Below are 57,671 nucleotides of genomic sequence, written 5' to 3'. Positions count from 1 at the left end.
CCGATCAACCCTTGGACCCAGACGACCGTCACCAACGAATTCGGCCAGCCGATGGGCAACGGTGACGGTGTGCTGGTGTACCCGCCGGTGCGACAGCCGCCGACCAACCCGGTGGTCGCGGGGCCGATTGATTCGATTCGGTGGGAACTGATCCGTGAGGGGTTGGAAGATCGGGAGTACTTCTGGCTGCTCGGCGCGCTGGCGGAGCGCGGTGCATTGCGTTGGGGTCCGGATCATCCTGCCGTTGCGGGCGCCGGGATCGTTCGTACACAGGCACTGGCCCTTGCGGCGCCGGCCCTGACCAATGCAGGGGGAGATCCCCAGGCATTGTACGCGGCCCGTCGGGCATTGGCGGCCGCGATCGAGAGCCTCGTTACGGGTGAACCGTGGTGGGTGGAGGAACCGGTCTCGCGCGTGGTGGAACCCGGGGAAGATCTGGTGCTGCGGTGCGAGGCGTTGGGCTGGCCCCAGCCGGTTTATCTTTGGATCAAGGACGGGTTGCCGGTCGGCGCGACTTCGGAGGGGCGTCTCCGTCTTGCCGCCGCCGATGCGACAACGTTGGGAGATTATGTCGTGGTGGCGAGCAACCTGTGGGGTTCCATCACCAGTCGGGTCGCGCGCGTCCGAGGCGCCTGGGAGGAGAGGCCTCAGATCGTCACGGACCCGAGGTCGGCGGCGGTGCAACTCGGAAATCCGCTGGTTTTGACGGTGGTGGCGGTGGGACGCGAGCCGTTGACCTACACGTGGTTCAAGGACGGGACGCCGGTGGTGAGCGACGGACCTGCCGGTCCGGCGTTTCTCCGGAGCAACGTGGTTGCGACCGCCTCAGGTGATTATTGGGTGGTGGTGACCAACGGCCAGGGCGCCGCAACCAGTGGCGTGGCCAGGGTGGTGGTGACGTGGGACGGGCAAGGCTTGCCCGTCCTGCCGACGAACGCAGTGTGGCGGTACGACAGTCGCGGGATACCGCTCGGTCCCGGATGGTGGGACGACGCAGCGACCAACACGAGCTGGAGCGCCGGTGTGGCACCGTTTGGTGAGAACCTGCCCGGTGTGGTCACCAGCCTGGCGGGCGAGGACGGGACCTTGGCGCCCACGGTGTATTTCCTGACGGACCTTGTCCTGCCGGAAGTGGAGCTCTCCCGGTATCGCGCCCGTTTGTACTGTGACGACGGCGCGGTGGTTTACGTGAACGGACGCGAGGTTTTCCGGCTGAATCTGCCGGAGGGATGGTTGGAGCATGGTCAGTCCGCGCTCGGGCCGGTGGACGCTGCCCCGTCGGAGGCGGAGTTCGATTTGCCTGCGGAGGCCCTTCGTCCCGGTACGAATCATCTGGCCGTTCAATTGCATCAATACACGGCATCACTGCAGCCGGTGGGTATCTGGCCGTTCGACGAGCCCGAGCCGCCCTGGCAGCGGTTGGAGGGGGGCCTGGCCTGGGTGCGAGTGGGCACAGGGGTCGTCGCGGGGGTGGGCCGGTGGGTGGGCTGCGTTTCCAACGCGGCTGCCGCCGACAGTTGGTTGGAGTTGCCGGAGGTGCCCGGTGTGAGGACCGACCGGCCATTCACGGTGGGCGGATGGTTTCGGTGGTACCACGGGACCATACCGGGTGCGACCCGCACGGCCCTTGGAAAACCGGGCGAGTTCCGGCTCTACTACGCGGGCACGACTCTCAATCGTTACCGTTTCCGACTCGGTTCAGTCGAGGTGCAGGACCAAACGTCTGGGACACTCCCGGGGCAGTGGCGTCTGGTCATGGCCTGGTATGACGGTACCCGTGCGTGCATCCAGATGGACAATGGCCCGGTGTACAGCGTTCCGGCGGAGGCATCTCAGGCCACGACGAACCCGTGGGTGGCGCTGCAGCTGGAGCCGGGTGCGGGCCCGTTCTCGGCCGATGACGTCTTCATCTTTCCCCGGGTGCTTTCGCCGGCCGAGCGGACGGCCATCTATCAGCTCGGCGTACGGCGGTTCGTCACCAACCTCATGGAGAGCACCGTGGCGGATGCGTGGTTCGATCTGGAGGTCGTCCGACTGCTCGCCAGTCCGCCGCGGTTTTTCCAAGGGCCGCAGCATCTGATTCGCTTCGAGGGCGAATCCGCCGGGTTCAGGATGATCGCCAGGGGAACCTCGCCCATTACGTATCAGTGGCTGTTCAATGGCACACCCTTGGCAGGGGCCACGCAGGATCTGTTGTTCCTCAGCGGGCTGAGGGCGAGCGACTCCGGTGAGTACACCCTGGTGGCCACCAATTGGGCCGGTGCAGCCACCAGCGCACCGGTGCGCCTGACCGTGTATGCGAAACCCCGCTTGGAAGTCGCCCCCGAGCCGGACGGTTCGGGTTGGCGGTTTCGTGTGCCTGCGTTGCCCGTCGCCGGGACGCTGGAAGTTTCGACAAACCTGCAGGATTGGGTGCCGCTGGGGCCGTTACCGCCGGGCTTGTCGGGCACGAATTGGTTTCTCCCCGTTTCCCCCGATCGCCCGGCGGAGTTCTATCGGATCCGGTTGAACCGGTGATGGGGCAGTCCGTGGGCGTCGTTTCTCACAGCCCCCCGCGCATCGGCCGGCGGAACCACAGCCACGTGGCGGTCTTGCCGTGCCGTTGGCGGTGGGCGGGGTCTGACGCCCTGGCGGCGCACCGCACCGTCAGAAGTTGATCGCGATCAATTTGAGACCGGCGGGCGCACCCGTGACGACGTCGCGAACCAGGTTTTGTTCTCCGGACCCGGCCGATTCCGGGGCCCAAGGGTTGAGGAGCTGAAGGGGATGTGCCGAGCGAGCTGCCTGGACCAGGATACCACTGCAATGTCGGCGGCCCACCGTGACCTCATTGGGCCGCGCCGGCCGTTCAATAGCGGAGGCGCTGAGCTCCCGGGTCAGGCGGTTGACGAGCACGTCCGACAGCGATGCCGATCCCACACCGCCGCCGACCCGGAATTGTTCGGGCGTTTGAGCGGATGAGGAGCTGGTCTGGGGAGCAGCCGCTTCGGTGGCAGGGGGGGCGGCGATCGCGTGGGTGGACCCGGGTTCGGTCGCGGCGGTGCGGGCAGCGGCGACTCCGAGACTCAGGCCCAGCACAAGGATGAGTGATTTGACTTTCATGGCCTCAGCTCTCCGCCGGCAATTTCCGCCCGGGACGGTGATCCGTCAAACCCGGGTGGAGAGGCGAAAAGGCGGAAAAGCAGGCGTTCTGCCGGACGGGCCTGTGCGACGAGCTGAGAGGAAACCGAACGGGACGGTTGGGGCGGGGTGAACGCGGTTGTCTGCCGTGGTCGGGGTGCGCCGGGGTGAGGGACGGGAAAGTGGGGCGGTCGGGGTGGGGACAGAATGTCCCAGGGGCCGAGGGCCGGCCTTGACGGGTGGTGGGGTGAAGTCATAGATTAGGGGTGCGGTCAACAGCGTGCTGGGATACCAGCGGGTGGAAGTCGGAAGATTCGCATCTGCCGACTTTTTTGTTCTCCGGATGCGGCTGACCGCCGGAGAGATGCGATATGAACGTGGATTTGCTGCCATTGCTGGACTACTACGAGCGTGAGAAGGGCATCAGCCGCGAGCGAATGCTGGCGGTGGTGCACGACACGCTGTTGTCTGCCGCGAAGAAGGCGGTGGGGCCGGCCCGGGAACTTCGGGTGGAGATCGATCCCAAGACGGGGGAGATCCGCGCGTTTGCGCGGTTGATCGTGGCGCAGCGGGTGGTTTCCAAACACGACCAGATCTCGCTGGCGGAGGCTCAGAAAATCAAGCCGGACGCGCAGGTGGGCGACGAGGTGGAAGTGGAGGTGACGCCCACCGATTTCGGCCGGATTGCCGCGCAGTACGCCAAGCAGTGGATCCTTCAGAACATCCGGAAGATTGAGAAGGAACTGATCTACACCGAGTTCAAGGACCGCGTGGGTGACATCGTCGCCGGCACGGTCCGCCGTTTCGAGCGATCCGATGTGATCCTGGACCTGGGCCGGTATCAGGCGATTCTGCCCAATCGGGAACGGGTCCCCACTGAGGAGTACCAGGTGGGCGACCACATCAGGGCCTTTGTGAAGGCGGTGGAACAGGGACCGCAGGGGCCGGAGATCATCCTGTCGCGGGCGGACCCACGTTTTGTGGTGAAATTGTTCGAGATGGAGGTGTCCGAGATCCGGGATCACACCGTGGAGATCAAGGGCATCGCGCGGGAACCGGGCTTTCGCACCAAGCTGGCGGTACACAGCCGGGATGAAAAGGTGGACCCGGTGGGGGCATGCGTCGGCCTGCGGGGCCAGCGCGTGAAGAACATCGTCCGCGAACTGAACAACGAACGGGTGGACGTGATCCGTTGGTCGCCGGACATCCGGGTTTTTGTGGCCAACGCGCTGGCACCGGCCAAGATCAAGGCGTTTGAGGTGGACGAGGCCCGGCGTCGGATCAAGGTCATCACGACGGAAGACCAGCTCTCCCTGGCAATCGGCAAACGGGGCCAAAACGCCCGTTTGACGGCCAAGTTGACCGGTTGGCAGGTGGACATCGAAGCCGAGGCCATCGTGGTCAAGGGATTCGAGGAAAAGGTGGCCGAGGCTGTGGAAGCCCTGGCCGCCATCCCGGGCATCAGCCGGGAACAGGCCGACATCCTCGTGCACCACGGACTGACCCGGTTGGAAGACCTCCTCCAAGTGGAACCGAGCGACTTGGAAGAGATCCCCGGGATCGCCGATCAGGCGACCGCCATCTTGGAGGCCGCGCGTGCGGAGGCTCAACGCCGGACCATCCCACTGGGCCAGGACACCCAAACCGGAGCAACCGGCGGGACCGGCGGCTCGTGAAGTCAACCGGCTTTGGGATTGGCCGCCTTGCCGCGCTTTGTTAGCCTGCTCCACTCGAGGCCGCGCAGGCCGGGAGTTTGGACGATTTGAGATTTTATGCCGGTTCGCATTTACGAGATTTCGCGGCGGCTCGGTCTGGACAACAAGGAAGTCCTGGCCAAGGCCAAGGAATTGGGCCTGACCGGGGTGCGCGCCGCCAGCAGCACGCTTGACAAGATTACCGCGGAGTACTTCGAGTCGGAGCTCCGGAAGATCTTTGCCGATCGCATCGCCGCCCGGCAATTGGCCGAGGCGGAGGCTGCGGCCCGTGCCGCTGCCGCCGCCGCCGCGGCGGCGGCCGTGGAAGAGCCGCCGGCCCAGGAAGCCAAAACGGAGGAGTCCGCCCTCCCCGCAACCGTCGAGATTGCCGCGGAACCGGGCCCTGGCGGAACCGCCGCTCCCGCCGCGGCCGGGGCCTCCTCTGCACCCGCCGTGTCCGAGCCGGCTCCCGCCGAGGCTCAACCTGTGTCTCTCCCGCCTCAGCCTGCTGCTGAGCCTCCCCCGCCGGCTGCGCCGGCGGCGGCCGAACCGGCTCCCGCACCCGTGACGACTGCCGAGCCCGTCCCTGCGGCTGGTCCTCCTGCAGTTGCGCAAGCGCCCGAGAAGAAGGAGGAAATCCCGTCCATTGGTGAGGTTGCTCCGGCGGCGGCCGAGAGCGCCGGTGTACCGCCTGTCCCCACAGCCGAAACTCCGGCGCCGGCCGGGGCCGTTCCGCAACCGGCTGCCCAACCGGAAGGGTCTGCGGCCTCCACGGTGCCGACCGCGGCCAAGGAAGTGGGCCCGGCGCGCACGGGTGAGCCGGGCCGGGAGTTGCCCACTGCGGCCAGCGCTGGCACTGGCGAAAGGGCCGCTCAGGAAAGCGCGGGTACCGATGCCGCGAGTGCGGCGCCGGCTGCGCCTGTGCCTCCTCCACCTCCTGCACCGCCTCCTCCGCCGCCGAAACCCAAGGTGGGGGACAAGATCGGTTTCATCCCGTTGCCACCGCGGCCCCAGGCCAAGAGCGGGCCCAAGGCGCCGCCGCCCAAGCCGGCTCCAGCTGCGCCTCCCAAGCCGCAGCCGGCGAAGGCCCCGGCCGGGAGGTCGGCTCCTGCGCCGTCGGCGTCGGTCGCGGCCGCGGCCGCCATTCGAGTGGTCGCCCCGGCTGCCCGGGACGACAAGGAAAAGGCCGTTCCCAAGCCTGCCCAGCCTGCGGTCGGGCGGCTGGCCAAGGTGGAGGTGCCTCCGAACGCTCCGTTGATCAGCTTGAAGCCGCCGATCACCGTTCGGGCCTTGGCTGAAAAGCTGAATCAGAAGGCCTTCAAGATCATAGCGGACCTGATGGACCTGGGCGTGTTTGCCAACGTCAATCAGACGATGGACGCCGACTGTGCCCGGGCCATCTGCGCCAAATACGGGTACCGCTTCGAGGTGGAGAAGCGGGAGCGTCATGCCCCGGCGGCCGCTCCCCAGCCCCGTAAGAAGGTGGAGCTGGATCCGACCGATCGGCCGGAGGACCTTCGGCCACGGCCGCCGGTGGTCACGGTGATGGGGCACGTGGACCATGGCAAGACCACGTTGCTGGATGCCATTCGGAAGTCCAACGTGGCGGCCAAGGAGGTCGGTGGGATCACGCAGCACATTGGTGCCTACACCATTTCGTTTCCACATCCGGAGCGGAAGGGCGAGCTGGCGCAGATCACCTTTTTGGACACGCCGGGCCACGCCGCCTTCAGTGCCATGCGTGCCCGCGGGGCGAACGTGACGGACATCGTGGTGTTGGTGGTGGCGGCCGACGACGGTGTGATGCCCCAGACCATCGAGGCGTTGAACCATGCGCGTGCGGCCGGGGTGCCGATCATCGTGGCCATCAACAAGATGGATCATCCCCAGGCCAACCCGATGAAGGTCCGGCAGCAATTGCAGGAGCACGGGTTGGTCCCCGACGACTGGGGCGGGGACACCATCTTCGTGGAGGTGTCGGCCCTGACAAAGAAGGGCGTGGACAAGCTGCTGGAGATGATCCTGTTGCAGGCGGATCTGCTGGAACTGAAGGCCAATCCGAACCGGCCGGCGGTGGGGAACATCATCGAGTCCGGGATCACCCCGGGCGGTCCCACGGCCACGGCCCTGGTGCGGAAGGGGACGCTGCGTGTGGGAGATGCCCTGTTGTGCGGGCCCTACCACGGCAAGGTGCGTGCCCTGATCAACGAGGAGGGCAAACGTCTGAAGGAGGCCGGTCCCTCGATGGCTGTCAAGGTCCTCGGCTTGAACGGGGTGCCGGAACCGGGGCTGGAGTTCACCGTGGTGGAGGACGAGCGGAAGGCACGCGAGCTGGCCGAACAACGCCAGGAGGCCCTGCGTGCGCAGGCCGCTGAAAGCCGGGCCAAGGTGACCTTGGAGAACCTGTTCCAGGTGCTGGACGCCCAGCAGGCCAAGGTGCTCAAGCTGGTGGTCAAGGCCGATACCCAGGGATCGGTGGAGGCCATTGTGGACGCCCTCAAGAAGATCGACTCGGAGAAGGTCAAGCTGGAGATCATTCACAGTGCGGTGGGGACGATCACCGAGTCGGACATTTTGCTGGCCTCGGCTTCGAACGCGGTGGTGATCGGATTTCACACCCGGGTGGACACCGGGGCGCAGGAGGTGGCCAAGCGCGAGGGCGTTCAGATCAAGCTGTATTCGATCATTTACGAGCTGATCGATCAGGTGCGCGAGGCCATGGCCGGTTTGTTGGAGCCGGTGACGCGCGAGGTGGTGTTGGGAACGGCCGAGGTCAAACAGGTGTTCCCGCTTTCCAAGGGACCGCCGGTGGCCGGCTGCATGGTGTTGCAGGGGCGTGTGACCAGGGGGCGCGTCCGCGTCCGCAGGCGCAAGGACATCGTGTACGAGGGCAACGTCCAGTCCATCCGCCGGTTCCAGGACGAGGTGTCCGAGGTCCGGGCCGGGCTGGAATGCGGCATTCGGTTGGACGGGTTCGGCGACTTTCAGCCGGGGGACGTCATCGAGTGCTATACTGTGGAGAAGGTGGCCCAGACGCTGTGAGGTCGGGCACCGCGATCGTCGGGTGCCCGCCCTGACGGGTCGGGCGGCGGCCACCGAGACAAGGCGTTCGACATGTCCTCGTATCGCATCGAACGGATTCGCGAGCTGCTCAAGCGTGAGATCGGCTCGGTGATTCGCCGGGAGTTTCCGGTGGAGGAACTGGGCCTGGTCTCGGTCAATGACGTGGAGGTGTCGGGCGATCTGCGCCATGCCACCGTCTACGTGAGCATCCTGGGCACGGCCGAGCAGCAGAAAAAGAGCGTGCGCCGGCTGCAGGAGCAGCGGTGGCGCATCCAGGATTTGGTGGCTCGCTCGGTCGTGTTGAAGTACATCCCGGTGCTGCGGTTCGTGGTGGACGATTCCATCGCCCGCGGCAACCGCGTCATCCAGATTTTGGAGGAACTGGAGCGGGGCCAGGAAGCCCCGCCGTCCGAATCCAACCCGTGAAGGCAATACCTCGTGTGGTGGCGCGCATCCTGGAGGTCCTCCGGGACGCGCGGCGCGTTTGTGTGGTCGGTCATTTGCGGCCCGACGGAGACTGCATCGGTTCCCAACTGGCGCTGGCCCTTGCGCTGGAGGCCCAGGGCAAGCACGTCACCTGTTGGAACGAGGATGCCGTTCCGGAAAAGTACCGGTTCCTGGACCCTGACGGTCGCATCCAGAAACCGCGCCCGGGCGAGGTGTTCGACTGTGTGGTGGCCACGGACGCGGCCAGTCTGGAACGGTTGGGCGCCGGTGTCCTGGCCGGGATTGCCGAACGACGCTGCCTGATCAACATCGATCACCACATCAGCAACACGCGTTACGGCGACATCAACTGGGTGGTGCCCCGCCAGCCATCCACCGGCGAGCTGATCCATCGCCTCCTCCGGGCGGCGCGCTGGCCGATCACCCCCGCCATTGCAGACTGCCTGTTCACGGCCATCTCCACCGACACGGGGTCGTTCCAGTACCCCACCACCCTGCCATCCACGTATCACGTGGCGGGCGAACTGGTGGCCAGCGGGGCCAACCTGGCCCGCATCTGCCACGAGGTGTATCAGAGCTTCCCACTGACCCGTGTCCGACTGCTCAAGCGCGTCTACAGTCGGTTCCGACTGACCGCCGACGATCAGATCGCCTACTGTTGGATTTCCCGGGCCGACATTGCCCGGTCGGGAGCCGACCCGGCCGACACGGAGGGGATCATTGATCATCTTCGGGCGATTGAACCGGTGGTGGTGGCCTGCCTCTTCGAGGAATATGAACCCGGCGTGGTGCGGGTCAGTTTGCGGTCGAAGTCGGATCGGGTGGACGTGGGGGCCGTGGCCGCCCAGTTCGGCGGCGGGGGGCATCCGGCTGCCGCCGGGGCGCGGATTCCCGGCACCCCTTTGTCGGTGCGGAGGCGCGTGCTGGCGGCCTTGAAAAAGGCGCTGCTGAACCATCAGCCGGGGCAGCCCGCCGGGAAAAAGAGGTCGGCCCGGCTGGCTCGCGCCGCGTGAGGGGGCAACGGGCTTGCACCCAGCCGGCGGGTGCGGATCCGCACTGCCCTTCAACGCCCGCGGGGGCGGGAGTCCGGCACCGGGGCGGACCGTCAAGCCGGACAGAACCGGCCGACCGCGGGGCCGCGCAGGGGCGTGGTCGGCTTGGGCCCGAAGGGCGCAGGTGGAGCTTCTTCTGCGGCCGATGCTCCGGCTTTGTGCGCCTGCGTTCAGAACTCGGGCAATTGACGGCGGGCCTGCCGGAGGTCTTTCCCACCGGGCGGCGTGGGTCGGATCAGCAGGGTGCTGCAGTAGCTGCGGATCTTCGGGCCCAGGAACGAGGCTTCGAACACTTCCTGCTGGATCATGGGCAGCGTGGGGAAGAAGTTGCTGCCGTAAACCTCCTGCTGATACCGGCGCATGGCCCGCACCTCGGCCTGCGTGTACATGCGGGCATTCAACAGGGCCAGAACAGCGATGAGCACGCAGGCGAATCGCAACATGCCCGCCCCCATGCCGAGGTAGTACTCGCCCCGCCCGAACAGATCGCTGCTGGCCAGTTTGCCGCCGAGCAGCCTTTTGCCCAGCGAGAACAGGGCCATCACCCCCAGGGCCGTGAGGATGTAACCCAGAACATAGCAGGTCAGCAGACCGAATGGACTGTTGGCCGACAGCCAGTGCCCCACCGGTTCGTAGGCGCGCCCGGCCACCAAAACGATGACCAACCATTTGCACAGGGGCAGTGCTTCCCCAGACATGCCGTTTTTCTGACCGCGCCAGATGCCCAAAAGCAGGACAGTGACCACGGCCAGGTCAAACCAGTTCAAAGGCAACGGACCTGCTGTCATAAGCCTTTCCACCGCTGATTCACCGGAGAGCCAGAATCGTGCCAGATTGCACCTCCGGGGCATCAAAGAGTGAGGTGAACCCTTCGCAGTCGAGCCCGATCAAGCAAGATCAACCGGTGAGGGGTTGGGAACTTGCGGACAGGCGGCGTGGAGGCCGCGGGCAGGACGGGGTGAGAACGCGTCGGAACGAGCGGGTCCCTTCGGGCGGGTGGCACCGGCCCGGTCAGGTGGCACCCCACCGCGGATGGGAAAAAAGGCTCAAGGCGGCGCAATGCAGCAGGACCAGTTGCTGGATGGAATAGATCTGGAGCGGAAAATCCCATCGGGCGTGCAGGAGGCAGCCGCCCAACGCCACAGCGTAGAGCAGCGGTAGGCGCCAACTGGTGATCACTCCGCCGGGCAGGAGATACCGCACCCACACCCATCCAAAGGCCAGAAGGAGCAGGCCCATGCCCACCCGGCCCCAGGTCACCCGGTACTCCAGCCAGTCGTTGTGGAGCTGGGCGGGCCAGTATTCCTCGGTGGATTTGCGATAAAGTTGAAAGACCGGGCCGAGCGTGCCGGGGCCGGTGCCGAACCAGGGAAAATCGCGGGCCATCCGACGCGCGGTGTCGTACATGGTCTCGCGCTGGACCCAGCCCTCGTCGAGGGTCTCGAACCGCTGGAACAACGCCTGCCCGCCGAGCCACAGTCCGAGCCCCACGCTGAGCCCGCCGAATCCCAGCATGGCCAACCGGACGCGCGCCCTGCGGCTGCGCCAGCCGACCCAAAAGATCACCAGGACAGCGATCATCGCCCCGACGGCCACCGCCGCCCCGCCCCGGCTGAGTGAAAAGACGCTGGTGGCGGCCATCAAGCCGGCTGCGGGCAGCAGGCCATGATAGGCGCGACTGTAACGGACGCGGCCCGAGTTGCTGTCGGTGCGCCGTTGGAATCGGCGCAGGTGATGGAGTCGCCACCACAGGCCCAGGGTCACCGGCCAGACGAGGTTCAAGTACTGCGCGCCGTTGGACCGGTAGTTGAACGGGCCCAGTTGGGCTTCCGGCACGGCGTTGAGGCGGGGCCGGACCAGCCAGAGCAGTTTTTCGGTTCCGCTGGCCCGTTGGAGCAGTGCTTCCGCAGCCAGGATTGCCCCGTTGAGGCTGAGGACCCCCAGCAGGAGCTGCAACCGCCGGGGCACCAAAAGTCCGGCGTTTCCGTCTGGGTCCCACCGATGGAGTTCGCGGCGATCGGCCATGGTTTTGCCGAGCAACCAGTCCCGGGCGGCCCAGAACCAGCAGGCCAGGGCCAGGACCCGGGCGAAGGTTTGCCAGGAACGACTGGCGTCGTAACTGTGCGGGAGCCAGCGGACAAACGCCCGGCGGTACTGGAAGGTTCCCAGCTCGGGATCGTAATCGGCGCGGGCGTTGAGGGCAGAGAGGGCGCAGTAGGTGAGGATCAGCAGGGTCAACACGCCCAGCGTGGGGGCCCAAACACGGGCCAGGTGCCCGGCAATCGCCGGCGAGGGATGACGCGATTCCCACCGCGGCGGCTGGTAGCCGAGGAACCATCGGAGGCCGAGCTTCACCAGCAGGAGTGCGCCCGCGGCGTAGCCGGCAGCGTTGAGCGCGGTGATGGCCCACGCCGGGGTTCCGCCGAACGCCCAAGGGGCAAAGAGGACGGCTGCGATCAGGATGGCGCCCGAGGCGCGATCCAGACGGTCGTGCCAGAGGGCCGTGCGCAGCCCTGCCCGCGGCGGTGGGATTTCCGTGGCCGATGTGACCGGCATGGCGTGGCGATTGAACCGATCCGCGGGGCGGGTCACAAGTGTGAATCCGGGCACATGTCGTTCGAAACGCAAGGGGCATGCGATCGGGACACAACGGGTGGCCGGTCGTGTGGCCGATTTCCGGGCGTGGGCATCCGGCGGATGGAGTGACCTGCCGCGGACGACATCGCCCCGGGCGGCGGGATCTTTCGCGTGGTGTAGAGACAAGGCGGCAAAAATTTGTTGCACTGCTCCCGGGTGGCGGTTACTTAGGCCATAGAATGAACGGCCGAAGAATCGGCACAAAAAAGAAGGAACCAAACATCGAAACGAAGGACCAACAACTGAAGAGGGTGTCTTGAGCCGCCCTTTTTCTTCCAACCATTCGTCGGGTCGCGGCAACTTCGTCCGGGTGAACGGGAAGATCCGTGCCCGGGAAGTCCGCGTGATTGGTATTGATGGCAAACAGATCGGCATTCTCCCGCTGGGCGATGCTCTGACATTGGCGCGCCAGCACGGGGTGGATCTGGTGGAGGTGGCGCCGAACGCCGATCCGCCGGTCTGCCGGTTGATTGATTACGGCAAGTACCGTTACGAACAGGCCAAGCGGGAAAAGGAGGCCCGGAAGCACCACCACGCCAACAAGGTCAAGGAGATTCAGCTCAGCGCCAAGATTGACCCGCACGACCTGGGCGTGAAGGCGATGCACGCCATTGACTTCCTCTGCGACGAGATGAAGGTCAAAGTGGCATTGCGCTTCCGGGGTCGGGAGATGGCTCACACGGAGTTCGGATTCCAGGTGGTGCAGAAGTTCCTGGAGAAGATTGCCCCGTGGGGGCATCCGGACTTCGAGCCGAAGTTGAACGGGAGAAACATCGTGGTGATGGTCAGTCCCTGGCCGCGTCACAAGCGGGCCAAGCACCCGCGAGAAGCGGAGGCGGAGGCTGCCGCCGGGACCCGGGCGGAAGTAGGACAGGCCGACTCGGGCGGCAAGGGCGGCGCGCCGGCCGAGCCCGAGGACGGGAAAAGATCGGACTCTTCCCCGGGTTCGGCGGAGCCTTCTTCCCAGGCCGGGCAGGGCTTTGGCAACAACCCGTTCAATCAACTCGATCTGGACCGGGCCTGATTTGGGCGGCCGTCAGGTTGACCGGGCGGGCGTGCCGGTGCGGCTTTCCAGCGCTGCGGGAAAGGGGCAGCCGTCGCACCGGGCGTTGGCGTGGTCGCAGAAATCCCGCAGGATCTGGATGAGTCCCTGCTGAACGGCGGCGCGGGCACATGTGCCCCGTAGGGCCCGACCGGCCAGGAGCCGTTGGCGGGCCAGACGGAAGGCGGCGTTGTCGGCTGCAGGCGGCCAGGCCAGATAGCGTTCCAGAACCCGGTTCCACAACGGTTCATGCCCGGCGGCTCGCGCCCGGGCGCCCAACCAAGGGAGAACCACGTTGACGGCCAGCTCAGTGGCCCGGGCGGCACCGATCCAACCCTCGGCCGGGGCGCGTCCGGTGGAGCGAAGGGTCCAGCACCGGGACCAGAATCCCGGCTGTTTCGGTTGCATGAGTTGGAGGAGACCGGGCACCAGCGCCCGTGGCGGCAGGTCGCGGGTGATCCATTGCTCCAGGCGCCGGATCCAGGCAGGGTCCGCCGACCAACAGGCCGCGAGGGCGAGCCGGCGCTCGGGGTGATTGGCGGGGCGCACGCCGTGCAAGTGCCAGGCCGTCCGTGGCAGCGCGCAGTCTTCCAACGCCGCGCGGTCGCGCCACCAGATGTCCCAGAGCCTGCGCAGGAACCGGGCTGTTTCCGGTGGTAGGGATCGGGTTTCCTCGGGCAACAACCCGGCCAGGCCGAGCAGCCGGGCTTGGAGCGTTTCACATCGCGCCTGCGGTTCCCACCATCGGTCGCGCCGCTCGGCCAGCCACAGCATCGGCCAGGTGTTGTGTTTGTAGCCCAGGCCGCGGAACAGGCCTTCCCAGAGTGCCTGTTCCCATCCCACCACTCGCGCGCGGGCCTGGAAGTGGAGGACCTTGGCTTCCAATCGTGCCAGGCCGGCCTCTTCCAGGACCGACTCCAGCTCGCCCGGTGAGAGCCGGCTCAGCGGGCTGCAGCAGGCCCCTCGCAGATGTTCGGGCCAGACCACATGCTCGCCACGGTCCAGCCAGAGCATGAGTTCTTCCAAGGGCGCATCCAGGCAGTCGTGCACGGCCAGCGTGAGCGGGGCTTCCCGGTTTCCCGGGCTCTTGCCGGGTTGCGACGGGTCCGGCAGGTCCCACACCACGTGCAGGATCACTCCGGTGAACCGGGGATTACGATCATGGCCGTGGCTGTGCCAACCGCTGGCGTGGACATCCACTTCCACATCGCCCTGTCGGACGGGGCCGCCTTCGATCCGAATCAGGGCCTTTTCAAAGTCGGGCCCGCCTTCGGGCCGGGGGAAACCCGGGTGAACGACCTCGATGGAGCGTCCGTCGCTGGTTTGGAGCCGGTCGCGCAAGAGGCGCTGATGCAGCCAGACGGCTTGAAGCAACCGTTCGGACGGCAGGCCATGGTCTTCGCGAAGGCCCTCGCGCCGGCCCGCATGTTCGCGAATCTGAAAGTACCAGTGGGGGTGTTTCGGCACAGACCAGCTTGTGAGGTGGGGAGGGTCGGTCTGTCAAGGCCGCGGTGGGCACGCGAACGGGGGGCGTCCGGTCCGTTCGAGCCCTGCACGGGAATTTCTTGGGGGGACTCGGGGAACGGACGGTTCCCGTCCGGGTGCGCGATGGATGGACCGGCTCCGCTGACGGTCCTTTGTGAACACGCCCGTGTCGGGGGCCGTCAAAGGGGGAGCTGGATGCAGGCGTGCCCCCCGGCGGGCTCCGGAGGGATCCTGCCGGTTCATGGGACGTGGGCGGAAGGGGCGGGTGCCGGCTGCGAAGCCGCGGCGGGCGACCGGCCCGTGCCGCAACCTTGAATTTGCCGCAGGGTTTTTAGAGACGTGAGAACGATGCGTGTAAAAGGGCGAGCGGCGGGGGATGATGTGCCCGGGCGGCGGCCTGCGGGGCAGAGTGCCGGATGGGACGGGATGCGTCTGCGGCGGGCGGCCGTCCGGATGGTGTTGTGTGGGATGCTGATGCTGCGGGTGTCTGCGGCCGTGTCCGAGCCGGACGACATCCGCCGGGACGCCACGGTTCGTGCCATCGAACGGGCGCTGCCCACGGTGGTGAACATCGCCACAACCCGGATCGTGGAGTATCGGGATCCGTACCAGGACCTGTTTTATCAGTTCTACGGTCGGCGGGCGCCGGTGGAACGGCGGGAGGAACCGAGCAGCATAGGGTCCGGGGTGCTCATAGACGAGGAGGGCTACATCCTGACGAATTTTCATGTCCTGCGCCGGGCCTCGCGCGTGTATGTGAAGTTGCAGGACGGACGGATCCTGGAGGCCGAACCGCTGGTCTACACGCCGCACAAGGACGTGGCGTTGTTGAAGGTTCGGGCGCAGCCGGGCGAACGGTTTCCGGCGATTGCCTTTGCTGCGGACGACGATCTGATCCTGGGGGAGACGGTCATTGCGTTGGGCAATCCGTACGGGCTGGGGACCTCGGCCAGTCGGGGCATTCTGAGTTCCAAGGCGCGGCGGCCGCCGGTGGAGGGTGAACCGCTGGGCACGCAGGACTGGTTGCAGACGGACGCGGGGATCAACCCCGGCAACAGCGGTGGGCCGTTGATCAATCTGCGGGGCGAACTGATCGGGATCAACGTGGCCGTCTACCGGGAGAGTCAGGGCATGGGCGTGGGCTTTGCCATCCCGGTGAAGCAGGTCAACGAAGCGCTGAGCGAGTTTTTTTCTCCGGAGGTGACCCGTGCGTTGTGGTTTGGTGCGCGGGTCAAAGGCCTGCACGGGCCGCTGGTGGTGGTGAGTGTGCAGCCGAAAAGCCCGGCAGCGCGTGCCGGCCTGCGGGAGGGGATGGAGATCGAGACGGTCAACGGCCGTGCCGTGCGGGGGCTGGTGGATTTCAACCGGCAGATCACCGGTGCGGCGGAGCAACCGGTGCGCCTGGGGGTGCGGGAGGGCCGCACGCGTCGGACGTTGGAGGTCCGGTTGGTCTCGTTCGAGGAGCTGGTGCAGCGGCGACTGGGCCTGCGGTTGCTGCAACTGACGCCCCAGGTGGCCGCGGGGTTTCAAGTGGAGCCCGGGGAGGGGATGTTTGTGGAATCGGTGGAACCTCGGGGACCGGCCGACCGGGCGGGGGTGCCTGCGCGGAGTCTGCTGGTGGGCGTGGATGGTCGTTCGGTGGGCAGCCTGTTCCAGGTCGTGGAGGTGTTGATGGAGAAATCGCCGGGCGACCGGGTGTATTTGACGCTGGTGGTTCCGCGGCGGCTGGGGCAGGCGTTCGTGGAGTACCGGCAGGTGACGGTGGAGGTGGAGGTGCGGTGAGGGGTTTTTCATCGCAGACAGGGGCCGCTCCGGGTAAGGTGCGGGAGCCGAACCGATGGACAAGCCTTGCATGATCGAAGTGCGCGATCTGACGAAGCGCTACGGGAACCGCGTGGCGATTCGCGGGGTGTCGTTCACGGTGGCGCAGGGGGAGATCGTCGGTTTGCTGGGGCCGAACGGTGCGGGCAAGAGCACGACCATGCGGATTCTGGCAGGGTTTCTGCCGGCGACCTACGGCACGGCCCGTGTGGCGGGGCACGACGTGGCCCGCGAGTCGCTGGAGGTGCGGCGGCGCATCGGTTACATGCCGGAGAACAACCCGTTGTATCCGGAGATGCGGGTGGTGGAGTACCTGCGGTTTCGTGCCCGGCTGAAGGGGTTGAGGGGGCGCCGGGCCCGCGAGCGGGTGGAGAGGGTGTTGGAACAGTGCGGGTTGACGGAGGTGCGCCGTCGTTTGATCGGGCAGCTTTCCAAGGGGTACCGTCAGCGGGTCGGTCTGGCGGATGCCCTGGTGCACGAGCCGGATCTGATCATTTTGGACGAACCCACGATCGGGTTGGATCCGCACCAGATCCGGTCGGTGCGGGAGCTGATCAAGAGCCTGGCGGGCCGGCACACGGTCTTGTTGTCCACGCACATCCTGCCCGAGGCGGAGATGATCTGTCATCGCATGTTGATTCTGTGGGACGGGCAGGTGCTGGCGGCGGGGACGCCGGCGGAGCTGGAGCAGCGTTTGAGTGCGGATCACCAGGTGCTGGTGGAGGTGGCCGCGCCGGAGGCCGAGCTGCGGGCGTTGTGGGCGGGACGGCCGGAGGTGGCCTCCTGGGAGATGACGCCGGCCGATGGCGGTTACTGGCGTTGCTGGTTGCGCGCGGCGGGTTCGGAGGATCTGCGGCCGCTGGTGTACCACTGGGTGCGGGAGCGGAGTTGGCCCCTGCGGGAACTGACGCGTCGTCGTTACACGCTCGAGGACATTTACGTCCAGGTGACGGCGCGGCAGGAGCAGGACGACGAGCGCGGCGAGGAGGAAGAGGGAGAGTGGTGAGATGACGGCTTTTTGGGTGCTGCTTCGGCGGGAGTTGGCGGCCTACCTGGTGTCGTTGAGCGGCTGGGTGATCATGGCCGCGGTGGCGTTTTTGATCGGGCTGAGTTTCGTGGATCTCCTGCTTGCGGTGCGGCAGACGCCGCTGCCCGTGCACGTGACGGAGGTTTTCTATCAGACGCCGTATTTCTGGATCATCATGCTGTTGAGCGGGCCGGTGATCACGATGCGATTGTTTGCGCAGGAACGGGCCTCCGGGACGTACGAGACCTTGATGACCAGTCCGGTGCGGGACGGCACGGTGGTGGCGGCCAAGTTCGCAGCGGCACTGGTGTTTTTCCTGGTGGTGTGGTTGCCGCTGCCCGGTTGCGTGGCGCTGATCCGGTACTGGACCGGGGAGGCGCAGGCGTTGGAGTGGCCGTTGTTGGGCAGCACCTACCTGGGGATTGCGTTGCTGGGGATGTTGTTTCTGAGTCTGGGTTGTTTTGCCTCCGCGTTGACGCGGTCCCAGACGGTGGCGGCGATGGTGGCCGGGTTGCTGGGGGTGAGCCTGTTTCTGCTGAGCTTCGCGGCTCCGGAACCGGGGGCGGAGGGGCCGGTGTGGGCGCGGGTGCTGGGTGTGTTCACCCTGGTCGAGCACATGCGGGATTTCACGCGCGGCGTGGTGGACCTCCGGCCGGTGGTGTTGTACGGGAGCACGAGCCTGGCGTTTCTGTACCTGACGCTGCGCGCAGTGGAGGCGCGTCACTGGAAGTAGGGGATCATGCAGACGGATCGCGCCACACAACCTTCCTTTTCGGCCGGCCGCCGCTGGGCGGCCTGGCTGCGGGTGGGGTTGGGCACGATCTCGGTGCTGGCCCTGGTGGGGATGGTCAACTATCTGGCCCAGCGCCATCCGTTGCGCTGGTACGTGACGGCCGAGGTGGACACGCGGCTGTCTCCCCAGACGCGGGCGGTGTTGGACAGTCTGACCAATGACGTGCGCGTGACGGTGTTTTACGACCGGGAAGACCCGTTCTACCCGCTGGTGGTGGGGCTGCTGCGCGAATATCAACTGGCCAATCCGCGGGTGCACGTCCGCACGGTGGATTACCTGCGGGAGGCGGGTGCGGCCCAGCAGGTCTTTGCGGAGTATCAACTGGCCGGTGCCACGAACAAGAACCTGATCCTGTTCGACTGCCAGGGACGTGTGATGAGCATTGACGGGCGGATGCTCACCCAGTTCACGCTCGAGCCGGTGGGCGGGGACGGGCAACCGGAATTCCGGCGGCGTGCGGTGGCGTTCCATGGGGAACGGATCTTCACCTCGGCACTGCTGGCGGTGACGATGTCGCAGCCTTTGCGTGCCTATTTCCTGGCCGGTCATCAGGAGCACGACCCCGACAGTGATCACGAGACGGTGGGCTACCGTCGGTTCGCCGGTCTGCTGCGGCAGAACTGCATCGTCCCGGCGACCCTTTCCCTCGAGGGCACCAACGCGGTGCCGGAGGATTGTCATTTGCTGATCGTGGCGGGACCTTTGCAGCCGGTTCCGGAGGCGGTGGCGCGCAAGCTGGACGACTATCTTCGTCAGGGCGGCCGGATGCTGGTGCTGTTGAACAGCTACTCGTTGTCGCGCGGGTCAGGGTTGGAACCTCTGCTGGAGCGGTGGGGCGTGCAGGTGGGTTTGTGGCCGGTGGTGGACCGGGACAACACGATCACCGGGCAGGACATCAAGGTGATGCGGTTCGGGGATCACCCGGTGATCCGGCCGCTGGTGGAGGGTGGCCTGCCCGCGGCGCTTCATCTGTGGCGGCCGCGTGCGGTGGGCCGGTTGACGGGCACGGTTGGGGGCGTGGAAGGGGTGACGGTCACCGAGCTGGCGTTCAGTGGGGAACGGAGCCGGCTGATGAGCGGCGGCAGTGCCATGGGGTCGTATCCGCTGGCGGTGGCGGTGGAGAAGGGCGCCGTCCCGGGCGTGGTGACAGGCCGGAGCAACACGCGGATGGTGGTGGTGGGTGATTCGTTTTTCCTGGGCAACCAGCTGATCGACTCGGTGAACAATGCGGATTTCGGTGCGTATGCGGTGAACTGGTTGTTGGACCGGACGTTCCTGCTGCACCAGGTGGGGTCGAAACCGGTGCGGGAATTCCGTGTGACGCTGAGTGCGCGTCAGATGCGCGCGCTGGAATGGACGTTGCTGGCCGGAATCCCGGCCGGTCTCCTCCTGGTGGGGCTGGTGATTTGGTGGCACCGGCGGCGCTGAGGCGGCACGGAACGGGTGGCCGGTCGGGCCGGCGGGCGTGCCCGCGGAAGGGAAAGCGCGGATGCAGGCAAGGTTTACAGGTCTTTGGGTGACCCTGGCGCTGGTTTTGCTGGGGTTCATCTGGTTTGTGGAGCGGCGCTGGGAAGAGCCGCCGCGCGGGCCCCGGCCGTTGCTGGCGGGGTGGGACCCCGCGGAGGTGGTGGCCCTGGAGGTGCGGCGACCGCACGAATTGCCGCTGCGGGTGGCGCGCCAGGACGGCACCTGGTGGTTGGAAACGCCGCTGCGTGATCCGGCGGACGATCGCCGGGTGGAAGCACTTTTGGAGGCCTTGGTGCGGGAACCCGTGTTCACGGTGTTGACCACCTCGGAGCTGCTGGAGCGGCCGGATGCACTGGCAGAGTTCGGACTGGACACCCCGCGGGTGACCCTGCGCGTGCAGGCACCGGGGAAGGTGGTCCAGATCCAATTCGGTGATCGGACGGCGCCGGGCGACCAGGTTTTCGTGCAGGTGGTCGGTGAGGGGGAACTGTGGGTGGTGAGTTCCGAGGTGCTCCGGCGGTTGCCGACGCAACCGGCCGACTGGCGGGAGCGCCGATGGGTGCGGGTGTCTTCGGGGGACTTCGACCGCCTCACCGTGAGCAACCAGTTGGGCCGGTTCGCGCTGGAACGGACGCCGGAGAACGGTCGGTGGCGGTTGATCGAACCGTTGCGGGCGCGGGCGGATGCGGAGCGGATCCAAACCCTCTGGCAGGGATTGGCCGGGCTGGAGGTGTTGGAGTTCGTGGCGGACGATCCCGGGGCGGATCCGGAGTTCTACGGGCTGGCGCCGCCGAGCCTGGCCCTGGGGTTGTGGCGGGGGACGAACCTGGTGGGACGGTTCGAGTTCGGTCGAAGTCCCAGCAATCAGGCGGACCGCGTGTATGCGCGGGAGTCGGGACGAGCTGCGATTGTGACGGTGGCATCCAGGCCGGTGGGCGCCTGGCAGGTGGGTTATGCGGAGTTTCGTGACCGGCGGCTGTTGCGATGGGAGGGGCAGGTTGCGGCGGTGGAGTTTTTGGGCAGCGAGAACTTTGCCGTGCACCGGCTGCCCGTGGGATGGCGGATCCTTCCGTGGGACCTTCCCGCGGACGAGCCGTTGATGGAGGGGTTGCTCGATCTGCTGGGGCGGCTCGAGGTGGCGGAGTTTGTGAAGGACGTCGTGATCGAGCCGGATTTGGCGCGGTTCGGACTGGCGCCGCCGCAGCGCCAGATCGTGTTGCGCCGGGCAGCGCAGGGTGCGGGCGACACCAACACGGTTTTGGGCGAGATCCAGGTCGGACTGACGCAGGACGACAAGGTGTTCGTGCGGCGGCCGGACGAACCCGCCGTGTACGCGGTGCGTGCGTCGGATCTGGCCGCATTGCCCACGGCGTTCTATCAGTTGCGCGACCGCAGAATCTGGCGGGTGCCGGAGTCGGAGGTGGAGCGGGTCATCGTGCACGAAGGCTCGCGGCGGCGCGAAATGATCCGGCATGACGCCCATGCGTGGACGCTGGCGCCGGGATCACAGGGGATCATCAACAGTCTGGCAGTGGGGGAGGCCGTGCGCGCCTTGTGTGAGCTGGACGCCATGGCGTGGGTGGGCGTGGGCGAGGAACGGGCGAAAGAGTTTGGTTTTGAGCGTGTGGGTTGGTCGGTCACGCTGCGCCGCCGGGATGGCCAGGCGTTGACGGTGACCTTCGCACGGCTTCGGGAGGAACTCCCGTTGCTGGGGATGGTGCGGTTGGAAGGGCAACCGTGGTTGTTCGTGACCTCGCCGGTGGTGCAGGAGCTGGCGCAGGCGTATTTGAAGCTGCCTCCCGAACCCGGGTCCTGAGGGCGCATGGCCGGCAGCAGATGGCGACGTTGGGCGCGGGGTTGTCGTTGGGCGTTTTGGGCCTGCCGGTGGTTTGTCTGGGTGGTGCTGCTTCTTCTGCTGGGAGGGCTGCTTTACCTGGACCGTGTGGGCCTGCCGGACTCGTTGAAGGGGCCGCTGCTGGACCAAGTGCGCCAGCATGGGCTGGAACTGGAGTTTACGCGGCTGCGCCTGCGGCTGGGGTCGGGGATCGTGGCGGATCAGGTTTCCGTTTGCCCGTCGGACGCCACAAATGCGCCCCGGCTGTTTGCCGATCGTGTGCGGCTGGACCTCGATCTTGCGGGTCTCTGGCGCGGGCGTCCGGGAGTGGAGGGACTGGAGGTGGTGCGGGGACGGTTCCAGTTCGACCGGGGCGCGGGTGAAGAGGCGGGGTTTCCGTGGGAGGTGGAGGAGGTACGGACCCGGATCCGTTTTCTTCCGAACGACACCTGGAGGGTGGAGGATTTACGGGCCCGCGTGGGGCCAGTGTACTGCCGGGTCTCCGGTGTCCTGACCAACGCCACCGCGTTGAGAGGGTGGCCCGGATGGGAGGGCTTGCGCCGTTCGCGGAGCCCCAGGGGGCAGGAGGGGGAAACCGGGGCGCCGGATTGGCGGTCCTGGCTGGCGCGGACGACCTTCACCGCCGCGCCGGAGGTGGTGGGGGTGTTCGAGGGGGACGGTCGCGCTCCCGAGCGCCTTCGTCTCTGGTGGCAGATGCGTGTGCCCGGTGCGGCCACACCGGCGGGCACGGTGCACGGCTTCCGGCTCCGACTGATGATGACACCGGTGCCGGAGGGAACGGGCTCACGGGTAGAGGCGGTATGGGAGGCGGACCGTGTTTGGACCAGCCACGGGGATGGCGAGCAGTTGAAGGCCGCCGGGGTGTTGCAATTCGATCCTTCCGGGACGTGGGAAATCCACGGCACGTGCGAAGTGGCGGTCGTGACGACCCGCTGGATGACCGGCACGAACGGGGTGGTGGAGTTCGAAGTCCGGGGCGGGGAGACGCGCGCCGTGCAGCAGGCGGGTTGGCGGCTGAGGCTTGCTGCCGCGGAGGCAGACGGCGTGTTTGTGCAAGGGATGGAGGGGTCCGGACACGTGCGGCGTGGCGGAGCGGACGAGGGGCCGAGTTTGCAGGAACCCTGGTGTCGTGCCGCGGGCTGGAGCCTGGACGGCACGGTGTCCGCGGAGACCGCCCGCGTTCGGGGCGTGGGTCTGCAAAAAGTCTGTTGCGAATTGGACTGGGCTCCGCCGCAGTTGCGCGTGCGGAGGCTCGAGGCGGCCCTGCCGTCCGGACCGGTCCGGGGTGAGTTGCTTGTCGAGGCGGCCTCGGGACAGGCCCGCTTTCATGCGAACTCGGTTGCGGACCCGAAGGAGCTCGAACCGTGGCTGTCGGAGCGGACGCGGCGCTGGCTCGGGCAGTGGGCTTGGGACCGCCCGCCACGAATGGAGATCTCGGGAGAGTTGCAACTGCCGCCCTGGCCGCCGCAGGGCGAAGCGTGGAGTCGGGCGCTGAAAGAGAGGCTCAGCCTGACCGGCGAGGTGATGCTGGAGTCGGGTGGCTTCCGGGGATTCCGCGCCGCACGGGCACGGTCCCATGTGCAGTACTCGAATGGGATGTGGCATTTGCCGGACCTCGAGGTGGCACGGCCCGACGGTTGGTTGCGGGCCGATTACCGGGTCTGGCCCTGGGAACGGAGGTACGAGTGGCGTTTCCAGTTTCAGCTGCCGCCGGACGCGTTTGCCCCCCTGCTTCACACGAACCAGTTGACCTGGCTCTCCTTGCTGCAGTGGCACGAACCGCTGACGGCTGCGGGCGAGGCAAGAGGGGCCTTTCTACGACCCGACACCGTGGCCGGACACGCAACGGTCCACTGGACCAACTTCGTGTTTCGCGAATTGGCCGTGCAGCGGCTGGAGGCGACGCTGGCCTACAGCAACCGATGGCTGGACGTGTTGCAGCCGCGCATTGAACGGGCGGAAGGGAGGTTGATGGCCGACGGACTGGCCGTGGATTTCGCCGGCCAGCAGGTCCATTTCACCAACGTGCTCTGTGTGGACGATCCGGCCGCGGTCACGGCGGCGATTGGCCCCCGGACGGCCCGGACACTGGCGCCGTATCGGTTCGAGCGGCCGCCGCGTGTCCGGTTGCAGGGGACGGTTCCGTGGCGCGGGCGGCAGGGGGCGGATTTGGTGGCAGAGGTGGAGGGTGGACCGTTTCGCTGGTGGCGGTTCCGTGCCGAGCAGGTCACGGGCACGGTCCGCTGGCGGGGCGACAGCGTGGCGCTCACGAATGTGACGGCCGCGCTGTGCGGCGGGCAGTTGCAGGGTTGGGCATTGTTTGATCTTTCTCCACCGGACGGAACGGCCTTCCGGTTCGGCCTGCAGGGGCACGGAGTGGACCTGGCGGCGCTGATGCGGGATGTGGGTCCTGCCGGGAGCCGGTTGGAGGGGACCTTGGACGTGGATCTGCTGGTGGACCGGGCGCACACCGGTGACTGGCGCACTTGGAACGGCCGTGGCGCGGCGAGCCTGCGGGACGGGTGGATCTGGTCCATCCCGCTTTTCGGGGTGTTGTCGGAGCCGCTGGATGCGCTGGTGCCGGGTCTGGGTCGAAGCCGGGTGACCAGCGGCCGGGCCACGTTCGTTTTGACCAACGGCGTGCTGGTGTCCGACGACCTTGAGTGTCGCGCCTCCACGATGCGGTTGCAATACCGCGGGCGGGTGAGCCTGGACGGACAGGTGGAGGCGGTTGTGCAGGCGGAGTTGCTGCGGGACGCCTGGTTGGTGGGGCGTGTGGTCAGTCTGGCCCTGTGGCCGGTGAGCAAAATTCTGGAGTTCCGCATCACGGGGACGCTGGCACGACCCACGGCCGAGCCGATCCACATTCCACGCGTGCTGCTCATCCCGCTGCGGCCGTGGCAGACCCTGCGCGATGCCCTGGGGCCGGCGCCACCGGCCCGTGGACGGCCGTGAATGGCGTGGCGGTCAGGAGTGCCGCGAATCGGCGCCGGCTGCGGTTCGCGCTGGTGGTGGTTGCGGGCGGTCTGCTTGCGGAGTGGCGGGCGCAAGATCGTGAATCGTTTTGCGGACTGCTGGGTGACCGCTGCTGGCTTGCCCTGTTCGCGGGCCCGGTGTTTAGTGGCCATTGGTGACGATGGCAGTAACAGTGGCGCGGACCGGCACGGCGGTTCCCCGCGGTGGTGGTTGGTTCTTCCCCGTTGAATCGGATGCACCCCGGGCGGGACGGTGCGAGGCGGAGGTGGTTTGGTCAGGTTGGAGCTTTTCATCCGCCTCGTTTTTGGCTGGGGACTTGGGACGACAACAGGCGGGGTGACGATCGGAACGTGTTCATGGCGTGCAGTGGGCAGTTTGCGGATTTGCGGGCAATCGGGGTTGTTCAGGCAGCCGCGAGGCCGTCCCGCGCCCGGAGTGTCGTTGGCGGTTGCGCGGACGGGGCGGGTTGGCAGGGGGCGATGATCCTGACGGGCGTTTCCGGCTTGGGCGAACCCGCTGTAGTGGTGGAGCCGTTGGAGGAGCAGGTGCCGTGGACCCGGCGGGAGGCAGACGTGCTGGCGCGGCGCACGGCGCGGTTGACCGGCCTGCCGTTGGTGCGTCGGGAACGGGTACCGTTTTTCGGGGAGCAGTCCTCCGGCATGCCGGGCGCGGAGCCGTTGAAAGGAACCTCACCGGCAACGGTGGAAACGGGTCGGTGGGAAGAGTGGGTGCGGTGTTTGGGTTTGGAGAAGTGGGTGTGGGTGCTGGTGGGGGAGTGTGATCCTGATTCGCTGGTGCGGCGGTTGGTGCCGAGCCTGTTTCCGGACCTGCTGTTGGTGGTGGGGCTGCGGGACGATGACGGGCAGTTTCTTTCAGAGAGCGGGTGCGAGGATGTGTTGCACCACAGACTCCATGCCCTGGCAGGGTGCGATTCTCACGGCCTGCAGGCGGCAGGGGTGAAGGAGAGCGCGGTCGAGTGGTGGCTTCTTGCCCGGTTGGGAGCGGGACTGCACTGGAAGGGTGTCCTCTGGCGCGGCCTGCCGGGTGAAGGAGTGCCGGCGCTGGAAGGTCTGGTTGCCCCGGATGGCGCGGTGCTGTTCGCGGATCCGCCGGCGGGGCATCTGTTGAACGGCCGGGAACGCATGCAGGCACTGGGGCTGGCGCGACTCACCGTGGAAACCTTGGTGCGCACCGGACGCATGCCCGTGGTGAGTCCGGCGTCGCTTCCCCTGACGTTGCTGGCTCCGCGGGCGTGTTTCGTCACGCTGACCCGGCACGGGGTGTTGCGGGGCTGCATCGGGCATCTGACCGCCCAGATGCCGCTGTATCAGGCGGTGATGGAGAACTCGAGGAACGCGGCCCTGTACGACTATCGGTTCGAACCGGTGGCGCCTTCGGAATTGGGTCAGCTGAGGATTGAAATCAGCGTGCTGACCCGGCCGCGACTGCTGGAGGTGGCCGGGCCGGACGAGTTGTTGCGTTCTCTGGAGCCGGGCCGGGACGGGGTGATCCTCCACGTGGGACCGCATGCTGCCACGTTTCTCCCGCAGGTCTGGGAAAAACTTCGGGACCCACGGCGCTTCATGGAGCAGCTTTCGCTCAAGGCCGGGTGTGCGCCTGATGCCTGGCGCAGCCCGGATTGCCGGGTGGAGATCTACCGGGTGGAAGCCTTCAGTGAACCGGAGGATTAAGCCGGCAGGCTGAAATCGGCACCAAACGGCGCGGACGCCCGCCCGCTTGCAAGCGAAACCCTCCGGTCCGTGGTGCGGGCCGGAGGGTCGCCAACGTTGAGACGTTCAGCAGGCAGCCAGCGTACGGTTACTTTTTGAACGACCGCATGTACTGGACGAGCGCCTTGATGTCTTCGTCACTCGCGCCCTCGATCGGTTTCATCAAGGTGCGACCGTTCTTGTCCTTGAGCCCTTCCTTGATGGCTTTGAAGGCCTCCTCGTCCTTCATCTCGGCCTGGACCTTGGGATCCGTGTAATCCTTGCAGCCGAGTTTCTTGCCCATCTTGGTGTCGCCCTTGCCATCGTCACCGTGGCATTTGGCGCATTCCTTGTCGTACAAAGCCTTGATCTTGGCTTCGGCTGCCAGGCCGCTTGTTGCCAGTCCTGCGACCAGAAGACCGATCATCCACCAGACACGTTTCATAGTGCAGCTCCTTTCTACCTCGCCGGGCCTTGAGGGACCCTTGGATGGGTTGCATGACCACCGGCACGTCCCTCACCCTTTTTGCGGGCGCGTCTCCCGCCCTCTTTTGTTGGACACGGTACGGTCCTTTTCTATTCAGCGCTTCGCAGCTTTTGGCCGAAAAGCAGCATCTGTTGCCACGGCCGCGCCGGCCTGCAGGGCCTCCGGACGCGGGAAGATTGATGCCCCCGCGGGGGATGTGCCGGGTGCGGAGCCCCGGCTGGATCGGTTGAACCGCCTTCAGGCCGGGCAGCAACGACCCTTTGACAGGAGGGTCTGGAGTTTCCACTTTGGCGTAGGGACCCATGAGCATCGTGACGAGGCAGGGTGACAATGGACAGACCTCCCTGATGTACGGCCGGCGCGTGCCGAAGCAGGACATGCGGGTGGAGGCGTATGGGACGGTGGACGAATTGAACGCCGCGTTGGGCCTGGTACGGGCGCAGCGCCCGCCCGCCTGGTTGGCTGACGCGGTGTTGCGTGTCCAGCGGGAGCTGATTGTTTTGATGGGCGAGCTGGCCACTGCCCCGGAGCATCGGACGCGGTTCGAGTCGGACGGCTTCAGCTTGCTGGGGTTGGCGCAGGTGGAGCGGTTGGAGCAGGAGGTGGGCCGCGTGGAAGCGGTGTTGAAGGCGCCGCGCGGGTGGGCGTTGCCCGGGGAGAACCCGCTTTCGGCGGCGCTGGATTTTGCGCGAACGGTTTGTCGTCGTGCGGAGCGGCGTGTGTGTGCGCTGCGGTCGGAGGCGCAAGGGGTGAGTGATGCGTCCCTGGTTTACTTGAACCGGTTGTCTGATCTGCTGTGGCTGTGGGCGCGGAGTGTGGAGCAGGGGGTCGAACCCTTGCCGGAGACCGGGGAAGGAGCGCGGTCCTGAGACACCGCGCCGGGGCGTTTGGAGGTGTGCGCGGAATGGCGCCGGGTGGGAATAGGGTTTGACTTGCAGGGCATTGCGGCAATAATCGCCCACGCACGGGTAAGCTGACGCAACTATGGCCAAACTTGTTGTCCTCACAGAGGGGTTCGCCGGGCGGGCCTACGAGCTGAAGGGTGAACGGATCACCATCGGCCGTCTGGAGGACAACACCATTCAGATCGCCGAACCGTCGGTCTCCAGCCATCATTGCGAGGTTTTGATCCAGGGGCAGGAGATTCGCGTGCGCGACCTGCAATCCACCAACGGTACGTTCATTGACGGAGAGCCCGTGACCGAGGCGGTGTTGAAGCCCGGGCAGGTGCTGCGGTTGGGCGCGGTGGAAATGCGCCTGGAGGCAGACGGTCCCGCTCCGGCACCGGCGTCTGCGGGGACGGCTGCCGCCGGTGGCGCCGCTGCCCCGGCTGGGACCCAACCGGCCCCGGCTGCGGGCCCGGGTTCCAAGCCCATGGGCCAGACGTCGCCGATCCCGCGCGGGGTGAGTCTGAGCGAGTTGGAGGGCGGTGCGCGGCCGGCCGACCTTCGGAAGACGGGCTTTGCCAAGAAAGAGGACAAGGGCGGCAAACTGGTCTGGTGGGTGGTGGCCGTGGTGGGGGTGGTCATCTTGGGCTTGGTTGCCTGGGGTGTGCTGACCATCCGTTGAAGTTTTCCGGGCAGGGTTTTCTTTTCTTTTTTCCGGTTGGATTCTCCACGGCACGGCCCGACTCTTCCACTTCCGGGGGCCGGGATCGGCGCATCCGGCACCTCAGACGCGCCTTTTCCGGCACGGTGGGGCGTGTTACGTCTCCTTCATCGCGGCGGGGCCGGGCGCAACCCGCGCGGTCATGGGGCATGCGTTACGTGCGTGGTTTCCGGGGACCGTTCCCGGCGTCCGGGGCGGGTCGGCCCGTGCGTGGGTGGCAGGGTATTTTCCGGCCCGCGGGCCGGGCGGCAGCCGGGCTTGCGACCGGGTCGGGGGGACAAGCCGCGGTTTTGCTCGGTCAACCTTCGCGGAGCCAGCGGGCGACCTCGGGCGCGGCGTAGGTGATGATGAGGTCGGCTCCGGCGCGGCGCATGGCCAGGAGGGTTTCGAGGGTGACAGCCCTTTCGTCAATCCAGCCGCGTGCGGCTGCGGCCTTGATCATGGAGTACTCGGCGCTGACGGCGTAGGCGGCGGTGGGCAGGCCGAAGGTGGTTTTGACGCGATGGAGGATGTCGAGGTAGGCCAGGGCGGGTTTCACCATCACCAGGTCGGCGCCTTCGGCGATGTCGAGTGCGACTTCGCGGAGGGCTTCATGTGCGTTGGAGGGGTCCATCTGGTAGCTGCGGCGGTCGCCGAACTGCGGGGCTGATTCGGCGGCTTCGCGGAACGGGCCGTAGAACGCGGAGGCGTACTTGGCTGCGTAGGAGAGGATGGGAAGGTCCTCGAAACCGGCGCGGTCCAGAGCGGTGCGGATGGCTGCCACGCGGCCGTCCATCATGTCGCTGGGCGCCACCATGTCGGCGCCGGCTTCGGCGTGGCTGACGGCCGTGCGGGCCAGCAGTTCGAGCGTGGGATCGTTGGCGATGCGCATGCGGTTGCGGCGGCGCTCGACCACGCCGCAGTGTCCGTGGGACATGTACTCGCAGAGGCAGACGTCGGTGATGATCCAGAGGTCCGGATACTCGCGTTTGAGGGTGCGGATGGCCTGCTGGACGATGCCGGTGCGTGACCAGGCGCCGCTGGCTTTTTCATCTTTTTTCTCGGGGATGCCGAACAACAGCACCGCCGGCACGCCGGTCTCCACGGCCCGGGCCGCTTCTCGAACGGCCTCGTCCACCGAAAGCTGACACACGCCGGGCATGGAAGCCACGGGGCGCCGTTCCTTGCGTCCCGGGCGGACGAACAGGGGCCAGATCAACTGATGCGGCAACAAAACGGTTTCCGCCACCATGCGGCGGAGGATGGGACTGCCACGGAGCCGGCGCATCCGCCGGGCGGGAAACCGGCCGAGCACACTCAGGTTCATGCCGACATTCTAGGGCGGGCTGCTGCGGGGCAAAGGGGAAACTGGTGGGGCCGGGGATGCGACCGGTGCGGGATCGGGTGGTGCGGGACAAACCGGCCGGCTTGAGACGGGCGGTGCGTTCTGCCACGCTGGGTCTGCGCATGCATCGGCGGTGGATGGTCATTGTGACGGTTTTGTGCCTGGGCTTGGAAAGGCTGCTGGCGGCTGAGCTGGTCTTTGATTTCGGGCCCGGGCAGGTGGATCGCCAGCCGGAGGGGTTCAGGAGCCTCCTGGCGGGGGTCGGAACCCCCGGGCAGTGGCGGGTGATCTGGGACGAGGCACCCTCGGAACTGCCGCCGCTTTCGCAGAAGGCGCCTGTGGTGAGCCGGCGGACGGTGCTGGCGCAGTTGTCGGAGGACGACACGGACGAGCGGTTTCCGATTCTGGTGTATGAGCCGCTGGTGTTCGGGGATTTCACCTTCACGACGCGGTTCAAGACCGTGCGGGGTCGTCGGGAACGAATGGCCGGTGTGGTGTTCCGGCTCCAGGACGAGCGAAACTTTTACGTGGTGCGTGCCAGTTCGTTGGGCAACACGTTTCGGTTTTACAAGGTGGTGGACGGGCAGCGGGGACCGTTGCTCGGGCCGGAAGTGGAGATCCCCTCCGGTGTGTGGCACGAGCTGACGGTGGAGTGTCGGGGGAACCAGATCCGTTGCCTCCTCAACGGCAGGGAACTGATTCCGCCGCTTACCGATCCGTCGTTCGTGCGCGGTCGGATCGGGTTCTGGACGAAATCGGATTCCGTGTCGTATTTCGCCGACGCGCGGGTGATCTACACTCCGCTGGAACCGCCCGCACAGAAGCTGGTGGAGGAACTGTTGCGACGTTATCCGCGGCTGTTGGACCTGAAGATCTACGTGGTCCCGTCCGGTCACACGAATCTGGTGGTGGTGGGCGCGCGGGACCGGGGTTTGTGGGGTGCATCGGGCGGGTCGACCGAGGCGAAGGCCCTGCGCGAGGGTCGGCCGTACTATGTGCCGCAAAAGGACGCTGCGGTGGTGGTGGCGCCGGTGCGGGACCGGAACGGCGAGCCGGTGGCGGTGGTGCGGATCTCGCTGGAACGTCGGATGGGACAAACTCCGCAGGGCGCGCTGGCCCGGGCCCGGCCGATCCTGCAGCAGTTGGAGGCCCGGGTGAACTACCGGAGCGACCTGGTGGAATGACGGCCTGCGGGGGCCCGGCGACGCAAGTGGGAGGGGCAGATGGATGATCAGCCGGTGTTGATCCTGGCCTCGGCGTCTCCGCGCCGGGCCGAGCTGTTGCGGCATGCCGGGTACGAGTTCGGCATCGTGCCGGCCGAGGTGCCCGAACTGGAGTGGGACCAGCTGACGCCGGTGGAATTGTGCCAACTGAACGCGCATCGGAAGGCGCGGGCCGTGGCAAAGCATCATCCGGACGCGGTGGTGCTGGGGGCGGACACCCTGGTGTTTCTGGATCGGGAGATCCTGGCCAAGCCGTCCGACCTGGAGCAGGCCGCTGCCATGCTGCGGCGGTTGTCCGGCCGGACGCATCAGGTGGTGACCGGGGTGAGCCTGTTGCACCTGCGGGTCCATCGCGAATCGCTCTTTGCCGTGAGCACGGAGGTGCGTTTCCGGCGGTTGGACGAGGAGCAGATCCGGCGGTATCTGCGGGTGGTCAATCCGCTGGACAAGGCCGGAGCGTACGCGATCCAGGAACGTGGCGAATGGATCGTGGAGGAATTGTCGGGTTCGCTGACCAACGTGGTGGGGTTACCGCTGGAACGGGTGGAACGGGAGCTGGAACGGTTCGGTGTGCGTCGCCGGGGCGGCGACTGAGGCGGGCCGGACCGGGAGGGGGTGAGGCCTGGCTTTCAAGGTGGGGACGGCCTGTGGGGAGCGGCCGCGTCTTCCTCGGGTTCGAAAGCCGGGGTCAGGCGGTGGGGCCGGGTTTAGCGCGCGATTTTTTGGCGTTCTTTGGCCCAGGCGTCCTTGAGGGTGATGGTGCGGTTGAAGACCAGCCGACCCGGGGCGCTGTCGGGATCGAGTACGAAATAGCCGAGGCGCTCGAACTGATAGGGTTCCTCGGGCCGGGCCTCGGCAAGGGCGGGTTCGCACCGGGCCTGAACGATCTCGAGTGAAGCGGGGTTGAGGACCGACTTCCAGTCCTCGTGCAGGTCGGGTTCGGGCACGGTGAACAGCCGGTCGTAGAGGCGGCATTCGGCCGGCACGGCGTGTCGGGCACTGACCCAGTGGATGGCGCTCTTGACCTTGCGCTGGGCGTTGCGGCCGCCGGTTTTGCTTTCCAGGTCGGCGGTGCAGCGCAGTTCGATCGGCTGGCCGTGTTCGTCCTTGATCACCTCGTCGCAGCGGATGATGTAGGCGTACTTGAGCCGGACCTCGCCGCCGGGCCGGAGCCGGTGGAATTGCGGGGGTGGATTCTCCATGAAGTCGTCCTGCTCGATGTAGAGCTCGCGGCAGAACGGGACCGGGCGGGTGCCGGCGCCGGGGTCCTCGGGGTTGTTCACGGCCGGGAGTTCCTCGACCTGATCCTCCGGGTAGTTGGTGATCACGAGTCGCAGGGGCCGCAGCACGGCCAGGCGGCGGAGGGCGCGCCGGTTGAGATCATCGCGGATGGCATGTTCGAGGACCGCCACGTCGGTCAGGCCGTCGTATTTGGTGATGCCGATGCGGTAGGCGAAGTTGCGCAGGGCCTCGGGGGTGACGCCCCGGCGGCGCAGGCCGCGGATGGTGGGCAGGCGGGGGTCGTCCCAACCGCGCACGTGGCCTTCGCGCACCAGTTGCAGGAGCTTGCGTTTGCTGAGCACGGTGTAGGAGAGGTTCAGACGCGCAAACTCGTACTGTCGCGGTCTGGGCCGGGGCAGGTCGAGGTTTTCGAGGATCCAGTCGTAGAGCGGACGGTGCACCTCGAACTCCAGCGTGCAGATGCTGTGGGTGACGCCCTCGATGTAGTCGCTGAGGCAATGGGCGAAATCGTAGGTTGGGTAGATGCACCAACTGCGGCCGGTGTGGTGATGTTCGGCATGTCGGATCCGGTACAGGACGGGATCGCGCATCCAGACGTTGGGCGAGGCCATGTCAATCCTGGCGCGCAGGGTGCGGGCGCCGTCGGGAAATTCGCCGGCGCGCATCCGTTGGAAAAGGTCGAGGTTTTCCTCGATGCTTCGGTTGCGCCAGGGGCTTTCCCTGCCCGGCCGGTCGGGTGCGCCGCGGTAGCGGTCGGTCTCTTCCGGGGAAAGGTCGCACACGTAGGCCTTGCCCTTGCGGATGAGCTGCAGGGCGAACTGGTAGAGCTGTTCGAAGTAGTCGGAAGCGAAAAAGGGCTCGAGGGTATCGTCGTCGGGGCGGCCGACGACGGGCGGCAGGTGATAATCGGTGAGGCCGTTGACGGGGACGGTCCGGGGTGTCTGGCCGCGGGGTTTGAGGCCGAGGCAGTGATCGGCCCAGCCGCGGATCAGCCAGCGCACGTCCTCACAGATGGCCCGGACGTATTCGACGTCTTCCTTGGTCGGGTTGGTGTCGTCCATGCGGAGGTTGCAGACGCCGCCGAACTCCCGGGCGATGCCGAAGTTGAGGCAGATGCTCTTGGCGTGACCGATGTGGAGGTAGCCGTTCGGCTCGGGGGGGAAACGGGTGTGGATCCGCTGGTATCGTCCCTCGGCCACGTGCTGGCGGACGATTTCGCGGATGAAATCGTTGGGTGGTACCTCGTTCGGGTTGTGCACCTCGGCTGTTGGCTTCGTCATAAACGGCCTTCAGGCTATACACGCGGCGGCGTGCAGGGCAATGCCCGCGGCCACGCAAGCGGGACCCGGCGGTGGGGCAGGTTGGGCGACCGGGTGCCGGCCCGCAGATGCGCGGGTCCGCATGTCAGTGGTTGACCTCTTGCCAAGATCCGACGGCCGGAGTACATATTGGGTGTCATTCGGCGTGCCCGCGTGGCGGAATTGGCAGACGCGCTAGATTCAGGTTCTAGTGGGTAACACCGTACAGGTTCGAATCCTGTCGCGGGCACCACTTTTCTTTTTTCTCCGGATCTTCCCTCCTTGAAGGGTTTTCGACCTGCGGATCCGGTCGTCTCGGGCCAACCCCTTGCTGGGTGACCGTCTCGCGGGAGGGCGCGGTGCCGGGTCGTGGACGGCCGTCCCTGTTGCGGCTAACCTGGGAGCGTCATGGGCGTGGGACAGGAACGCGATGAACGTGGATGGGCTGCACCGGCCGGGACGGACAACGGCTCCATGACGGTTCTGCGGGTGGAGGGGATGAATTGTCAGGGCTGCGTGCGGAAGGTGACCGAGGCGTTGCAGTCGGTCCCCGGCGTGCGGTCCGTGACGGTGGACCTGCCATCCGGCCGGGCAACGGTGGAATGGACCGGTCCGGTGGATCCTGTCGAGTTGGTGCGCCGTTTGGAGGGGGTCGGGTATCGGGCGCGGCCGTTGTCGGGGGCGGGTGCGGGATCGGCTGGTGGGGAAGGACGTCGCTGGCAGTGGAATTTGTGGGTGGGGGTTTTGGCCACGCTTCCGCTGGTTTTGGGTGAGTGGGTCTTGGGGTGGGGAATGGAACGGTGGTTCCAATGGGTGGCGTTTGGGTTGGCCACGGTGGTGCAGGTGTTCGGGGGTGCACCCTTTTATCGCGGGGCATGGCGTCAGTTGCGGGTGGGCCAGGCCAACATGGACACGCTGGTCGCCCTGGGGTCCACCACGGCCTACGCGTACAGCCTGTGGGTCTTGGCCAGCGGCCGGGGCGGGCACGTGTATTTCATGGAATCGGCGGCGATCATCACGCTGATCAGCCTCGGCCACTGGCTGGAGGCCCGGGTCAGTGCGCGGGCGTCGGCTGCGTTGCGGGCCTTGATGGAGCTGCGTCCTCCGGAGGCACGGCGGTTGGTTCGGGGCGCGAAGGAGGGTCCGTTTTCCGAGGAGATCGTCCCGGTGAGTGAGTTGCGGAGCGGGGACCTCGTGGTGTTGCGGCCGGGGGACCGGGTACCCGTGGACGGCGAGGTGCTGGAGGGGGGGTCGGCGGTGGACGAGTCGATGCTGACGGGCGAGTCCGAACCGGTGGGCAAGCAACCGGGGTCGAAGGTCTTTGCGGGGACGATCTTGTTGGACGGGCGGCTGGTGGTGCGGGTCACGGCCACGGGCAGCGCCACGGTGTTGGCCCAGATCATCCGCGCGGTGCAGCGCGCGCAGCAAAGTCGCGCCGAGATCCAACGGTTGGGCGACCGGGTCAGCAGTGTGTTCGTACCGGTGGTGATCATGGTGGCCCTGGGTGCGGGGTTGTGGTGGGGCGTCTGGCCGGAGTCGGCCCGGGCGGTGCACGAGCAGTTGGCGGTGTGGCTCTGGCCGGTTGCTCCGCCCGAGGGAACCGCGGCAGGGATCATCGTGGCGGCGGCGGTGCTGATTGTGGCCTGTCCCTGTGCGATGGGGCTGGCGACGCCGGCGGCGATCATGGCCGCGGCCAACGTGGCGGCGAGGCGGGGCATTCTGATTCGCGACGGTGTGGCGCTGGAGAAGGCGGGGCGCATCACCACCGTGTTGTTCGACAAGACGGGGACGTTGACGGAGGGACGGCCCACGGTGGTGGCGGCCGAGGTATGGGATGTGCCTGCCGAGGAGGTGTGGCGTGGGGCGGGCCGGGTGGCGGCGTGCTCCCTGCATCCGGCCAGCCGGGCCGTGGCGGAGTTCTGCCGGGAAAAGTTGGGTCCGGCTGCGGCGGCGCCGCGTGGAACGGGCCTGGCCGATTGGCGGGAGCTGCGCGGCTGCGGAGTGGAGGCTCGTGGTGTGGACGGAGATCGGGGGCATGACGGACAGGTCCTTCGTCTGGGTTCGTTGTCGTGGTTGGCTGCCTCGGGCGTGGACGTGGGGCGGGGAACCGCATCGGCGGAGAGCTGGGCCCGGGCGGGCATGACGGTGATCGGATGGGCGGCCGGCCCGCGGTTGCTCGCCTTGTTCGGCCTGCGCGACACGCTCAAGCGCGGCGCGGCGGAGATGGTCGGGCGACTCCACCGGATGGGCCTGCGGGTGGGGATGGTGACGGGCGACCGTGCGGAGGTGGCGCGGGTCATTGCCGGGCAGCTGGGTTTGGACGAAGGCGGGCTGCTGGCGGAGGTGCGGCCGGAGGAGAAAGCGGCGCGCATCCGTGCTCTCCAGGAGCGTGGGGAACGGGTGGCCTTTGTGGGCGACGGGATCAACGATGCGCCGGCTTTGGAACAGGCCGACCTGGGAATTGCGGTGGCCCGGGCCACGGACATTGCACGTGAGTCGGCCGACCTGGTGCTGTTGAGGGCGGATCTGGAGGCCGTGCCCGAGGCGTTGGGATTGGCGCGGGCCAGTCTTCGCACGATTCATCAGAATCTGTTTTGGGCCTTTTTTTACAACGCCGCGGCGGTGCCGTTGGCGGCGCTCGGGTTCTTGAGTCCCGTGTTGTGCGCGCTGGCCATGGGGCTTTCCGACCTGATCGTGCTGGGGAACGCGTTGCGGCTGCGGCGATGGAGGCCGGCGGGTGCCTGAGCGGTCCGGGCCGATCTTCCGGCCCCTTCAACAGGTTTTCCGTCCCTGGGTGGAGGGCGTTGGGCGGGCCGAATCCGCCTCGACCGGTTCGCCCAACCGACTGCGCAACAGGTTCCGAAGTCGGGCAGGGGAAGGTATGGTGATCGTTCGTCCCTGGGCAAGGGCCAGGTCCTGCTCGCGAAACCGCCCCAGGGTGCGCGAGAGCGTCTCGCTCACGGTTCCGATCTCCGCGGCCAGCACCCGCTTGCTCACGTCGAGCTGGATCGTGACGGGTTCATCGCGGTCGGGTGGGCACCGTTTCAGCAACCAGTTGGCCAGCCGGGTCTCCACGTCTTTGAGGGCCAGATCCTCGATCTGACCGACCAAGGCCCGCAGGTGCAAACTCATGGAGGCGAGCATGCGCAGGCCGAGTTCCGGCCGCCGCGCCAGCAATGCCAGAAACCCGTCCTTGTCCACCCGCAGCACTTGGGAGGGTTCCACGGCGCGTGCGTCAGCCGGATAGCCGCCCGGTGAGACGAGCGCCGCCTCGGCGAACGTCTCGCCGGGCCGGAAGACACAGATGATCTGTTCCTTCCCTGCCGGGGTGACGCGGTGCACACACACGGCGCCGCGCTGGACGACGTAGAACCCCCGGGGCGGATCGCCCTGGCGAAACAGGTATTGACCCTTTTCCAAGGGGACCACGGTGGTGATGGCGGCGACCGAATCAAGGTCTTCGGGCGGCAGCCCGCCAAACAAACGGGTCATGCGCAGCGTGGCTGCTATGGCTGCCCCCTTCAGGTTTTGCCAGGCTTCACTCATGACGGATTCGGTTGGGTGAATCTCCCGGCGCCGGGCGCCCAAGATCGACCCTCAACCGGAACGCCGGTCCGGGTCGGGAGTCGCCGTTCGTTGGTGGTGACGCTGAACGGAAACGCGATGGATTGATCGTGCGCCACACCCGCATTCGCGACCGCATTGCTCGCGTTCAAATTGGGGTTCGCGCTGGCGAACTGCAACTGCGAAAGCGGGCCATTCGGGGCTTGCAAGCCGTTGACCGACCAAACGAAGCTGGGGCGGTCCCGGTCCTGCACACCGGGCCGGGGCCGGCAAGGCGGTCACTCCGGCGTCAAGAAAGGCCGGACTTTCGAAAGGAGCAGCATGAAACGGAAACGCGGTTTGTGCCGGCCAGGGAGAGCCTCCCGGTGCCGGGCACACTGCGGTCGGTTCGGTGGGGTGTGGCAAGTCCTCGCTTGGATCCTTCTTGTTGGCACCGGGTGGGCTGGAACGTTCGGTGCGACGGGGCAGGGGACCGCGTCGCCCGACACGGGCGCGTTCTGGTTTGCCACAGAATTCGAAGGCGCGGACGAGAGCGAGTCATGGCAGGGCACCGTGCGGCTGGTGCCGGACCCTGCCGGCGGCCGTTGCCTGGAGATTCGGCGGGAGTCGGGTGATCGATCGGGTTCGAGCGTGGTGACGCGCGATCTGTCGGTGGCGGCTGTGCGGGGCTGTCTGATTCGTGCGGTGGCCCGGGTGCGGGCGGAGGAGGTTTCCGAGAAGCCACGCCCGTGGAACGGGATCAAGTTCATGCTGGCGATCGAGACGCCGCGGGGGCGTGTGTGGCCTCAGGCCGAGCTGCCAGTGGGCACGTTTCCCTGGCAACGGGCTGCCTTCACCACACGGATTCCCTCGGACGCCACCGCGGTGCGGCTGGTGCTGGGTTTGGAGGAAGTGACCGGCCGGGTGTGGTTCGATGACATCCGTCTGGCGGTGGCAGCTCCGAGGCGGGATCCGCCGGCGGTACGTCCGGCCCGGCCGTTTCGAGGCCATGCGCTGTCCCGGTTGCGTGGTGCCATGGTGAGTCCGGAGATCGACCCCGAGGGGTTGCGGGTGTTGGGGCAGGAATGGGGCGCGAACCTGGTCCGATGGCAGCTGGTCTGGCGGCGCGCACCCGGTGACCGGCCGCCGCTGGAGCATTACGACACCTGGCTGGACGCGGAGTTGCGCAGGTTGGACGCCGCGCTGCCCTGGTGCGAACGGTACGGCCTGTACGTGGTGGTGGACCTTCATTCGCCGCCGGGTGGACGGGCCATTTCCGGTGGCTATGTGGCGGCCAACGATCGGTTGTTCACCGACCCGGGTGCGCAGGCGAAGCTGGTCGAAGTTTGGAAGAAGCTGGCCCGGCGTTACCGGGGCGTCCGCACCATCTGGGGGTTCGATCTGGTGAATGAACCGGTGGAAGAGTATGTGGCCGAGGGTTGTGACGATTGGCCGACGCTGGCCGAGCGCGTGGGAGGGGCGATCCGGGGCGTGGATCCGGACCGGACGCTGATCGTGGAGCCGGCTGCCTGGGGCGGGCCGGAAGGATTCGCGGACTGGGTGCCGCTGCGGTTGGATCGCGTGGTGTACAGCGTGCACATGTACCAACCGCACGCGTTCACCCACCAAGGGGTCTACGGGGAGGATCCGCCCCTGCGATATCCGGGGACGATCCAGGGCCGGTGGTGGGACAAGAACCGGCTGGAAGAGGCGTTACAACCGGTGCGGCAGTTCCAGGAACGGTACAACATGCACATCTACGCGGGTGAGTTCAGTGCCATCCGGTGGGCACCCGAGGGGAGTGCCCACCGATACCTGCGGGATCTGATCGAACTCTTTGAATCGTGGGATTGGGATTGGAGCTATCACGCCTTTCGGGAATGGCACGGTTGGAGTGTGGAGCATGGTGAGGATCGGTCCGAGACCGGTCCTGCAGCCGGGCCCACGGACCGCCAGCGGCTGCTGCGGGCATGGTTCAGCCGCAACGAACGGCCGCACGGGCAGCCCCGGACACCCTGATCATCGGCGCGGCGCCGGGATCCATTTCCCGACCGGTTGCGGCGGGTAGAGGTAGCCCATGGCGGCGTGTGCCAGGCCGGTCCGGTAGGCTCGGTCTTCCAGCCAGCAGGTCCGGCGCATCTCAGAGGGGAGGGTGGTGGTGTAAATCCGCAGCTCGCCCGGCAAACAGGTGACGAGTTCCTCGCGCCAGTCGCCAAGGATGTCCCCGACGGCCACCACGCGGCCTTCATAGGCGTCTTGGGGTGGCTGATGATAGGGACCGATCCGACCGCGCACAGCCACCCAACGGGTCCAGCCATCGGCCCACCAGATGGCGTACGGAGAGAGGCTGCCCAGATCTTCCTGTCGCAACAACCGGCCGTCGCGGGCGCTGTAGGTCCAGCGGTCAGGCTTGAACTTTTCCCCAGCGTAGAACTCGGGTCCCGGATTGTCGGGATCGAAATCGCCAAACATGGCCTGGCTGTGGACATGGTCGGTGGGATGGTCGCAACCCCAGAGGATCCGGCCGGTCTGCCCATCCACCAGACAGATGCCGTTGCGGGGCTGCCGCGTTTCAAACCCGTAAATGATCTCCAGACCGTGCCGGTGGGGCAGGATGTCGGAGACGTACACCGCGTCTGGATGTCCCATGCCCAGGTTCCAGAGGATCCGGCCGGTGGACCGGAGGACCGCCGCGCCCAGCACGACCTCGTCACAACCGTCGCCGTCCAGGTCCACGGTGTGCACGCCGTGCATGCCCTGGCCGCGGACCGGCGGGGTCTCGTCGTCGCCGCACCATTGCCAGACCGGTACGAGCCGGCCGTTTTCGAGATTGTAGGCGTGGACGACCATTTTGGTGTAGGTGCCGCGCATGACGAGGAGGCTCGGCCGGCGCCCGTCCAGATAGGCGACCCCCATCAGGTGCCGGGAGGCGCGGTTGTTGTTGGTGTCGCCCCAGTCGGCCACGTTGCCGCGGGCGGGCCAGTCCACGCGTGCGATCTCCCGTCCGGTGCGGCCGTCGAGGACGGAGCACCATTCCGGGCCGCGGGTGACCCGCCCGGTGGCGTCACGGTAATCCACGTCGGTGGGCGCGGTCTTCACCGCCACCTCGGCCCGGCCGTCACCGTCGAGGTCGTAAACGATCATGGGCGACCACCACACGCCTTGTTCGATGTTCCAGCCGAGATCGCGCCGCCAGAGGAAGGTGCCATCGCTGCGGTAGGCCTCGAGCTTGAACGTGTCCTGACTGGGACGCCAGACGCCCGGATCACTGACCTGATGCGGTTGCTTGATGACGAAGTCCAGTGCGCCGTCGCCGTCCAGATCCGCAATGCCCAGTTTGTCGAAACGATAGGGTCCCTGCAGCCGGATTCGGCGGAACGCGGTGGGTCCTTCGACAGCCTCGGCCTGTACCGGTGCCGAGACCGTCGAACTCCCGTCCGGCCCCAGGGCTCGCACGCGGTAAAACCACCGCCGGCCGGCGGCCTCCATGTCGGTCCAGTTACAGCGGTTGGTCAGAGGATCCGGGTGAACGGCGGTCCAGCCGGTGCGGCCGTCCGCGCTGCGTTCGAGAATGAACCGGACCGCAGGCGGGTCCTTCAGAAGCAGGCGCCAGCTGGCGAAAGCATGGCCGTTGGTGAGGACGAACGCCACCAGTCCGCGGTCGAGCCGTTGGCCGAGCACCATCGGGGCGGCGTCCTCGGCCCCGCGGGTCCCGGGACGCAGGGCTTCGGGCCGCAGGAGGGAGGCACCGGGTCGAAGGGGATGAGCGCCGGTTGAACCCGCCGGCGAAAGCCGGAACAACGCTGCGGCGTGGGGCCGCAGCTCCTGCGAAAAACGGCCCTGGAACCGGCCCAGATCTTTCCCGGTCCAGAGGTCGCGCACGCGGACCGGACCGTGGAAGCCGAGGTCGCAAAGATCCACCGACACGGTGCGGGGTGGAGGCAGGGCGAGGGGATCGTTGGTGAAGACCAGAAACCGGACCGTGGCGCCCCGTTCCAGCCGTACTCCCTCGTCGTCGAGGGCAGCAAAGGCGTGAAACCGTTTCACTCCGGCGGGCAGGTCATAGGCGATGATGGAGAAGGCGTGCGTGCCGATCCCGTTGGTGATGGGCCGCCCGCCCACGCGCATGGGCCCGCCACCGGCGTCCCGGCCCCAGGCCACCCGCCCCCAACCAGTCGTGGCAGATCGCCACGAGAACCTGGCCAGCGGGATTTCACCATCGTCGGTGATAAGGCGCGGTTCCACCCAGTCGGCATGATCGCCGAAGATGTCGTCGCCTGCATCGGTCACGACCAGGTAAAGTTCGCGGGCGCCTTCCAGAGGGACGTCCGCCTCCACACCCTGGCCCGGCGTGTGCCGGTCCACCACGGGACTGCTCCACACGGCGGCCTCCGGTCGGACCTCTGCTGGAGGGGGCGCGTGGAACAGGGCGAGGTACCGATCGGGAGAGCCGGGAACATCGGCCACCCAGGCGATCCGGTCGCCCTCGCGGAAGAGCTGGCGGTTGTTCAGGCTGGCCTGATTGACCGCCAGCACCTCGCGATTGGTCAGCAGTGAGGCCGTCCAGGCGTCGAGCTTCGTTAGATCGCCGCCGAACATGAGGGGAGACCGGGCGATGGCCCAGAGGGTCCTGAGGGTGATCTGTTCGTCCCGGGTGAACCGCGTGGTGCGGGTGCCGAATTCCAGCACGCCCAGCGGCAGCATGTCGGCGTCCGGCCAGCGACCCGGTCCGCGGAAGGGCGTCCATTGATGCAGGCGTTCGAACTGTTGCCAGAGGGCGGGCCAGTTGTCCCAAAAGTCGTCACTGATCCGCCACAGGTTGGCGTGCCGTACCACATGATCACCCGCGGTCAACGCCGTTTCTCCGGGGGAGAGACTCAAAACCATCGGCCGGCCGCACCGGTCAATGGCGCGCCGGATGAGTTCGATCTCCCCTTCGTGATCGTGGTAGGGCCGGCTGATGTCGTCCACCTTCACATAGTCCACACCCCAACCGGCCAGCAGTTCGAAAACCGAGTCGTACCATGCCTGCGCGCCGGGATGGCGCGGGTTCACGCCGTACATGTCCGGGTTCCACGGGCAGGTGCTGTTGGTATCGGCGATGTCGCGGGCCCGCCATGGGGTATCCTTGACGGGTGTGTTGCGGTGCACGGCCTGGCGCGGGATGCCGCGCATCAGATGGACCCCGAACTTGAGGCCCAGGCTGTGCACATAGTCGGCCAGCGGTTTGAATCCTGCGCCGTTCGCAGAAGAGGGGAACCGGTTGGTGGCGGGCCAGAGCCGACCCCACTCGTCCATGGTGAGCTCGGCGTTGGGGCGATAACCGTGGCCGCGGGCGCGCGGTTCGTACCACTGGATGTCCACCACGATGTACTCCCATCCGTAGGGCTTCAACAGTGCGGCCATGACGTCGGCCTGGGCGCGTGTCTGCGCCTCGGTGACCGCGGTGCCGAAACAATCCCAACTGTTCCAACCCATGGGTGGACGGTCCGCCCAGCCCCAGAACTCGGGTGGTCTACCGGCGCAGAGGGGATCGCCAACACAGACCAGGAGAGCCAGAAGCTGAATCAAACGAATCCCGCCCCGTCCCCCGGGCGGACAGGCGGACACGTTGGTCCTTGAGAGCACCGGATTGTTCAAGACGATTGGTACGTGGACGGCGTTGCCCATGTGCGTCCCATGGTGGGCGCGCGGTGGACGAGTGCAAGTCGGGAAGCCCCCTGCGGGCAGGAACCCTGCTTTCCGAGTTTGTCCCGGCCGTCCCGTTGTGCTGCAGCGGGACTCGACTCCGGCCATTCCTTGTAGTGGGTTGACAGTCCCGGTTTGAATCCGAAGGGGGTCGGGGATTTTCGAAGGGGGTCCAAAGGCAACCTGACAGTGTCATACGAACAACGGTGCTGTCAGGGGGGACTGCATCCGCGGGGCGGCCGTCTGGCAGGCAGACCGGCAGCATCCGGCCTGTGAGCCTCGGACTCCGGAGCCGTGTCGGTCCGGCCCGTGGTTGACATCACTGGAAGCAAGAAGGTCCGACCTCCCCGGACACTGACCTTTCATCCGACCACCGGGCTGGCGTCAGGAGCGATGGTCGTGTGGCCCGTTGCTTGCTGTTGGGCGCGCATGCGTGGCTGTTCCGGTTGGTTGGTGCGGTCGACAGTCTTGACCGGATGCCGAAGTGAATCCCGTCAGGCCGCCGAGGCCGGCCGACATGTGTGCTGGCGCGCCACGGGTCGGATACCCGGGCGCGTTGGGGTTTCCGTGATCGGATTTCACCATCACGACGGTGTGCCCCTCTCGTGGCCGATTATGTGAGCGGACGCCCCGACACCTGCCGAATCCATGCACGGACGCACTTGCGGCGGGTGAGCGCAGCCTCTGCTGAGCGATGCGTGGAACCGGCGCCGTCCGGGCGTGCCTGACTTTCACGCCCCACCTCCGGACAGCGCCGGGTGCGCCCGATGCGGTACTGTCCTGTTTCGCGCGCTTCCCACGTTTGTTCCGGGCTGGCAGAGGTAAACTCGCTGCAGTTTGACGTGAGCTGTCCCGGGCATCTGGCGCCCGATTGCGCGTGCGGCCGTTGAAAGCCGGGCCAGTTGGGGTGCTGGTCTGCGCGAGTCGGTTTGCGCGCTCGTCAGGCCGTGACCCGGACAACGGGAATTGCGCCGGAGTTGTCTTGCCACTGTGCGTGAGGCATTTACCTTTCGTTGCGTCGTTCCTGGAGCCACGTCTTGACCATGGCCACCGGCAAGGCACCGCACGTCATCATCATCGGCGCCGGGCCTGGCGGTTTGACCACCGCCATGCTCCTGGGCGCACGCGGCTTTCGCGTCACCGTCTTCGAAAAGGGCCCCCGGGTGGGTGGGCGCAACGCCGCCATCATCCGCAATGGATATAGATTCGACACCGGCCCGACCTTTCTCATGCTGAAGTTCATCCTCGACGAGGTGTTCGAAGAGTCCGGGCGCCATATCGACGACTACCTCAAGAGCGTCCGGCTCGAGCCGATGTACCGGCTTCAGTTCCATGACAAACGCCTGGAGCCAACCACCGATCCCGCAGCCATGCGCGCCCAGCTCGAGCAGGTCTTTCCGGGCAGCGGGCCCGGCTACGACCGGTTCATGCAGACCGAGAAACGACGGTTCAAGCTGATGTACCCGTGCCTCCAGAAGGACTACTCCTCGTTTCGCCGGTTGCTGTCGCCTGACCTGCTTCGCGCGTTGCCGTTCCTTTCGCTGGGCAGGTCGCTGATTTCCGTGCTCGGCGACTACTTTGACGACGAACTGGTGAAGCTGGCGTTCACGTTCCAGTCGAAATACCTCGGGATGTCGGCCTGGGATTGCCCCGCCTTGTTCGCCATCCTGCCCTATGTCGAGCATGCCTACGGCGTGTATCACATCGAGGGCGGGCTGAGCGAAATCAGCGAGGCCATGGCCAGGGTGGCAACCGAGCACGGCGTGGAGCTGCGCCTGAACACGCCGGTGCGACAGGTCCTGGTGGAGGGACGGCGCGCCTGCGGGGTGGAACTCGAGAACGGCGAGCGCATCCGGTCGGACGAAGTCGTGATCAATGCCGACTTCGGCCACGCCATGAAGCATCTCATGCCGCCCGGCGTCCTGCGCAAGTATACTCCCGAGAAGGTGGATCGCCTCGATTACTCCTGCTCGACGTTCATGCTCTACCTCGGGTTGGACAAGCTCTATGACTTGCCGCACCACACCATCTTCTTCGCGCGCGATTACCGGGCCAACATACGCGACATCTTCCAAAACAAGGTGCTCTCGGATGAGATCTCCTTTTACGTCCGCAATGCCAGTGTCACCGACCCGACGCTTGCTCCGCCGGGACATTCCGCGGTTTACGTGCTTGTGCCGGTGCCGAACCTGACGGCCTCCATCGACTGGAGTCGGGAGAAGGAGCCTTTTCGCGAACGGGTTCTGAATGCGCTGGAAACCCGCGCCGGCATGACGGATTTGCGGCAACACATCCGCGAGGAAATCGTGTTCACGCCCCAAACCTGGGCGGACATGGGCATCCAATACGGCGCCACCTTCAATCTCTCGCACAAGCTCAGCCAGATGCTCTACCTGCGGCCGCGGAACAAATTCGAAGAACTGGACCACTGCTACCTGGTCGGCGGGGGCACCCACCCGGGCAGTGGTCTGCCCACGATCTACGAGTCGGGCCGCATCGCCGCAAACCTCATCTGCCGTGCGCACGGCATCGAGTTCGTGTCGAAGAACGTCCAGGTCTGAGCCCGTCCCAACCGGCAACGGACATGCCCATCCGCGAACTCGTCAGCGAGCTTTGGTTGCCCGTGCCCCGGGACAAGCTGTTCCCGTTTTTCGCCGACGCGGCCAACCTCGAAACCATCACCCCTCCCTGGCTGCGCTTTCGCATTCTCACGCCGCCACCCATCGAGATGCGTGAAGGCACGCTGATCGACTACCGACTTCGCATCCACGGGGTCCCGATCCGCTGGCGCACGCGCATCAGCGTCTGGGAACCGCCGCGCCGTTTCGTGGACGAGCAACTGCGCGGCCCATATCGGCAATGGATCCACGAGCACACTTTCGAGCCCAAGGGCGGCGGCACCCTGGTGCGGGACCACGTGCGCTACGCCGTCCTGGCGGATTGGCTCCTGCACCGCTGGCTCGTGCGCCCGGACATCGAACGCATCTTTGCCTACCGGAGCGAGGTCCTGCGGCGACTCTTCGGGGCCGAAGAACGCGCTTGAAACCACGGGTCCCCATCACAATCGCCATGAAGACGGACCACTTTGTGAACACCCTCATGCTTGTCGGCTCGCTGCTCCTGAGCTTCGCCGCGGCCTCATTGGGCGCGTTCTTCTCGCCGGGCGACTGGTATGCCGGGCTGACCAAACCGTCGTGGAACCCGCCCAACTGGCTGTTCGGCCCCGTGTGGACAGCCCTGTACACGATGATGGCCGTGGCCGCCTGGCTGGTTTGGCGGCGAGGCGGGTGGCGGGAGCAGTGGCGCCCTCTGGCGATCTACCTGGCCCAACTCGCGCTGAATGCGGCCTGGACGCCACTGTTCTTCGGGCTTCACTGGCCGGGGGCCGCGTTTGCCGAAATCGTGCTGCTCTGGCTGGCCATCGTCGCCACCATCGTGACCTTCTGGCGCGTTCAACGCCGGGCAGCGGCTCTGCTCATCCCTTACCTCGTCTGGGTCTCCTTCGCCGCCGTGTTGAACTTCACTTTGTGGCGGCTCAATCGGTCCTGAGCCGGGTGTGACCCGGCCGCACACCGGGGAGGAGGGCGCGGCGTGGCATCACGCGGCTGCCCCTGGATCCGGCGTTTCGGCGCCTGTCAAGCCGGCTTTGAGCCGTTTTTCTCCCGGCAGCCGGTGCTGCCCAGCGACAGAGATACGTCAGGAGGACCGGTAGTTGTGCAAGTTCCTCCACCAAGTAAGCCTGTATGCAATCGATCACCTCTCAATACGCCGGGGCTGCGGCTCCGCCGAAGATGAAGGAGACTTCCGGGGGCATGGGTGCACGCAGCCGCTCCCATTCGCGGGGCAGGTCACGATCATCCTCGGGCTGCACCACACTCAATGCGAGGGCCCGCGACTTCAATTCTCGCGCTGCGCCGGCGAGCTCAGTCACGGGGACGCTGGCTCCAAGCCGCACAGTTCGCCAGCCCAGGTTGGCCGTCAGAGCCGACACCAACAGAGCTCCCAGTTCGTGCAAATGGCCGGAGGGGATCGCGGTTACCAGCAGGGGCGCTCTTTCGAGGTTGCCCATCGCTCCCGCCAGCCCGCCCAGAAAGTCGCGCACGCCGGTCACGGCGAAATGCTCGTGGCCGGCCGCGATGGTTCCATCGCACCACGGCCGGCCCGGCGGGTGGAGCAGCGGCGCGACCACCCGAACGAGCAGACCTCGTGTGCCGATCCTGGATCCGGCTTCCTCCAGATGCTTCCTCAGGTCTGTCTCATCCATGGCACGCGCGATCGCCAAACAGGCGTCCACAGACTTGTCGGTGGCGGCAATCACCTCGGGAGCGGCAGGGGCACGCCCGGTCGCTTGGATCGATGCAGCCAACCGCCGCAGTTCGGTTGTCGTGAGTCCCGCCTCTTGACCGATGCTGCGGCCCGACAGCGTCAGTGGGCGCATCAGGCTCACCCGCTGTGCATTCAGGTCAGCGATGCAGGTGTCAAGCTTGACAATGCCAAGGTGATCAAGACCGACATCATGGCGATAAACGGCGTGATTCACGTCATCGACACGGTACTGCTGCCAAAACCGTAAACAGATTACTCCACAAGGTGGGGGCTCAGAGACCCCCCGCCTTGCGGCCTTGACGCAGCCATGCTCACTTCACCAATGCTTTCCAAGAATCACACCATGAAGGCACCGATTCAGTTTATCCATCTCGGCGGGCGCACCGCCCGGCTCGCCCTGTCCGGCATAAACGCCGGCGCTGCGCCCAAACCTGATGTCGGACGGTTCGATTTCTCCCAACCTGACGCCGTGAGGCCGTGGCGGGTGGTCAATGACGGTGTCATGGGCGGCGTGTCCACCCGCCGGTTCCTGTGGAAGGAGGGCGTAGCCGTGTTTACAGGTACGGTTTCGGTTGAGAACAACGGCGGCTTTGCCTCGGTGCGTACGCAGCGGGGCAACCACGATTTGACCGGCACCGACGCGTTCGTGATTCGCGTGCGCGGCGATGGCCGGCGCTACAAGTTCACGGTGCGGACCGAGGGGCGCTACAATGCGGCGCTGTACCAGGCTTCCTTTGAGGCGCAGCAAGGGGAGTGGCAGGAAATCAAGCTGCCGTTCAGTCCATTCACCCCGATCTGGCGCGGGCGCATTCTGAGAGACGTGTCGCCGCTCGATCCGGCCAAGGTGAACTCCGTTGGCTTCTTGATCGCTGACAAACAGGCCGGACCGTTTCGGTTGGAAACAGGCTGGATCCGCGCCACCCGCTCAAACGGTGAATGATCCAATGGTCGCTGCCGCGGCCTCATCCTAAAACCTGCTGGTTACCGGCGCCACCGGCTACATTGGTGGGCGGCTGGTGCCTCGGCTTTTGGAGGCCGGGCACCGCGTTCGCTGTTTGGCACGCGATCCGGGTGGCCTGAAGGGCAGGGTTTGGTGCCGGCAGGTTGAGGTGCAGGCCAGAGACTGTCTCAGACCGGGGAGTTTGCCTGCCGCGATGGCCGGCGTCGAGGTTGCCTGTTACCTGGTGGACAGCATGGGGGCGGGCAAAGGCTTCGAAGAGCGCGACATTGAGGCAGCGCGCAGTTTTGCCCGGTCGGCCAAGCCGGACGGCGTCCGGCGCATCATTTACCTGGGCGGTTTGGGAGAATCCGATTCGGAGCTTTCAGATCGCCCGCGATCACGCGTGCAGACCGGTGAGGCGTTGCGCAGGGCCGGCGTGCCGGTGACGGAGTTTCGGGACGCGGTCATCGCCGGCTCGGGCAGCCTCTCGTTCGAGCTGATCTGCTATCTTACCGAGCGGCTGCCCGTGATGATCTGTCCGTGACGGATTCACATGGGGGTCCAATCGATCGCCGTTGACGACGTCCGGCAGTACGTGGCGGCGGCGTGGGAGCCACCGGCAAGCTCGGGACAGATCATCGAGATCGGCGCTGCGGATGTCACAACTTATGGAAAGACGCTCCCGAGCCGCGTGCGGTTCCGTGGGCTGCGGCGCTGGCTGCTTCCCGTTACCGTGCTGACGCCGCGGCTTTCCTCCAATTGGAGCCACCGGGTTGCCCCGTGCCGGAAGCCATTGCCCGACCACTGGTCGAGAGTCTTTGTCACGATGTCGTGGTGCCGGACGACTCCGCCCGATAACTCTTTCCGCTCATCAGTCCGATGGATTACGTCACGGCGGTTCGCCGGACCCTGGCCAATCTTGAAACAGGCGCCGGGGAAAGCACCCGGACTGATGCTGCAGCCAGCGGCCAAAGTGAATTGCCCGTTTGCCGTCTGATCACCGCGGAAGGCATGATCCTCGAACAGCGGCAGCGTCGGGTGACGGCCCCTCCGGAAGTGGTGTTTCGTCCGTTCGCCCAACCGGGCGGCCAGCGTGGCTGGCTTTACATGAATCGGGCCTGGCGCATGCGCGGTGCGGTGGTTCGGCTCGTGGAAGGCGTCGGCCTGCGGCGCGGCCGGCGTGATCCGCACCATGTGCGCACAGGCGATGCCCTCGATTTCCGGCGAGTGGAAGCCGCGGAGCTCGGTCGTCTCCTGCGATTGGGGGGCGGGGATGAAACTGCCGGGGCGAGCCTGGCTGGAGTTTGGAGTGGAACTGCACGCGCCTCACGGGGCACAGCTCACCCAGACCGCGTTTTTCGCCCCGCGCGGTTTGGCGGGATGGCTCTATTGGTGTGCGCTTTATCCGATCCATGCCTTGATCTTCAGGGGCTTGATTGAAAGAGTTGGTAAACGAGCTGAACGCGCGGCGCGCTCTGCCGACAGACAGTTGGCGGGACGGCCGGACACTGTTGGCCAATCGACGCAGTGCGACGATTTGAACCGATGAGCTTCCTGCGTCCGAACATCAATCGTAGGGGCCGCTTGATACGAGCGGCGTGTGGACTGGCCTGTCTCGGCGGCGCTTGGTGGGCAAGCGGATTTTCGTGGTGGTTGGCGGGTCTGCTGGCGATGTTGGGCGTGTTTGCCCTGTTCGAAGCGGCACGCGGCTGGTGCGTCGTCCGGGCCTGCGGAATCAAGACGAAGTGGTGACGCGCCGGTGCAACAGGCGCTGGAGGCGGATTCGATTGTAGCGCTGCGCCAGGATGCAGGGGACGTTCAAGATCACGCCGCAGCTCACCATCACAGTCGTGGCCCAGGGCGGATTCCAGATTGCGAAGATCGGCGCACACGCCAGCGCGGCCCAGTGGCACAACTCGCCGCGCCAGGTTTCCACGATGAATTGCCGCAGGTAGCCGGGGTCGGCCGTCTTGAGCGAAGACTTCGGAAACCCGCGGGCAAACCAACTTGCCCCGTCCGGCAGCCGGTGCTTCCATCGCTTGATGGCGAAGATTTTTTCGTAAACCGTGCCGCGCCGTTCCCAGGCCCACGGGCGCGGAGGCCGGAACCAGCGGGCCGGCAGCCGCGTGAACAGCCACGCCCACCCGAGCTGAATCAGCGGCCAGCCGACCACATTCACCAGCGCCACGAGTTCGCTCGGGAGTTCAGTCAGCATGGATGGTGCGTCCTTTCCAAGAGACCGTGCGTCCGCGGCGGAACGCCGCCAGAGCAAAGAGGACAAAAAAGAACGCCAGCGGTAACGGATAGAGCAGCGCCGTGACGAGGCGAAAAGCTCCGACCTGCCGCCCCAACCAAGCCACCTGGCCGGCACAGCATGCGTAGATGGCCAGCCAAAAAGGCTGACCGGCACTGAGCACGCAGGCCAGAGCAGCCGTCGTGAGCCCCGTGAGCCAGGCGATGATCCATGCCAGGGTCGTTCCGCGGGTTTGACTGGCGCCCGAGGCAAAACCTTTGGACCAACCCTGCACGAGCTCACGAAAGCCGCCCGGATACATGCGGAACGTGAGGATGCCCCGCCCAACCGCACTGGTCACGGGAATGCCGGCTTCGCGAAAGGTCTCGGCCAGCCAGAAGTTCTCGAGGATTCGCCCCTTCACGCGGGCGTGCCCGCCCACGCGTCGATAGCTTTCGCGATCCACGAGCAGCATTTGCCCAAACAACGCCTCGCAGGCTGCACCCAACGTCATGACGAGGTTGAAGAACAGGGACAACTCCTCGTAAGGTCGTTGGATGGCATGAAACGGCGCCAGGGAAAAGGCGCCTCCCGGATAAGCGGCCAACGCCCGAGCGAGGCCTTCGGGCTCGAACCAGGTATCGGCATCGAGGAAGAGGAGCAGATCACCCTGGGCGGCTTGCGCGCCTTGATGGCAGGCCCAGGTCTTGCCCCGCCAGCCCTCGGGCAGGGGCGCGGAGACAAGCACCCGGGCGCCATGCTCGCGCGCCACCTCGGCGGACCGATCGGTCGAACCGTCGTCCACGACAATGATCTCGCAGGGCCGGAGCGATTGCTCAGCCAGGGACTCCAGCAGCCGGGGCAGGTTGTGTTCCTCGTTGCGGGCCGGGATGATGACGGTGAGGCGGGAGGACTGCGGTGCGGAAGAGAATTGCCCCGGGGGCCGCAGGCGTCGTCCCAGCCAAAAGCCCGTGGCGACCAGGCCGATCGTAACCGCCGGGAGGATCAATGCCGGTCCCATGCCACGATCTGACGGGCGACGTTCTGGCCGCACAGGACCACCATGGGCATGCCGCTGCCGGGATTCACGGAGCCGCCCACGAAAAAGAGGTTGGGATACCGCGTGCTTTGTTTCGGGGCTTTGAACGCGAGGTTCTTCCAGCGGTCACTGACCACGCCGTAGATGGACCCGCGGTTCGAGTTGTACCGATCCCGGATGTCCGGTGGCGTCAGCACGTGCTCGTATACAATGTGCCTCCGCAGGTCGGTCAGTCCCATGCGCTCCAACTTGTCGAGGACGCGTTCCTTGAACGCGAGATAATCCCCACGCGTCAGCGGGCGATCCTCACGAAGGTACGGGATGTGCGGCAGGATCTTCAGACAATCACAACCCGGCGGTGCGACGGTGGGGTCGGTCCTGGACGCGGCCACGACGTAGAGCGTGGGATCGTCCGGCAATTCATAGCTTTCGAACACCTTCGCGAAATGCTCCCTCTGATCACCGCTGAAGAAAAAGTTGTGGTGTGCAAGTTGAGGGTACCGGCAATCCAGACCCAGATCGAGCACCAAACCCGAACAGGCAGGCTCAAACCTGCGCTCGTATGAGGCCACGAAGGTTGGGTCCTCCTGCAGCAACTGTTCATAAGCGGGAATGACCTCCACGTTCGACACGATCATGTCGGCGGGGTGAAAGGCGCCGCGGGCGACCAGGCCGGTGACGCGCCCGTTCTCCCGTCGGATCTCGCTGACGGGGGCGTTGACGTGGAGCTTGATGCCGAGTTCCTCCATGAGACGCCCCAAACCGCGGGCGATGTTGTAGAGGCCACCATCCACATACCAGAGGTCATAACGGAACTGGATCGTGGGCAGGGAGTTCATGAACGCCGGTGCGCGATAAGCGGAAGAACCCACGTATTTGATGAAGAAGTCGAAGATGTCGCGGAAGTAGCGGGTTTTGAAGTGCGCGGCCACGGCCTGGTGCATGGAGCGAAACAGGTCGAATTGGAGGAATTTCCAGAGCCCGTAGTACCGGGCAAACTCGCGCCAGTTATCCAGGCCTTGCTCGAAGTAACCCTCGTTGGTCAGGTCGTAGAGTTTGGCAGAATACCGGAGGAAGCGCGCGATGTTCTCCGGCGGTTCACCAACCTTGCGCGCCTCGGCGGCCATGCGGTCGGGTTCCGGATACAGGTCCAGCACCGTGCCATCCTCGAAGAAGTTGCGCCAGTGGGGTCGGACGGGGCGGATCGAAAAGTAGTCGGCCATCCTGCGACCGGAACGTTCAAACAGCCGCTCGAAAATGTGCGGCAGGGTGAGGATGGAGGGCCCGAGATCGAACGTATAGCCCCCGGCTTTCAGGACGTTCAGCTTGCCGCCGATCTTCTCGTTTTTCTCGAAGACCTCGACCTCGTAACCGGCCTGACGCAACGAAATGGCGGCGGACAGACCACCCAGGCCGGCGCCGATGACCAACACGCGTTTCGAACTCATGGGTGTTTCATCGATTCACGTCCCGGCGTCGGAGCCCATCCAGCGCCAAAGAGTGGCCCGGATGGACTTCCAGGGCCCGGCGAAAGGCCTTTTCGGCCTCGGTGTGACGTCCGAGCCGTTCCTCTACCTGGCCGAGGAAAGCGAGGCAGTCGCCATGTCCCCACCGGGGTTCCCATCCCTGGCGGGGTTGCTGCCGTTCGCGATCGAACAGCTCGGCCGCCCGTTGGAGCGTCGCCCGGGCTTCTTCAAATTCCCGATGATTGCCGGCAATGTGGAACAGACCGACCCCCAGGAGGTAGTGAACGCGCGGGTTCTCCCGTCCATGGCGCAAGGCCGCTTTCTGGTGCTTTTGCACGTCTGGCCAGTACCGGATGGCCCGGAAGAGGTTGCCCTCGATCTTCATCCCGTAAAGCGTGCCCAGGAGGGCGTGGCCTTCCGGGTGGGTCGGCGCCAGCTCCAGCAAGGCCTTGAAGGTGTGAATCGCGGCGTCCATGCGTTCCGCCACGGCTTTCTCGTCCGCGCGGGGGCTCCCCCCGGTGCGGAGGCAGAGCATGTGATGGAACTCGGTCACGCCGAGCCAGTAAAGCGCCCCGGCTCGGTTGGTGCTGGTGGAGGCGGCGGTAAGGCGCAACACGACCTCTGCTTTGGCAAAGGCTTTGGCATCCCACGACTGGTAGGCCTTCTCGAACAAGACCACGCCGTCGAGCAACGAATCAGGTGTGGCCTCCTCAGCCACCAGCGCGGAAACCAGTCCCAAACAGATGATGGGAAGCAGACGAGTCATGTCTTGACGGAAAGTAGTGCAGCCCGGAGCCTTTTCCAAGCTGCAATGAGCAAGAGCCGCGCCGAGATCCCGCAGCGACAGCGGGCCTTCTTTGACGCCGGGAAGACGCGCAGCGTGGCGTTCCGTCTTGAACGGCTCCGCGCGCTGCAATCGGCACTCGAAGCGCATGAGGCCGAGCTGCTGGAAGCGCTGCACGCCGACCTGCGCAAGTCACCGACGGAAGCCTACGTCACCGAGCTCGCCTACTTGCACGCCGAGATCCGGCATGCCCTGCGTCACTTGAAATCGTGGATGAAACCGCAGCGACGGAGCACCCCACCTCTGACCTGGCCGTCGCGCGCCTGGACGCAACCGGAGCCGCTCGGTGTGGCACTGATTCTCGGGCCATGGAACTACCCGGTCCAGCTTCTGCTGACGCCGTTGGTGGGGGCCATTGCTGCCGGCAACTGCGCGGTGCTCAAACCTTCGGAACACGCCCCGGCTACTGCCGAGGTTCTGGAACGGCTGGTCGAACGCACCTTTGCGCCCGAGCACGTCACGCTGATCCGGGGCGGGCCGGACACTGCGGAGGCTCTGTTACGAGAGCGGTTCGACAAGATCTTTTTCACCGGCGGAGCGACCATCGGCCGGAAGGTCATGGCAGCAGCGGCGCATCATCTGACGCCGGTCACTCTCGAGCTGGGCGGCAAGTCGCCCTGCATTGTTTGCGCCGACGCACCTCCGCGGATCGCAGCACGCCGGATCGTGTGGGGCAAGTTTCTCAACGCTGGACAGACCTGCGTGGCCCCGGATCACGTCTGGGCCGACCATCGAATCATGCCGTTCTTGCTTGAGGAGATGGTCCGCGCCGTCCGGGATTTTTACGGTGAAGATCCCAGCAAAAGCCCCGATTACGCGCGCATTGTCAACCGGGCGCACTTCGACCGGCTGTGTGAGTACCTGCGACAAGGGCACATCGTCATCGGAGGGCAGCACAACCGGGAGGAACTCTACATTGCACCCACGGTGCTGACCGGGACCTCGCCCGAGTCGCCGGTGATGCAGGACGAAATCTTCGGCCCGATCCTGCCGGTGCTGAGCTTTCAATCTCTCGAGCAGGTTGTGATCGAACTGCGGCGGCGTCCGTCACCGCTGGCCCTCTACCTGTTCACACGTGATCGAGCCATCCAGCAGCGATTGTTGTCCGAGACACGGTCGGGCGGCGTCTGCCTGAACGACACGGTGTTGCATTTGACAGTCAGAGACCTGCCTTTCGGCGGAGTGGGCGCAAGCGGCTTTGGCACCTATCACGGCCGGGCCGGATTCGAATGCTTCAGCCATCAACGGGCCGTACTGCAGCGACGCTTCGCGTTTGATTCCAGGAGGCGTTATCCCCCCTGCCGCTTGTCGCTCGCGACGCTGAAACGGGTGATGAGATGGCTGTTGAGCGTGTAACTGTTGGCTGAAGAATCATCGGATCCAACCGTACGCCTGAAATTGCGCCGGGCGGGGAGGATCACATCGGGCGGTTGTTTCATAAATCGGGGTGCACGACGGTGCCTCCGCCCGGGGTCAGAGCAACAATCCCCCATGACGTGCGAACCTTTTCGAACCGCGTGCCGGGCCAGGAGGCGCGCCCCGCGTGCCCGCACCAGCCCTCCCAAAAACAGCGGCGCCCGCGCACCTCGTCTGGAAGAACGTGCCGGCATGCTCCATCTCCCACGCGTGCGTCCCGGAGGCGTTCATGCGCAATCCCGTTGTAGACCTCGGCACGCCTTGAGAAGGCAAGGTCGAAGGACGCCAGGAAAACCTTTCACCAGCATGGTGATCGCCGGCCCACCCGATTACCGGCATCCCGGGCTCTCCGGGGGGAGCGTCGATCCGGACAAGCGGACGATCAAACTGCCTCGTGTAGACCACGACATCGCCACGGCCGGGCACGGGCTGCGGAGCCGATCTGCCGGAGCGCCTGTCCGGGCGGCCTGCCCACGGCCGCTGACCCAAGCCCGAGTACGCCCGCGGCCCGCCGCACAAGACGCTTGTCTTTCCGTGCTGTTGGTCAACGCCCTGTGTGTTGAAAAACCTGCCGCGGCCGGGGCATCCGGACCGGAGCCTGTCCAGGACTCATGACACACGCAGCTGAGTTGATGAGACGGTATGGTGCTGAGACGTACGGACAGCGTAGCCGACCGGTTGTGCGCATGTATTCCCGATCCTCCCAGGAACCTCAAGGGCGGCCGGCCTCGGACTGACGAACGCAGAGCATTGGCCGGGATCTTCAGACTCCCGGACAACGTAGCCCAATCGAAGCATCCGCCGGGACGATCCGGATCCAGGAGCGCGGTTCATGGGTTCTTCCAACGCCTTGTACGCGATGGAGTCTTCGAGCGGCTGTTGCAGGAGGCCGGCCAACTGGTGGAGGAGCGGGGGGAGTATGGGCTGTACGACTGCTTTCTGGATGCGGCGTTCTGTCCGGCACGTGGAGGGGGCGATGGGATCGGACGCACGAAGGCGGGCAAGGGGGTGAAGATTCCGATTGCCGTGGACGCCCGGGTATTGCCCATTGCCGTGCAAAGTTGTTCGGCCCGGCTGCATGAGTCGACGCTGGCGCAGGGGGTGTTTGATTTCATGCTGACGCAGCAGGTTCCGCAGCAGGTGGTGGAGGACAAGGCCTGTCTCAGTGATGCGTTGGGTTGGGCGTTTGCCGCCCGTTATGGAACTGATTGCATCGCATCGGAGCCTTCGGTGTGCGGCGAATCGGACGCAGCACGGCCGCACGGTGCGGCGGTTTCGTCGATGCCGGGTGGTGGAGCCCGTGGTGGCCTGGCTGCGACGTTTTCGGCGGCTGTGCATCCGGGGGGAGAAACCCAGCCGGGCGTTTGAGGCACGTTTGCTGGTGGTCTGCGCGTTTCTGCTGGTCCGGCAGGTACCGGGCTGAACCGGAAACGGGGTGATTCCGCGCTTCGGTTGGTGGATCTTTCGTGTTGCCGGTCACCGGCAGATGGGAGGCCTTTCTGCTCCTGCGACATCTGCAAGCCTCAGGAGCGGCCCTGACTCCTGCCCAACCGTCTCCTGCGTGTCGAGTGTGCCTTTTCATCTGTAGTCACCGCATTTCCCTCGTGCCTTGGAACCTCGTACAAACGGGGTTTGGGGATAGGTTTTAACGAACGACGTGCCGGAGGTTCAGTCTTTGGCGACGGTGCGCGAGTGGGGGGTGACGCGATCTGGCCGGCATGACTCCTCCCGGGTGTGCATTCGGCACCGGCCCGGGGCAACGTCCTGGTTCGAGCCGCAGCCGCGAATCGGCCGCAGGAACTGGTGCGGCGCGGTCCATTTCGGTCCCGATCGCGGCGCGGGCTCGTCTGGTTCAGCCCTTGGGTGGGCGAGGGGTTCAAGGGACTTCAAGCCGGTAGAAGGCCGCAGGGCGCTCCGGCTCGATTTCCAGCTCGAAGGTCACGTCGCCGTCGGCATCGAACTGCGCTTCCGCCACGATTTCCCATTGGCTGACGGGCAGTCGCAGATCGGTGGTGCGGCGCAGGCGCACCGGCCAGCCGGGAGTGCCCTCGCGGGCGCGGAGCGTCCAGCGATCGCCCGCGCGTTCCGGCGGCATCAACCGCGGCGGTGTGGAACGCACCACCCACAACGAACCGTCCAAGCCGATCCGTTCCGTGCGCCAGACCAGGCCCTCCTCCAACTCGGGCAGGTCAAACGACTGAAACGCTCCCGCGATTTGCGCCGCTTGGAAGAGGACGAAGGACTGGCCCGCCACGACGGGTTCGGGCGCCACGCGTACGATCTGCAAACGGCCGTTCAGCATGCAGGTGCCTTCGACCACGATTCGATCGTGCCCCGGGGGTGCCAGTTTCAGCACCGTCAGAGCCGAACCCTCCAGAGTGAGATCCCTGGCGAAGCCGAGCACGACGGGATTCGTCCCACCCGGGTACAGGGTCCCCCATACGCGGGCCGGTCCGCCCACCACGCCGCTGCCGCCGAGCGAGGCCCCGCTGGCGACGGTGACGGCCCCGGTGGCCGCCCGTTGGTCGCCCAGGATCACCAGTCGTCCCGCGTTCACCGTGGTGGGCCCCGAATAGTCGTTGGTGGCTGTGAGTGTCCAGGTTCCCGAACCTTCCTTGATCAGCGATGTGTTGCCCCGGATGAGGGCCCGGTTGGTGGCGGACTCGTTCAAGCCGCCCACGCGCCAGGTCACGGGGTTTTGCGCGCCCAGACCGGACCCGCCTCCGGCCAGCATCCGTGCACCCTCGTCAGCCGAGAGGCTGCCGATGGGAATCACGCTGCCGGCAGGGGCCCGGCTGTAAAGGGC

At 66.3% G+C, this 57,671-nt stretch carries 43 protein-coding genes, 1 tRNA gene and 3 pseudogenes (2 of these 47 only partly in view); 31 read left to right on the top strand and 16 right to left on the bottom strand.

Going from position 1 to position 57,671, the window contains the following annotated elements:
* Nucleotides 1–2,517, top strand: the 3' portion of a protein-coding gene (locus ACPDIX_RS05210; RefSeq protein WP_423430720.1) for an immunoglobulin domain-containing protein. The gene continues 1,368 nt to the left of window position 1, outside the view; only the last 2,517 of its 3,885 coding nucleotides appear in the window; its start codon lies beyond the left edge, outside the window; the stop codon is at nt 2,515–2,517.
* A 129-nt stretch (nt 2,518–2,646) separates the two neighbouring features.
* Here the strand turns inward: ACPDIX_RS05210 and ACPDIX_RS05205 are convergent, their stop codons facing one another.
* Nucleotides 2,647–3,102: a hypothetical protein gene (locus ACPDIX_RS05205; RefSeq protein WP_423430719.1), complete on the bottom strand. Its 456-nt coding sequence runs from the start codon at nt 3,100–3,102 to the stop codon at nt 2,647–2,649.
* A 389-nt stretch (nt 3,103–3,491) separates the two neighbouring features.
* Here ACPDIX_RS05205 and nusA point away from each other — a divergent pair, with 389 nt between their 5' ends.
* From nusA to ACPDIX_RS05185, 4 genes are all read left to right on the top strand, one after another.
* Entirely contained in the window at nt 3,492–4,796 is a 1,305-nt protein-coding gene (gene nusA, locus ACPDIX_RS05200) for a transcription termination factor NusA (protein WP_423430718.1), read from the top strand.
* Between the two features lie 96 nt (nt 4,797–4,892).
* Nucleotides 4,893–7,856: a translation initiation factor IF-2 gene (gene infB / locus ACPDIX_RS05195; protein ID WP_423430717.1), complete on the top strand. Its 2,964-nt coding sequence runs from the start codon at nt 4,893–4,895 to the stop codon at nt 7,854–7,856.
* A gap of 72 nt (nt 7,857–7,928) precedes the next feature.
* Complete coding sequence (rbfA, locus tag ACPDIX_RS05190) at nt 7,929–8,303, top strand: 30S ribosome-binding factor RbfA (RefSeq protein WP_423430716.1); 375 nt, start codon at nt 7,929–7,931, stop codon at nt 8,301–8,303.
* Nucleotides 8,300–9,337, top strand: coding sequence for a DHH family phosphoesterase (locus tag ACPDIX_RS05185; RefSeq protein ID WP_423430715.1), 1,038 nt, complete (start codon nt 8,300–8,302; stop codon nt 9,335–9,337). Before rbfA ends, ACPDIX_RS05185 begins: the two co-directional genes overlap by 4 nt.
* Before the next feature lie 209 nt (nt 9,338–9,546).
* Here the strand turns inward: ACPDIX_RS05185 and ACPDIX_RS05180 are convergent, their stop codons facing one another.
* Together ACPDIX_RS05180 and ACPDIX_RS05175 are read right to left on the bottom strand one after the other, a co-directional pair.
* Complete coding sequence (locus tag ACPDIX_RS05180) at nt 9,547–10,164, bottom strand: CvpA family protein (RefSeq protein WP_423430714.1); 618 nt, start codon at nt 10,162–10,164, stop codon at nt 9,547–9,549.
* A 223-nt stretch (nt 10,165–10,387) separates the two neighbouring features.
* Nucleotides 10,388–11,932, bottom strand: coding sequence for an O-antigen ligase family protein (locus ACPDIX_RS05175; RefSeq protein ID WP_423430713.1), 1,545 nt, complete (start codon nt 11,930–11,932; stop codon nt 10,388–10,390).
* Between the two features lie 337 nt (nt 11,933–12,269).
* Here ACPDIX_RS05175 and infC point away from each other — a divergent pair, with 337 nt between their 5' ends.
* Nucleotides 12,270–13,037: a translation initiation factor IF-3 gene (gene infC / locus ACPDIX_RS05170; protein WP_423430712.1), complete on the top strand. Its 768-nt coding sequence runs from the start codon at nt 12,270–12,272 to the stop codon at nt 13,035–13,037.
* 12 nt (nt 13,038–13,049) lie between these two features.
* Here the strand turns inward: infC and ACPDIX_RS05165 are convergent, their stop codons facing one another.
* A complete protein-coding gene (locus tag ACPDIX_RS05165) occupies nt 13,050–14,522 on the bottom strand; it encodes a DUF2851 family protein (protein WP_423430711.1) in 1,473 nt (490 codons plus the stop codon).
* 366 nt (nt 14,523–14,888) lie between these two features.
* Here ACPDIX_RS05165 and ACPDIX_RS05160 point away from each other — a divergent pair, with 366 nt between their 5' ends.
* From ACPDIX_RS05160 to amrA, 7 genes are all read left to right on the top strand, one after another.
* Nucleotides 14,889–16,322 (top strand): trypsin-like peptidase domain-containing protein, encoded by a 1,434-nt coding sequence (locus tag ACPDIX_RS05160; protein WP_423430710.1) that lies wholly within the window; start codon nt 14,889–14,891, stop codon nt 16,320–16,322.
* Nucleotides 16,323–16,377: 55 nt separating this feature from the next.
* Entirely contained in the window at nt 16,378–17,367 is a 990-nt protein-coding gene (locus ACPDIX_RS05155) for an ABC transporter ATP-binding protein (protein ID WP_423430709.1), read from the top strand.
* A 1-nt stretch (nt 17,368) separates the two neighbouring features.
* Nucleotides 17,369–18,121, top strand: a complete 753-nt coding sequence (locus ACPDIX_RS05150) for an ABC transporter permease (protein WP_423430708.1) — start codon at nt 17,369–17,371, stop codon at nt 18,119–18,121.
* A 6-nt stretch (nt 18,122–18,127) separates the two neighbouring features.
* Nucleotides 18,128–19,609, top strand: coding sequence for a GldG family protein (locus tag ACPDIX_RS05145; protein WP_423430707.1), 1,482 nt, complete (start codon nt 18,128–18,130; stop codon nt 19,607–19,609).
* A gap of 61 nt (nt 19,610–19,670) precedes the next feature.
* Complete coding sequence (locus tag ACPDIX_RS05140) at nt 19,671–21,464, top strand: DUF4340 domain-containing protein (RefSeq protein ID WP_423430706.1); 1,794 nt, start codon at nt 19,671–19,673, stop codon at nt 21,462–21,464.
* A 6-nt stretch (nt 21,465–21,470) separates the two neighbouring features.
* Nucleotides 21,471–24,458 carry an AsmA-like C-terminal region-containing protein gene (locus tag ACPDIX_RS05135; protein WP_423430705.1) on the top strand — a complete coding sequence of 996 codons (2,988 nt, stop codon included), beginning with the start codon at nt 21,471–21,473 and terminating at the stop codon, nt 24,456–24,458.
* A gap of 500 nt (nt 24,459–24,958) precedes the next feature.
* Nucleotides 24,959–26,170, top strand: coding sequence for an AmmeMemoRadiSam system protein A (amrA, locus tag ACPDIX_RS05130; protein ID WP_423430704.1), 1,212 nt, complete (start codon nt 24,959–24,961; stop codon nt 26,168–26,170).
* 127 nt (nt 26,171–26,297) lie between these two features.
* Here amrA and ACPDIX_RS05125 read toward each other — a convergent pair whose 3' ends face one another.
* Nucleotides 26,298–26,633, bottom strand: coding sequence for a c-type cytochrome (locus ACPDIX_RS05125; RefSeq protein WP_423430703.1), 336 nt, complete (start codon nt 26,631–26,633; stop codon nt 26,298–26,300).
* Nucleotides 26,634–26,977: 344 nt separating this feature from the next.
* On the opposite strand from ACPDIX_RS05125, the gene ACPDIX_RS05120 reads away from it, so the two are divergent.
* Complete coding sequence (locus tag ACPDIX_RS05120) at nt 26,978–27,544, top strand: cob(I)yrinic acid a,c-diamide adenosyltransferase (RefSeq protein ID WP_423430702.1); 567 nt, start codon at nt 26,978–26,980, stop codon at nt 27,542–27,544.
* A gap of 115 nt (nt 27,545–27,659) precedes the next feature.
* Nucleotides 27,660–28,244, top strand: a complete 585-nt coding sequence (locus ACPDIX_RS05115; protein ID WP_423430701.1) for an FHA domain-containing protein — start codon at nt 27,660–27,662, stop codon at nt 28,242–28,244.
* Between the two features lie 337 nt (nt 28,245–28,581).
* Here ACPDIX_RS05115 and hemB read toward each other — a convergent pair whose 3' ends face one another.
* Nucleotides 28,582–29,589, bottom strand: a complete 1,008-nt coding sequence (gene hemB / locus ACPDIX_RS05110) for a porphobilinogen synthase (protein ID WP_423430700.1) — start codon at nt 29,587–29,589, stop codon at nt 28,582–28,584.
* Between the two features lie 56 nt (nt 29,590–29,645).
* Between hemB and ACPDIX_RS05105 the strand changes: the two genes are divergently transcribed.
* Together ACPDIX_RS05105 and ACPDIX_RS05100 are read left to right on the top strand one after the other, a co-directional pair.
* Nucleotides 29,646–30,791 carry a family 16 glycoside hydrolase gene (locus ACPDIX_RS05105; RefSeq protein WP_423430699.1) on the top strand — a complete coding sequence of 382 codons (1,146 nt, stop codon included), beginning with the start codon at nt 29,646–29,648 and terminating at the stop codon, nt 30,789–30,791.
* Between the two features lie 39 nt (nt 30,792–30,830).
* On the top strand, nt 30,831–31,424 hold the full coding sequence (locus ACPDIX_RS05100; protein ID WP_423430698.1) for a Maf family protein: 594 nt from the start codon (nt 30,831–30,833) through the stop codon (nt 31,422–31,424).
* A 113-nt stretch (nt 31,425–31,537) separates the two neighbouring features.
* Here ACPDIX_RS05100 and ACPDIX_RS05095 read toward each other — a convergent pair whose 3' ends face one another.
* Nucleotides 31,538–33,352: a glutamine--tRNA ligase/YqeY domain fusion protein gene (locus tag ACPDIX_RS05095; protein WP_423430697.1), complete on the bottom strand. Its 1,815-nt coding sequence runs from the start codon at nt 33,350–33,352 to the stop codon at nt 31,538–31,540.
* Between the two features lie 186 nt (nt 33,353–33,538).
* Here ACPDIX_RS05095 and ACPDIX_RS05090 point away from each other — a divergent pair.
* A tRNA-Leu gene (locus ACPDIX_RS05090) sits at nt 33,539–33,623 on the top strand.
* 155 nt (nt 33,624–33,778) lie between these two features.
* Entirely contained in the window at nt 33,779–36,115 is a 2,337-nt protein-coding gene (locus tag ACPDIX_RS05085; protein ID WP_423430696.1) for a heavy metal translocating P-type ATPase, read from the top strand.
* A gap of 27 nt (nt 36,116–36,142) precedes the next feature.
* Here ACPDIX_RS05085 and ACPDIX_RS05080 read toward each other — a convergent pair whose 3' ends face one another.
* Nucleotides 36,143–36,916, bottom strand: a complete 774-nt coding sequence (locus ACPDIX_RS05080) for a Crp/Fnr family transcriptional regulator (protein WP_423430695.1) — start codon at nt 36,914–36,916, stop codon at nt 36,143–36,145.
* A gap of 570 nt (nt 36,917–37,486) precedes the next feature.
* Here ACPDIX_RS05080 and ACPDIX_RS05075 point away from each other — a divergent pair.
* Nucleotides 37,487–38,932, top strand: a complete 1,446-nt coding sequence (locus tag ACPDIX_RS05075) for a glycoside hydrolase family 5 protein (protein ID WP_423430694.1) — start codon at nt 37,487–37,489, stop codon at nt 38,930–38,932.
* Here the strand turns inward: ACPDIX_RS05075 and ACPDIX_RS05070 are convergent, their stop codons facing one another.
* Together ACPDIX_RS05070 and ACPDIX_RS05065 are read right to left on the bottom strand one after the other, a co-directional pair.
* Complete coding sequence (locus ACPDIX_RS05070) at nt 38,933–41,158, bottom strand: NPCBM/NEW2 domain-containing protein (protein ID WP_423430763.1); 2,226 nt, start codon at nt 41,156–41,158, stop codon at nt 38,933–38,935.
* Nucleotides 41,156–42,391, bottom strand: a pseudogene (locus tag ACPDIX_RS05065) (NPCBM/NEW2 domain-containing protein); the annotation flags it as partial. The pseudogene ACPDIX_RS05065 and the gene ACPDIX_RS05070, both read right to left, overlap by 3 nt.
* Before the next feature lie 1,253 nt (nt 42,392–43,644).
* On the opposite strand from ACPDIX_RS05065, the gene ACPDIX_RS05060 reads away from it, so the two are divergent.
* The 3 genes from ACPDIX_RS05060 to ACPDIX_RS05050 are packed head-to-tail and all read left to right on the top strand — an operon-like array spanning nt 43,645 to nt 46,150.
* Complete coding sequence (locus tag ACPDIX_RS05060) at nt 43,645–45,162, top strand: phytoene desaturase family protein (RefSeq protein WP_423430693.1); 1,518 nt, start codon at nt 43,645–43,647, stop codon at nt 45,160–45,162.
* Nucleotides 45,163–45,185: 23 nt separating this feature from the next.
* Nucleotides 45,186–45,644, top strand: coding sequence for an SRPBCC family protein (locus tag ACPDIX_RS05055; RefSeq protein ID WP_423430692.1), 459 nt, complete (start codon nt 45,186–45,188; stop codon nt 45,642–45,644).
* 26 nt (nt 45,645–45,670) lie between these two features.
* Entirely contained in the window at nt 45,671–46,150 is a 480-nt protein-coding gene (locus ACPDIX_RS05050) for a TspO/MBR family protein (protein ID WP_423430691.1), read from the top strand.
* 211 nt (nt 46,151–46,361) lie between these two features.
* On the opposite strand, the gene ACPDIX_RS05045 is transcribed toward ACPDIX_RS05050, so the two are convergent.
* Nucleotides 46,362–46,865, bottom strand: coding sequence for a cobalamin B12-binding domain-containing protein (locus ACPDIX_RS05045; protein ID WP_423430690.1), 504 nt, complete (start codon nt 46,863–46,865; stop codon nt 46,362–46,364).
* Between the two features lie 192 nt (nt 46,866–47,057).
* On the opposite strand from ACPDIX_RS05045, the pseudogene ACPDIX_RS05040 reads away from it, so the two are divergent.
* From ACPDIX_RS05040 to ACPDIX_RS05015, 6 genes and pseudogenes are all read left to right on the top strand, one after another.
* Nucleotides 47,058–47,174: pseudogene (locus ACPDIX_RS05040) on the top strand (fasciclin domain-containing protein); the annotation flags it as partial.
* A 96-nt stretch (nt 47,175–47,270) separates the two neighbouring features.
* Nucleotides 47,271–47,867: a CIA30 family protein gene (locus ACPDIX_RS05035; RefSeq protein ID WP_423430689.1), complete on the top strand. Its 597-nt coding sequence runs from the start codon at nt 47,271–47,273 to the stop codon at nt 47,865–47,867.
* A gap of 34 nt (nt 47,868–47,901) precedes the next feature.
* Nucleotides 47,902–48,411, top strand: coding sequence for an NAD(P)H-binding protein (locus tag ACPDIX_RS05030; RefSeq protein ID WP_423430762.1), 510 nt, complete (start codon nt 47,902–47,904; stop codon nt 48,409–48,411).
* Nucleotides 48,412–48,746: 335 nt separating this feature from the next.
* Nucleotides 48,747–49,061 (top strand): annotated as a pseudogene (locus ACPDIX_RS05025) (DUF2867 domain-containing protein); the annotation flags it as partial.
* Nucleotides 49,060–49,416, top strand: a complete 357-nt coding sequence (locus tag ACPDIX_RS05020; RefSeq protein WP_423430688.1) for a DUF2867 domain-containing protein — start codon at nt 49,060–49,062, stop codon at nt 49,414–49,416. The pseudogene ACPDIX_RS05025 and the gene ACPDIX_RS05020, both read left to right, overlap by 2 nt.
* Complete coding sequence (locus ACPDIX_RS05015; RefSeq protein ID WP_423430687.1) at nt 49,413–49,619, top strand: YgaP family membrane protein; 207 nt, start codon at nt 49,413–49,415, stop codon at nt 49,617–49,619. The genes ACPDIX_RS05020 and ACPDIX_RS05015 overlap by 4 nt, the downstream gene beginning before the upstream one ends.
* Here ACPDIX_RS05015 and ACPDIX_RS05010 read toward each other — a convergent pair.
* The 4 genes from ACPDIX_RS05010 to ACPDIX_RS04995 are packed head-to-tail and all read right to left on the bottom strand — an operon-like array spanning nt 49,603 to nt 53,371.
* Nucleotides 49,603–50,082, bottom strand: a complete 480-nt coding sequence (locus ACPDIX_RS05010; RefSeq protein ID WP_423430686.1) for a hypothetical protein — start codon at nt 50,080–50,082, stop codon at nt 49,603–49,605. The genes ACPDIX_RS05015 and ACPDIX_RS05010 overlap by 17 nt on opposite strands.
* Nucleotides 50,072–51,121, bottom strand: coding sequence for a glycosyltransferase (locus ACPDIX_RS05005; protein WP_423430685.1), 1,050 nt, complete (start codon nt 51,119–51,121; stop codon nt 50,072–50,074). Before ACPDIX_RS05005 ends, ACPDIX_RS05010 begins: the two co-directional genes overlap by 11 nt.
* A complete protein-coding gene (locus ACPDIX_RS05000) occupies nt 51,106–52,587 on the bottom strand; it encodes a phytoene desaturase family protein (RefSeq protein ID WP_423430684.1) in 1,482 nt (493 codons plus the stop codon). Before ACPDIX_RS05000 ends, ACPDIX_RS05005 begins: the two co-directional genes overlap by 16 nt.
* A gap of 7 nt (nt 52,588–52,594) precedes the next feature.
* Nucleotides 52,595–53,371, bottom strand: coding sequence for a tetratricopeptide repeat protein (locus ACPDIX_RS04995; RefSeq protein WP_423430683.1), 777 nt, complete (start codon nt 53,369–53,371; stop codon nt 52,595–52,597).
* A gap of 45 nt (nt 53,372–53,416) precedes the next feature.
* On the opposite strand from ACPDIX_RS04995, the gene ACPDIX_RS04990 reads away from it, so the two are divergent.
* The gene (locus ACPDIX_RS04990) at nt 53,417–54,805 is read left to right on the top strand and encodes an aldehyde dehydrogenase family protein (RefSeq protein ID WP_423430682.1); all 1,389 of its coding nucleotides are present in this window, start codon (nt 53,417–53,419) and stop codon (nt 54,803–54,805) included.
* Between the two features lie 939 nt (nt 54,806–55,744).
* Nucleotides 55,745–56,233, top strand: a complete 489-nt coding sequence (locus ACPDIX_RS04985) for a hypothetical protein (protein WP_423430681.1) — start codon at nt 55,745–55,747, stop codon at nt 56,231–56,233.
* A gap of 508 nt (nt 56,234–56,741) precedes the next feature.
* Here the strand turns inward: ACPDIX_RS04985 and ACPDIX_RS04980 are convergent.
* Nucleotides 56,742–57,671, bottom strand: partial view of an autotransporter-associated beta strand repeat-containing protein gene (locus ACPDIX_RS04980; RefSeq protein ID WP_423430680.1) — the end only. 3,462 nt of this gene lie beyond the right edge of the window; 930 of the gene's 4,392 nt are visible here — the last part of the coding sequence; the start codon falls outside the window, past its right edge; it ends in the stop codon at nt 56,742–56,744.

Origin of the sequence: Limisphaera sp. 4302-co (genome assembly GCF_049537155.1) — a bacterium.
Taxonomy (GTDB): domain Bacteria; phylum Verrucomicrobiota; class Verrucomicrobiia; order Limisphaerales; family Limisphaeraceae; genus Limisphaera.
The sequence above is the reverse complement of the archived record's forward strand: the minus strand, read 5'-3'. Positions and strand labels throughout refer to the sequence as shown.

Excerpts from the sequence above, each read along its gene's own strand:
- hemB (WP_423430700.1), bottom strand. The coding sequence starts at position 29,589 with ATGAACCTGAGTGTGCTCGGCCGGTTTCCCGCCCGGCGGATGCGCCGG.
- ACPDIX_RS05085 (WP_423430696.1), top strand. The coding sequence starts at position 33,779 with ATGGGCGTGGGACAGGAACGCGATGAACGTGGATGGGCTGCACCGGCC.
- ACPDIX_RS05035 (WP_423430689.1), top strand. The coding sequence starts at position 47,271 with ATGAAGGCACCGATTCAGTTTATCCATCTCGGCGGGCGCACCGCCCGG.
- ACPDIX_RS05060 (WP_423430693.1), top strand. The coding sequence starts at position 43,645 with ATGGCCACCGGCAAGGCACCGCACGTCATCATCATCGGCGCCGGGCCT.
- ACPDIX_RS05160 (WP_423430710.1), top strand. The coding sequence starts at position 14,889 with ATGCGTGTAAAAGGGCGAGCGGCGGGGGATGATGTGCCCGGGCGGCGG.
- ACPDIX_RS05005 (WP_423430685.1), bottom strand. The coding sequence starts at position 51,121 with ATGGGACCGGCATTGATCCTCCCGGCGGTTACGATCGGCCTGGTCGCC.
- ACPDIX_RS05140 (WP_423430706.1), top strand. The coding sequence starts at position 19,671 with ATGCAGGCAAGGTTTACAGGTCTTTGGGTGACCCTGGCGCTGGTTTTG.
- ACPDIX_RS05115 (WP_423430701.1), top strand. The coding sequence starts at position 27,660 with ATGGCCAAACTTGTTGTCCTCACAGAGGGGTTCGCCGGGCGGGCCTAC.
- ACPDIX_RS05150 (WP_423430708.1), top strand. The coding sequence starts at position 17,369 with ATGACGGCTTTTTGGGTGCTGCTTCGGCGGGAGTTGGCGGCCTACCTG.
- nusA (WP_423430718.1), top strand. The coding sequence starts at position 3,492 with ATGAACGTGGATTTGCTGCCATTGCTGGACTACTACGAGCGTGAGAAG.
- ACPDIX_RS05050 (WP_423430691.1), top strand. The coding sequence starts at position 45,671 with ATGAAGACGGACCACTTTGTGAACACCCTCATGCTTGTCGGCTCGCTG.
- rbfA (WP_423430716.1), top strand. The coding sequence starts at position 7,929 with ATGTCCTCGTATCGCATCGAACGGATTCGCGAGCTGCTCAAGCGTGAG.
- ACPDIX_RS05045 (WP_423430690.1), bottom strand. The coding sequence starts at position 46,865 with ATGGATGAGACAGACCTGAGGAAGCATCTGGAGGAAGCCGGATCCAGG.
- ACPDIX_RS05125 (WP_423430703.1), bottom strand. The coding sequence starts at position 26,633 with ATGAAACGTGTCTGGTGGATGATCGGTCTTCTGGTCGCAGGACTGGCA.
- amrA (WP_423430704.1), top strand. The coding sequence starts at position 24,959 with ATGATCCTGACGGGCGTTTCCGGCTTGGGCGAACCCGCTGTAGTGGTG.
- ACPDIX_RS05000 (WP_423430684.1), bottom strand. The coding sequence starts at position 52,587 with ATGAGTTCGAAACGCGTGTTGGTCATCGGCGCCGGCCTGGGTGGTCTG.
- ACPDIX_RS05120 (WP_423430702.1), top strand. The coding sequence starts at position 26,978 with ATGAGCATCGTGACGAGGCAGGGTGACAATGGACAGACCTCCCTGATG.
- ACPDIX_RS05100 (WP_423430698.1), top strand. The coding sequence starts at position 30,831 with ATGGATGATCAGCCGGTGTTGATCCTGGCCTCGGCGTCTCCGCGCCGG.
- ACPDIX_RS05155 (WP_423430709.1), top strand. The coding sequence starts at position 16,378 with ATGGACAAGCCTTGCATGATCGAAGTGCGCGATCTGACGAAGCGCTAC.
- ACPDIX_RS04990 (WP_423430682.1), top strand. The coding sequence starts at position 53,417 with ATGAGCAAGAGCCGCGCCGAGATCCCGCAGCGACAGCGGGCCTTCTTT.
- ACPDIX_RS05010 (WP_423430686.1), bottom strand. The coding sequence starts at position 50,082 with ATGCTGACTGAACTCCCGAGCGAACTCGTGGCGCTGGTGAATGTGGTC.
- ACPDIX_RS05055 (WP_423430692.1), top strand. The coding sequence starts at position 45,186 with ATGCCCATCCGCGAACTCGTCAGCGAGCTTTGGTTGCCCGTGCCCCGG.
- infB (WP_423430717.1), top strand. The coding sequence starts at position 4,893 with ATGCCGGTTCGCATTTACGAGATTTCGCGGCGGCTCGGTCTGGACAAC.
- ACPDIX_RS05015 (WP_423430687.1), top strand. The coding sequence starts at position 49,413 with ATGAGCTTCCTGCGTCCGAACATCAATCGTAGGGGCCGCTTGATACGA.
- ACPDIX_RS05175 (WP_423430713.1), bottom strand. The coding sequence starts at position 11,932 with ATGCCGGTCACATCGGCCACGGAAATCCCACCGCCGCGGGCAGGGCTG.
- ACPDIX_RS05080 (WP_423430695.1), bottom strand. The coding sequence starts at position 36,916 with ATGAGTGAAGCCTGGCAAAACCTGAAGGGGGCAGCCATAGCAGCCACG.
- ACPDIX_RS05180 (WP_423430714.1), bottom strand. The coding sequence starts at position 10,164 with ATGACAGCAGGTCCGTTGCCTTTGAACTGGTTTGACCTGGCCGTGGTC.
- ACPDIX_RS05105 (WP_423430699.1), top strand. The coding sequence starts at position 29,646 with ATGCGACCGGTGCGGGATCGGGTGGTGCGGGACAAACCGGCCGGCTTG.
- ACPDIX_RS05135 (WP_423430705.1), top strand. The coding sequence starts at position 21,471 with ATGGCCGGCAGCAGATGGCGACGTTGGGCGCGGGGTTGTCGTTGGGCG.
- ACPDIX_RS05145 (WP_423430707.1), top strand. The coding sequence starts at position 18,128 with ATGCAGACGGATCGCGCCACACAACCTTCCTTTTCGGCCGGCCGCCGC.
- ACPDIX_RS04995 (WP_423430683.1), bottom strand. The coding sequence starts at position 53,371 with ATGACTCGTCTGCTTCCCATCATCTGTTTGGGACTGGTTTCCGCGCTG.
- ACPDIX_RS05095 (WP_423430697.1), bottom strand. The coding sequence starts at position 33,352 with ATGACGAAGCCAACAGCCGAGGTGCACAACCCGAACGAGGTACCACCC.
- ACPDIX_RS05020 (WP_423430688.1), top strand. The coding sequence starts at position 49,060 with ATGTGCGCACAGGCGATGCCCTCGATTTCCGGCGAGTGGAAGCCGCGG.
- ACPDIX_RS05205 (WP_423430719.1), bottom strand. The coding sequence starts at position 3,102 with ATGAAAGTCAAATCACTCATCCTTGTGCTGGGCCTGAGTCTCGGAGTC.